Source organism: Lactobacillus kefiranofaciens (assembly GCF_014656585.1).
Classification (GTDB): domain Bacteria; phylum Bacillota; class Bacilli; order Lactobacillales; family Lactobacillaceae; genus Lactobacillus; species Lactobacillus kefiranofaciens.
Genome location: NZ_CP061341.1, coordinates 1845490 through 1903160 on the forward strand (window position 1 = coordinate 1845490; position 57671 = coordinate 1903160).

The 57671-nt window shown below is 38.6% G+C and carries 58 protein-coding genes and 4 pseudogenes (2 of these 62 only partly in view); 9 read left to right on the forward strand and 53 right to left on the reverse strand.

The features are described from left to right. The 4 genes from ICI50_RS09045 to ICI50_RS09060 all read right to left on the reverse strand — a co-directional run. On the reverse strand, positions 1 to 163 hold the 5' portion of the coding sequence (locus ICI50_RS09045) for a type II toxin-antitoxin system HicB family antitoxin (RefSeq protein ID WP_236694808.1). The gene continues 92 nt to the left of window position 1, outside the view; only the first 163 of its 255 coding nucleotides appear in the window; it begins with the start codon at positions 161 to 163; its stop codon lies beyond the left edge, outside the window. A gap of 518 nt (positions 164 to 681) precedes the next feature. Next, positions 682 to 2175 carry a flippase gene (locus ICI50_RS09050; RefSeq protein WP_188891559.1) on the reverse strand — a complete coding sequence of 498 codons (1494 nt, stop codon included), beginning with the start codon at positions 2173 to 2175 and terminating at the stop codon, positions 682 to 684. Between the two features lie 8 nt (positions 2176 to 2183). Further along, the gene (locus ICI50_RS09055) at positions 2184 to 2435 is read right to left on the reverse strand and encodes a hypothetical protein (RefSeq protein ID WP_188891560.1); all 252 of its coding nucleotides are present in this window, start codon (positions 2433 to 2435) and stop codon (positions 2184 to 2186) included. 19 nt (positions 2436 to 2454) lie between these two features. Next, positions 2455 to 2832, reverse strand: a complete 378-nt coding sequence (locus ICI50_RS09060) for a glycosyltransferase family 32 protein (RefSeq protein WP_188891561.1) — start codon at positions 2830 to 2832, stop codon at positions 2455 to 2457. Between the two features lie 24 nt (positions 2833 to 2856). Here ICI50_RS09060 and ICI50_RS09065 point away from each other — a divergent pair. Beyond that, positions 2857 to 3904, forward strand: a pseudogene (locus ICI50_RS09065) (IS30 family transposase). 123 nt (positions 3905 to 4027) lie between these two features. Here the strand turns inward: ICI50_RS09065 and ICI50_RS09070 are convergent. From ICI50_RS09070 to ICI50_RS09120, 11 genes and pseudogenes are all read right to left on the reverse strand, one after another. Then, positions 4028 to 5251 (reverse strand): O-antigen ligase family protein, encoded by a 1224-nt coding sequence (locus ICI50_RS09070; protein ID WP_188891562.1) that lies wholly within the window; start codon positions 5249 to 5251, stop codon positions 4028 to 4030. Continuing rightward, on the reverse strand, positions 5226 to 6374 hold the full coding sequence (locus ICI50_RS09075; protein ID WP_188891563.1) for a glycosyltransferase family 4 protein: 1149 nt from the start codon (positions 6372 to 6374) through the stop codon (positions 5226 to 5228). The genes ICI50_RS09070 and ICI50_RS09075 overlap by 26 nt, the downstream gene beginning before the upstream one ends. Continuing rightward, positions 6371 to 7261: a glycosyltransferase gene (locus tag ICI50_RS09080; protein WP_172996301.1), complete on the reverse strand. Its 891-nt coding sequence runs from the start codon at positions 7259 to 7261 to the stop codon at positions 6371 to 6373. The genes ICI50_RS09075 and ICI50_RS09080 overlap by 4 nt, the downstream gene beginning before the upstream one ends. A gap of 6 nt (positions 7262 to 7267) precedes the next feature. Continuing rightward, on the reverse strand, positions 7268 to 8302 hold the full coding sequence (locus ICI50_RS09085; RefSeq protein ID WP_188891564.1) for a glycosyltransferase family 2 protein: 1035 nt from the start codon (positions 8300 to 8302) through the stop codon (positions 7268 to 7270). Beyond that, complete coding sequence (locus ICI50_RS09090) at positions 8292 to 9443, reverse strand: glycosyltransferase family 4 protein (RefSeq protein WP_188891565.1); 1152 nt, start codon at positions 9441 to 9443, stop codon at positions 8292 to 8294. Before ICI50_RS09090 ends, ICI50_RS09085 begins: the two co-directional genes overlap by 11 nt. A gap of 3 nt (positions 9444 to 9446) precedes the next feature. Then, entirely contained in the window at positions 9447 to 10610 is a 1164-nt protein-coding gene (gene cps2T, locus ICI50_RS09095) for a beta 1-4 rhamnosyltransferase Cps2T (RefSeq protein ID WP_188891567.1), read from the reverse strand. A gap of 34 nt (positions 10611 to 10644) precedes the next feature. Next, a pseudogene (locus ICI50_RS09100) lies at positions 10645 to 11296 on the reverse strand (sugar transferase). Positions 11297 to 11414: 118 nt separating this feature from the next. Further along, entirely contained in the window at positions 11415 to 12185 is a 771-nt protein-coding gene (locus ICI50_RS09105) for a tyrosine-protein phosphatase (RefSeq protein ID WP_188891569.1), read from the reverse strand. After that, entirely contained in the window at positions 12185 to 12973 is a 789-nt protein-coding gene (locus ICI50_RS09110; RefSeq protein WP_188891571.1) for a CpsD/CapB family tyrosine-protein kinase, read from the reverse strand. Before ICI50_RS09110 ends, ICI50_RS09105 begins: the two co-directional genes overlap by 1 nt. Before the next feature lie 10 nt (positions 12974 to 12983). Continuing rightward, the gene (locus ICI50_RS09115) at positions 12984 to 13865 is read right to left on the reverse strand and encodes a YveK family protein (RefSeq protein ID WP_188891572.1); all 882 of its coding nucleotides are present in this window, start codon (positions 13863 to 13865) and stop codon (positions 12984 to 12986) included. Positions 13866 to 13876: 11 nt separating this feature from the next. Then, positions 13877 to 14932 (reverse strand): LCP family protein, encoded by a 1056-nt coding sequence (locus tag ICI50_RS09120; protein ID WP_013854765.1) that lies wholly within the window; start codon positions 14930 to 14932, stop codon positions 13877 to 13879. Positions 14933 to 15274: 342 nt separating this feature from the next. Between ICI50_RS09120 and hflX the strand changes: the two genes are divergently transcribed. Both hflX and ICI50_RS09130 read left to right on the forward strand, forming a co-directional pair. Beyond that, the gene (hflX, locus tag ICI50_RS09125) at positions 15275 to 16540 is read left to right on the forward strand and encodes a GTPase HflX (protein WP_054640616.1); all 1266 of its coding nucleotides are present in this window, start codon (positions 15275 to 15277) and stop codon (positions 16538 to 16540) included. Positions 16541 to 16563: 23 nt separating this feature from the next. Continuing rightward, positions 16564 to 17571 (forward strand): CAP domain-containing protein, encoded by a 1008-nt coding sequence (locus ICI50_RS09130; RefSeq protein WP_188891574.1) that lies wholly within the window; start codon positions 16564 to 16566, stop codon positions 17569 to 17571. 270 nt (positions 17572 to 17841) lie between these two features. Here the strand turns inward: ICI50_RS09130 and ICI50_RS09135 are convergent, their stop codons facing one another. The 8 genes and pseudogenes from ICI50_RS09135 to ICI50_RS09170 form a co-directional block, all read right to left on the reverse strand. Beyond that, complete coding sequence (locus tag ICI50_RS09135) at positions 17842 to 19167, reverse strand: RNA-guided endonuclease InsQ/TnpB family protein (protein WP_188891536.1); 1326 nt, start codon at positions 19165 to 19167, stop codon at positions 17842 to 17844. Between the two features lie 29 nt (positions 19168 to 19196). Then, positions 19197 to 19805, reverse strand: coding sequence for an IS607 family transposase (locus ICI50_RS09140; RefSeq protein ID WP_188891575.1), 609 nt, complete (start codon positions 19803 to 19805; stop codon positions 19197 to 19199). 268 nt (positions 19806 to 20073) lie between these two features. After that, positions 20074 to 21024, reverse strand: a complete 951-nt coding sequence (locus ICI50_RS09145; RefSeq protein WP_188891576.1) for a C40 family peptidase — start codon at positions 21022 to 21024, stop codon at positions 20074 to 20076. A 157-nt stretch (positions 21025 to 21181) separates the two neighbouring features. Continuing rightward, the gene (locus ICI50_RS09150) at positions 21182 to 21964 is read right to left on the reverse strand and encodes a C40 family peptidase (protein ID WP_188891577.1); all 783 of its coding nucleotides are present in this window, start codon (positions 21962 to 21964) and stop codon (positions 21182 to 21184) included. 183 nt (positions 21965 to 22147) lie between these two features. After that, positions 22148 to 23536: pseudogene (locus ICI50_RS09155) on the reverse strand (ATP-binding protein). Between the two features lie 271 nt (positions 23537 to 23807). Next, complete coding sequence (locus ICI50_RS09160) at positions 23808 to 25079, reverse strand: RNA-guided endonuclease InsQ/TnpB family protein (protein ID WP_188891578.1); 1272 nt, start codon at positions 25077 to 25079, stop codon at positions 23808 to 23810. A gap of 234 nt (positions 25080 to 25313) precedes the next feature. Beyond that, positions 25314 to 25868 (reverse strand): C40 family peptidase, encoded by a 555-nt coding sequence (locus tag ICI50_RS09165; protein WP_013854769.1) that lies wholly within the window; start codon positions 25866 to 25868, stop codon positions 25314 to 25316. Between the two features lie 185 nt (positions 25869 to 26053). Further along, positions 26054 to 26599 carry a guanylate kinase gene (locus ICI50_RS09170; RefSeq protein WP_188891579.1) on the reverse strand — a complete coding sequence of 182 codons (546 nt, stop codon included), beginning with the start codon at positions 26597 to 26599 and terminating at the stop codon, positions 26054 to 26056. A gap of 95 nt (positions 26600 to 26694) precedes the next feature. Between ICI50_RS09170 and ICI50_RS09175 the strand changes: the two genes are divergently transcribed. Both ICI50_RS09175 and ICI50_RS09180 read left to right on the forward strand, forming a co-directional pair. After that, positions 26695 to 27006 (forward strand): DUF2187 family protein, encoded by a 312-nt coding sequence (locus tag ICI50_RS09175; RefSeq protein WP_188891580.1) that lies wholly within the window; start codon positions 26695 to 26697, stop codon positions 27004 to 27006. A 92-nt stretch (positions 27007 to 27098) separates the two neighbouring features. Continuing rightward, positions 27099 to 28610 carry an O-antigen ligase family protein gene (locus ICI50_RS09180; RefSeq protein WP_188891581.1) on the forward strand — a complete coding sequence of 504 codons (1512 nt, stop codon included), beginning with the start codon at positions 27099 to 27101 and terminating at the stop codon, positions 28608 to 28610. Positions 28611 to 28664: 54 nt separating this feature from the next. Here ICI50_RS09180 and ICI50_RS09185 read toward each other — a convergent pair whose 3' ends face one another. Beyond that, positions 28665 to 29285 carry an LVIS_2131 family protein gene (locus ICI50_RS09185; protein ID WP_188891582.1) on the reverse strand — a complete coding sequence of 207 codons (621 nt, stop codon included), beginning with the start codon at positions 29283 to 29285 and terminating at the stop codon, positions 28665 to 28667. Between the two features lie 108 nt (positions 29286 to 29393). On the opposite strand from ICI50_RS09185, the pseudogene nrdI reads away from it, so the two are divergent. Further along, positions 29394 to 29839: pseudogene (nrdI, locus tag ICI50_RS09190) on the forward strand (class Ib ribonucleoside-diphosphate reductase assembly flavoprotein NrdI). Positions 29840 to 29841: 2 nt separating this feature from the next. Then, on the forward strand, positions 29842 to 30777 hold the full coding sequence (locus ICI50_RS09195; protein WP_013854775.1) for a ribonucleotide-diphosphate reductase subunit beta: 936 nt from the start codon (positions 29842 to 29844) through the stop codon (positions 30775 to 30777). 44 nt (positions 30778 to 30821) lie between these two features. On the opposite strand, the gene ICI50_RS09200 is transcribed toward ICI50_RS09195, so the two are convergent. From ICI50_RS09200 to ICI50_RS09230, 7 genes are all read right to left on the reverse strand, one after another. After that, entirely contained in the window at positions 30822 to 31376 is a 555-nt protein-coding gene (locus ICI50_RS09200) for a hypothetical protein (RefSeq protein ID WP_013854776.1), read from the reverse strand. 238 nt (positions 31377 to 31614) lie between these two features. Next, a complete protein-coding gene (locus ICI50_RS09205) occupies positions 31615 to 32940 on the reverse strand; it encodes an RNA-guided endonuclease InsQ/TnpB family protein (RefSeq protein WP_188891536.1) in 1326 nt (441 codons plus the stop codon). A gap of 29 nt (positions 32941 to 32969) precedes the next feature. Further along, positions 32970 to 33578 carry an IS607 family transposase gene (locus ICI50_RS09210; RefSeq protein ID WP_188891584.1) on the reverse strand — a complete coding sequence of 203 codons (609 nt, stop codon included), beginning with the start codon at positions 33576 to 33578 and terminating at the stop codon, positions 32970 to 32972. A 374-nt stretch (positions 33579 to 33952) separates the two neighbouring features. Then, positions 33953 to 34438, reverse strand: coding sequence for a threonine/serine exporter family protein (locus ICI50_RS09215; protein ID WP_013854777.1), 486 nt, complete (start codon positions 34436 to 34438; stop codon positions 33953 to 33955). Positions 34439 to 34440: 2 nt separating this feature from the next. After that, positions 34441 to 35211, reverse strand: coding sequence for a threonine/serine exporter family protein (locus tag ICI50_RS09220; RefSeq protein WP_188891586.1), 771 nt, complete (start codon positions 35209 to 35211; stop codon positions 34441 to 34443). A 10-nt stretch (positions 35212 to 35221) separates the two neighbouring features. Next, positions 35222 to 36763 carry an ABC-F family ATP-binding cassette domain-containing protein gene (locus ICI50_RS09225; RefSeq protein WP_188891588.1) on the reverse strand — a complete coding sequence of 514 codons (1542 nt, stop codon included), beginning with the start codon at positions 36761 to 36763 and terminating at the stop codon, positions 35222 to 35224. 6 nt (positions 36764 to 36769) lie between these two features. Beyond that, positions 36770 to 37141, reverse strand: a complete 372-nt coding sequence (locus ICI50_RS09230; RefSeq protein ID WP_025084257.1) for a hypothetical protein — start codon at positions 37139 to 37141, stop codon at positions 36770 to 36772. A 145-nt stretch (positions 37142 to 37286) separates the two neighbouring features. Between ICI50_RS09230 and ICI50_RS09235 the strand changes: the two genes are divergently transcribed. Beyond that, positions 37287 to 37865, forward strand: a complete 579-nt coding sequence (locus tag ICI50_RS09235; RefSeq protein WP_013854781.1) for a GNAT family N-acetyltransferase — start codon at positions 37287 to 37289, stop codon at positions 37863 to 37865. On the opposite strand, the gene ICI50_RS09240 is transcribed toward ICI50_RS09235, so the two are convergent. Both ICI50_RS09240 and ICI50_RS09245 read right to left on the reverse strand, forming a co-directional pair. Further along, positions 37840 to 38529 (reverse strand): DUF554 domain-containing protein, encoded by a 690-nt coding sequence (locus ICI50_RS09240; RefSeq protein ID WP_013854782.1) that lies wholly within the window; start codon positions 38527 to 38529, stop codon positions 37840 to 37842. The genes ICI50_RS09235 and ICI50_RS09240 overlap by 26 nt on opposite strands. A 69-nt stretch (positions 38530 to 38598) precedes the next feature. Continuing rightward, a complete protein-coding gene (locus ICI50_RS09245) occupies positions 38599 to 39828 on the reverse strand; it encodes an LCP family glycopolymer transferase (protein WP_054640592.1) in 1230 nt (409 codons plus the stop codon). Positions 39829 to 39989: 161 nt separating this feature from the next. Here ICI50_RS09245 and pepF point away from each other — a divergent pair, with 161 nt between their 5' ends. Beyond that, on the forward strand, positions 39990 to 41786 hold the full coding sequence (pepF, locus tag ICI50_RS09250; protein ID WP_188891590.1) for an oligoendopeptidase F: 1797 nt from the start codon (positions 39990 to 39992) through the stop codon (positions 41784 to 41786). Positions 41787 to 41851: 65 nt separating this feature from the next. On the opposite strand, the gene ICI50_RS09255 is transcribed toward pepF, so the two are convergent. From ICI50_RS09255 to ICI50_RS09350, 20 genes are all read right to left on the reverse strand, one after another. Continuing rightward, positions 41852 to 42085 (reverse strand): bacteriocin immunity protein, encoded by a 234-nt coding sequence (locus ICI50_RS09255; RefSeq protein WP_025084256.1) that lies wholly within the window; start codon positions 42083 to 42085, stop codon positions 41852 to 41854. After that, positions 42060 to 42257: a helix-turn-helix transcriptional regulator gene (locus ICI50_RS09260; RefSeq protein ID WP_013854786.1), complete on the reverse strand. Its 198-nt coding sequence runs from the start codon at positions 42255 to 42257 to the stop codon at positions 42060 to 42062. Before ICI50_RS09260 ends, ICI50_RS09255 begins: the two co-directional genes overlap by 26 nt. A 472-nt stretch (positions 42258 to 42729) precedes the next feature. Next, positions 42730 to 44049, reverse strand: a complete 1320-nt coding sequence (locus tag ICI50_RS09265) for an RNA-guided endonuclease InsQ/TnpB family protein (RefSeq protein ID WP_013851273.1) — start codon at positions 44047 to 44049, stop codon at positions 42730 to 42732. A gap of 32 nt (positions 44050 to 44081) precedes the next feature. Continuing rightward, positions 44082 to 44492: an IS200/IS605 family transposase gene (gene tnpA / locus ICI50_RS09270; RefSeq protein WP_188891539.1), complete on the reverse strand. Its 411-nt coding sequence runs from the start codon at positions 44490 to 44492 to the stop codon at positions 44082 to 44084. A gap of 201 nt (positions 44493 to 44693) precedes the next feature. Next, positions 44694 to 44858, reverse strand: a complete 165-nt coding sequence (locus ICI50_RS09275; RefSeq protein WP_013854793.1) for a hypothetical protein — start codon at positions 44856 to 44858, stop codon at positions 44694 to 44696. Between the two features lie 9 nt (positions 44859 to 44867). Further along, the gene (locus tag ICI50_RS09280; protein ID WP_013854794.1) at positions 44868 to 45029 is read right to left on the reverse strand and encodes a hypothetical protein; all 162 of its coding nucleotides are present in this window, start codon (positions 45027 to 45029) and stop codon (positions 44868 to 44870) included. A gap of 173 nt (positions 45030 to 45202) precedes the next feature. Beyond that, entirely contained in the window at positions 45203 to 46717 is a 1515-nt protein-coding gene (locus ICI50_RS09285; RefSeq protein ID WP_056940950.1) for an L-lactate permease, read from the reverse strand. Between the two features lie 254 nt (positions 46718 to 46971). Continuing rightward, positions 46972 to 47766, reverse strand: coding sequence for a metal ABC transporter permease (locus ICI50_RS09290; protein WP_013854795.1), 795 nt, complete (start codon positions 47764 to 47766; stop codon positions 46972 to 46974). Beyond that, positions 47766 to 48413: a metal ABC transporter ATP-binding protein gene (locus tag ICI50_RS09295; RefSeq protein ID WP_025084307.1), complete on the reverse strand. Its 648-nt coding sequence runs from the start codon at positions 48411 to 48413 to the stop codon at positions 47766 to 47768. Before ICI50_RS09295 ends, ICI50_RS09290 begins: the two co-directional genes overlap by 1 nt. 39 nt (positions 48414 to 48452) lie before the next feature. After that, positions 48453 to 49352, reverse strand: coding sequence for a metal ABC transporter solute-binding protein, Zn/Mn family (locus ICI50_RS09300; protein ID WP_056940951.1), 900 nt, complete (start codon positions 49350 to 49352; stop codon positions 48453 to 48455). A gap of 240 nt (positions 49353 to 49592) precedes the next feature. After that, a complete protein-coding gene (locus ICI50_RS09305) occupies positions 49593 to 49868 on the reverse strand; it encodes an ArsR/SmtB family transcription factor (protein ID WP_013854798.1) in 276 nt (91 codons plus the stop codon). Positions 49869 to 50065: 197 nt separating this feature from the next. Further along, positions 50066 to 52063, reverse strand: coding sequence for a PTS fructose transporter subunit IIABC (locus ICI50_RS09310; RefSeq protein WP_013854799.1), 1998 nt, complete (start codon positions 52061 to 52063; stop codon positions 50066 to 50068). A 19-nt stretch (positions 52064 to 52082) separates the two neighbouring features. After that, positions 52083 to 52997, reverse strand: coding sequence for a 1-phosphofructokinase (gene pfkB / locus ICI50_RS09315; RefSeq protein WP_013854800.1), 915 nt, complete (start codon positions 52995 to 52997; stop codon positions 52083 to 52085). Next, positions 52997 to 53752: a DeoR/GlpR family DNA-binding transcription regulator gene (locus ICI50_RS09320; RefSeq protein WP_013854801.1), complete on the reverse strand. Its 756-nt coding sequence runs from the start codon at positions 53750 to 53752 to the stop codon at positions 52997 to 52999. Before ICI50_RS09320 ends, pfkB begins: the two co-directional genes overlap by 1 nt. A 192-nt stretch (positions 53753 to 53944) precedes the next feature. Then, positions 53945 to 54592, reverse strand: coding sequence for a peptidase (locus ICI50_RS09325; protein ID WP_188891592.1), 648 nt, complete (start codon positions 54590 to 54592; stop codon positions 53945 to 53947). Between the two features lie 299 nt (positions 54593 to 54891). Beyond that, positions 54892 to 55104 (reverse strand): hypothetical protein, encoded by a 213-nt coding sequence (locus tag ICI50_RS09330; RefSeq protein WP_244964958.1) that lies wholly within the window; start codon positions 55102 to 55104, stop codon positions 54892 to 54894. Positions 55105 to 55126: 22 nt separating this feature from the next. Continuing rightward, positions 55127 to 55540: a hypothetical protein gene (locus ICI50_RS09335; RefSeq protein ID WP_013854806.1), complete on the reverse strand. Its 414-nt coding sequence runs from the start codon at positions 55538 to 55540 to the stop codon at positions 55127 to 55129. 15 nt (positions 55541 to 55555) lie between these two features. Next, complete coding sequence (locus ICI50_RS09340) at positions 55556 to 55759, reverse strand: helix-turn-helix domain-containing protein (RefSeq protein ID WP_013854807.1); 204 nt, start codon at positions 55757 to 55759, stop codon at positions 55556 to 55558. 17 nt (positions 55760 to 55776) lie between these two features. After that, positions 55777 to 56337: a DUF2975 domain-containing protein gene (locus ICI50_RS09345; RefSeq protein ID WP_188891595.1), complete on the reverse strand. Its 561-nt coding sequence runs from the start codon at positions 56335 to 56337 to the stop codon at positions 55777 to 55779. A gap of 139 nt (positions 56338 to 56476) precedes the next feature. Then, on the reverse strand, positions 56477 to 57671 hold the 3' portion of the coding sequence (locus ICI50_RS09350; RefSeq protein ID WP_188891597.1) for an ATP-binding protein. The gene runs 203 nt beyond the window's last position; 1195 of the gene's 1398 nt are visible here — the last part of the coding sequence; the start codon falls outside the window, past its right edge — the gene reads right to left on this strand; its stop codon occupies positions 56477 to 56479.

Genomic DNA, 57671 nt, shown 5'->3' on the forward strand with positions numbered 1-57671 from the left:
TATATTCATCAACAACATTATGAAAATCTTGCTTCAGCTCTTCAACGGTTTCGCCCTCATATGACAATAATCCCTTAATGCCGATTACCTTTCCATACAAGACATTATCCTCTTCGGAAATATTAACCGTTCCATAATAATCTTTATAATGTAGCATTTTCATAAGATATTCTCTGCTTTCAAAATCTCAACAACTTCTTTAACTTGATATGTTAAAAGAGTTTTCCTTGGATGTAGCTTATATAAAGTATTTGGCGCACCGTTTTCATTAAGGAATTTAATTCGCGAGCCGCTCCTTCTTCCCCTATATTTTGGTGAAAGCCCCAACCTTATAACAATGATGCCAGTTCACCAAAAATAATACTATTTGACCTATTTTTTAACTTCCTTATTCTGCCATACTAACTCACTCAATAAAAAACGATATTCAACATCTCACGCAAAAAGATCTCTATGTACAGCAATTTAGGTTAAAAATCGATCTACGAGAAAAATCTATTTACACAAACTATTTGACAGTGTCGAAAAGATATATAAAATCAATCTAAAAAGTAAATTATTTATTACTTTCATTTAACTTACTTTACATACTCCTAGCTTAATAGCTCTATGCCACAGTAATTAATATATATTCGACTAAAAATTGAACCTACTCAATTTAAGTCAAATTTTATTTAATCTTTACTTAAATCGTTGCTTTATATTCCCTAATATTTCTAAAACTAATTGTTCCTTCAAAATTAGTAAAGTTATTCCATATACACCGAAGTATACAATTCCTACACATACACAATTTATAAAACTAGATTTTAAAGAAAGAGTTAGACTACTAGAAAATAATATTGGAAAATGAACCATATATAATAATCCTAATACGACTAATGCAAAAATATTACCTATCATGAGTTTACAAATATTTTGCCAATCTATTGCATTACGTAATCTTTTTCTCAATACTATGCAGTGCGTTACAAATACGCTACATTCTGCAATAACCGTTGATAAAGCTGCTCCTACACCACCAATAATAGGAATTATTGCCAAATTGATCCCTGCATCAAGAAGAGCACCAACTATAGATCCAACTAATACCCATTTTTCCATCTTTAGTGGAATTAACATTTGCCAAGCAGTTACACTACTCAATCCAACAAAGATAATAGCGGGAATTAAACATTGCAAAATTATTCCGGCTCTCTCATATCCTTTACCAGCCAACACGAAAATAACTTGATCGGCTTCTAAGAAGAAAAAAATTGCCAACGGGATTGATATTAGAAGTACAAAATTAAATGACTTTCTAATTAACTCATTAAATTTTTGAATACCATTATGATTCAAGTAATAAGTAATACGAGGTAACATTACTGCACCCAAAGAAGTAATAAGACTGGTTAAAATGTTTTCAATTTTTATTGTAGCTGAGTAATATCCAACTTCTCTATTACTAGTCATAAAGCCCAACATTACTTGATCAAGATTAGTATAAATAACTGTCATTGCACTATATAAAAATAGAGTAACAATAGGTTGCAAATGTGGTTTAAGATTTAATGAAATATGAAAATTAAAATGAGCATAATCTCGAAGCTTAATCATATTTAAGAAATTAGAACCCACATTCCCTAAAACGGTAATACCAGCATATATAATATAATCTTGCGGATTATGAACTAAAATAAACATTAATATTACTGCAATTACCTTAAAAGCTAAATTCCTCGCAGTAATATAATCATATTGTTCTATACCTTGATAAAACCAATCTACTCCAAACGTAGTAAAAATTATTTGAATAGATGTTATAGCAATTAGCGTAGAATCTTTCCTAAAATCAGGAACAATTAAAACTAGCAATAACAATAATAGATAACTTAATAAAGTAAAAAGTGTATTTATTACCACTAATTCAGTTAGTGTCTTATTTAATTTCTCTTGATCATCACGAACTTCTGCTATCTTTCTTACACCATAAGACGGAATCCCCATTGCAGCTAACAATGAAAAATAGCTAATAACTGATGCAGCGAACGCAATTTTACCATTTGGCGCAGGTCCTAATATTCTTGACACATAAGGAAAAGTAATTAATGGAAATATAAAACCTGAAATAGTTAAAAGAGCATTCATAAAGAAATTATATTTTATTGAATGTATTTTTATTTTTTTACTCATAATCTTTTCTAACTTTTAGAAACTGTCAAATATTCAGTTGGAAACACTATCTGATTATTATCTAAATATTGAATTTTATTATTTATCTCTAAACCATGTAACTTAAAGTAGTCACTAATAATACCTACAGTTATAAGATCATTTAATTTATTACTATCATATTTTTTATTTTTATAAATACTAAGTATATTTTTAAAATCCTCATCTCCCTTATGCGCGCCCAAAACAAGTCCACTATTAATTAAACCCGAATTTTCCATAGCCCAAACGCTTTTGTACTTACATAATGTACTTATATTTTTTTAAAAAAACATCTGTATCAAAATAAAAACCACCGTAATTATATATAATATCTAATCGAACTACATCACTGGCAAATGCCCAATTTTTATCTCTATACGCTTCCTCTATATACTTATATTTTTTAATATCAAAATTACTTTCGTCAATTCTAATAATTTTAAAGTCAGGATTTACTTCTTTCCAATTCTTTAAGTTTTTTTGAACTACTTTAGGAAGAGGATTTTTTTCCAACCAAACATAATAAATTCGTTTGGGTATATAATTTATTTTCTTCGCTGATTGTAAAATTAAGTTGAACACTTGATAAAAAATAAAAAGTCCATTCGGACCTGTTTGATAGAATGTAGTTACCACACAACATTTAGAAACGAGGTCAAAATGGACTCTTTACATTCTACCATGAATCAGCACATTAAAGGCAAGCATTTATCATTCGAGGAAAGAGTTATTATTCAATTGCGTTTGAAAGATGGCTATTCTTTGCGTGCCATCGCCCGTGAATTAAACTGTTCTCCTTCTACTATCAGCTATGAGGTTAAGCGCTACTGTAGAACTGTATCATGGCAAAGTCAAAAGATATAAGGCTACTCAAGGGCATGATGCATATCAAGCTCATCGTAAAAATTGTGGGCGCAAATCAGACTTTCTCAGGAAAACTCAATTCATGCGCTATGTCCACAAGCATTTCTTTAAAGACGGCTGGTCGCTTGATGTGTGCAGTAATCGTGCCACTGCTGTTGGCGCATTTAGCAGCAGAGATGTTGTCTGTACTAAGACTCTTTACAATTATGTCGACCAAGGTCTATTAGATATACATAATTACGACTTGCCAGAGAAGCTTAAACGCAATACCAAGCTTCATCGTATTCGCAAAAATAAGAAAAAACTTGGCAGAAGCATTGAAGAACGTCCTAAAGAGATCAATAAACGTAATGAATTCGGTCATTGGGAATGCGATTTAGTTCTCGGACATAAGAGCAAAGATGATGAGGTGCTGCTAGCCTTATCTGAGCGTATGAGTCGTGAGTTTTTAATTCTTCGTATTCCTGACAAGACTTCTGTCAGTGTCATGCAGGCCTTTAAAGAACTCCAAAGGCAATACAGCGAACATTGGAATGATATTTTTAAAACCATTACCACTGATAATGGCTCAGAGTTTGCAGATCTTTCCAACCTAGAAAAAGCATCCAATACACTGGTTTACTATGCCCATCCTTACACTTCTTGTGATAAGGGAACAGTTGAAAGACACAATGGTCTTATTCGCAGATTCATTCCTAAAGGAGAAGCAATAGCTAACTATTCTTTACAAGACATCATTAATATTGAAACCTGGTGCAATTCTTTGCCAAGAAAGATACTGGCCTATCATACACCAGATGAAATCTTTGAAAGAGAATTAGATCAAATCTATCAAGCAGCTTAACTAAAAGTGTTCAATTTATTATTGCAATTTGCGAATTTATTTTCTTCAATTTTATATCACCTAATTAAAAATAGGTATTACTCATTTTTTATTCACTGTGAAATGAATTTTTATAAATAAATTTTACTTTTTATAAGTATCACCAAAACTCATAATACTCAAGAATAATACCAAAGAAACAATACGACTGTAATCTAAATAAGACATCGTAAAAACTGATACTATTATTTCAACCCATAGTCCATATAATAATGCCTTCATATGAACTGCTTTTTTAGCAATTCGTAAGCTTTTTATGATTATCCATATATACCAACCTAATCCGAATATGCCTAAAGTAACAAAAATTCCAAATATACCAATATCATCATAATTATAAATACCTAATGGTCCCTTTAAATAATAAAATAATATACTTGATGGATTGGGAACAATATTTCCTATTCCAGTCCAAAAATTTTTTTTCACAAGTGGAATATAATAATCAATTGCCTCTTTTCTTGCATAATTGCTTCCATTATTATTATCACTCATCGTACTTAATAACGATTGGAACATTGTATAAAATAAATATATTAAACAAATTGCTAATAAAACATAAAATAATATTTTTATAGCATCCATTTTATTTTGTTGACCAAGTATAATTATCGTCAAAATAGAAATTATTATTGAAATCAAATATATACGCGATTGATCAACTAGAATAATACTATAAATTCCTACTATCAAATTAAAAAATGATACTTTTTTGCGCAATACCTGTAATTGAGAATCTAGTAATTTATAGGCTGATATAATAACACTTATTCTAATTAATCCTTCTGCTACACTATAAATTCTACCATTAACCCCTATTACAGCAGCAATTTGTAAAAATTTACGTCCATTAAGCTTAAAGATTATATTTTGACATAGCAAAACAACACATAAAATTAAGCTTATACTTTCAAGCAATGTACAAAATTTATAAAATTGTTCTTCATCTTTTAAAAAATAAATTATAGGAAAATATGCCAAAAGCATCAAGTAAAAAAATTGTGATCCAAATGCAGATATTAAATTTAAATTATAAACATTCATCATGTAAAAAGCATTAGAAATTAGGATTAAAAATAAAATTCCTATAGCGATTCCAAATTTTCCCACTTTTATTTGTTGATACCTTCCTAGGAAAATTATAAATATAATTACAGCAACAAATGCCGAGAAAGATACATTAGAAGCCTCATTACTAAAAGGATACGGTAAAGGAATTAAATAAAAAAATTTTGTTACAGATACTAAAAATATGCCTATTAAACATAATAAAAAATTATTATCAGTTTTTCTTTTTTTCCTTATCATTTATCGTTTCCTTCATACATTCTAAGATAATATTATTTACTTTTTCTTTCCATGAATTCCAATTTAATCTGTAAATATACAACTCTCTACTCTGTTTAGACATATTTATAAAAAGATTATTATTTAAAATTTCTAATATTTTTTTAGAAAATGTCCTCTCTGTGGAATTAGGAGAAAGTAAAAATCCACTTTCATTATTTTTAACATATGTAGTCAAACCACCTGTTTTATAAGTTACAACAGGTAATCCATACATTGCAGCTTCACAAAGAGAGATAGCAGAACACTCTGCCTGAGTAGGAAAAACAAAAATATCACTATTCTGATATAAAAAAATCATCTTTTTTAATTCTTCTTTTTTATTTTTATTTAATCTTCCCTGAAATCTTATAAAATCTGGATAGATAGTATCTGCAGGTTTCTTAAATCCTACAACGTTCAAAATAAAATGATATTTATTTTGCTTTAAATTTAAGAGTTTAACCGTTTTAATAGCAATATCTATACCCTTTCTTTTCCAATCCACGCCTACAATCAATAGCCTAACATTTTTCAAAGGAGTTATTTTCTCCTTATATTCATCAGGCATGTTAGCCCCAAAAGGTATAACATTTAACTTGGTTGAAGTAATTTTATAGTTTTGTTCAGCACTATTTTTAGCCCAATTACTTGTCAATATAATCTGACTTGATTTACACAAGGAAACTTTTTCATTAAAATCTCTCCATTTTACTTCACTTTGAGGTACATTAAAATAATAATATCCTAACATAGCTCTGTAAGTTGCATCACTTAAATATATAATTTTTTTATCTTTATTTATTAAACTTGAACTTAAAATATCACTTTGTGCAACAAAAAATAAGATATCATATTTATTAATTTCAGTTAATTTTTTTTGTATTTCTCTTTTTTCAAATATTTTATCTATTTTAGAATAATTAATCCTATTAAAAGTTATTTTATGAATTATTTTATGTACAATTTTATGCACCGTAGTAACAGGAACTACAATATTAGTTACATCACATATTTGTGTCAAATTATCAAATATATATTTTCGGGTACCACTCCACACTTTTATATCATCTGCAGATTTTCGTGTAATATAAGCTACTTTCATTTTTGCCTCATTATCTTTTTAATATGACCAGTCAGAAAATATCGCGCAGTTATCAAACTAAATAGAATTTTTTCAATTAGTAAAGTAAATTTTTTTACGTTAAGATACTTTTCTAAAAAAATCAATTTACTTTTATGCATAATTCTTAATTGTATTACTTGGTCTGGTATACTTTTATTAATAGTAGCAGAATGCATGTGCTTGTAAAAAATATTATTTATTATATATGTCTTATATCCTGCTTTTTTTAATTTATATCCTAATGTATCTTCTTCACAATACAAAAACATTCTTTCATCATAACCACCTACTTTTTGAAATATAGATATATTTACTAAAAACATTGCTCCAGGTACACAATCAACTTGAGAATAAACTGTTTCAAAATACTTATTAGAATAATATAAATCTTTTATCAAAAATTGTGGTCTATGATTTAATTCATTAAAAGCCCATTGATATGGAGTGACAATTTTCCATCCTCTATTATTAACAACTTTATTATTAAGTAATTGCGTTGCTGAAACGATTGCAGCTTTTTTTTCTTGCATACATCTAAGCATTTTTTTCACTGTAGCATTAGAAAAAATGACATCTGGATTAGCAATGATAGCGTATTGAGCATGTAAATATTTGGAGGCATATTTAATTCCATAATTATTACCATATCCGTATCCTCCGTTTTTATGAGAGGAAATTATTACTACTTTGTCATTATTTGCAAATCTGTTTTTTAAAAACTGATAAGAATTATCTGTTGATTTGTTATCTACAATTACAACATTTTTTAAACTATCAAAATTTTGTATATTTTTTACGAGATTGCCTACTAATTGTGCACTATTATAATTTAAAATTATACAAACAGTGTTAGCTTTTTCTTCCATATTAACTTATGACCCTTCCATATGTTTATAACAATACATATATATTTTATCAATCAAACTCATTATCATTGGATTATGTATGGACAATAAAAAAATGATTTTTTTTCTCTTAGATATCATTATGTTTTTTAGAACATATTCTTTAAATTTAATTGCTTCATTTCTAGGATCTTTAATCGCTGTCTTATCTTCACAACTTAATTTAAATTTATTATTTTTCCTCAGTTGTCGAGAAAAATTAGCGTTAGCTATAGCATATTGAGCATAAGCATTCCTTCGTGCATTCGTTAAAGACAAAGGTATTTTCTTTATTACTTTATGTAGGGCCGCTATATAATCCTCATTAATTTTTTTAAAATTAATATTATTTTGAGTTATCTCAATACCGCTACTTAACCCATTTTTGTTTCGAACATAATGATAATTACATGTACTTGAATATGCAATTTTACGTGCAAATTGTAAATATTCTACCGTAAATAAAAGATCTTCTGACATGGTTAAAGTTGTATCTATACAAAGATGATTTTCAGTAATAATTTGCATTTTCCAAAGTTTATTATCCAGATACCCCGATGGGCCATTAATCTTAAATAAGTCTTCCTGCATTTGAGAAGAATTTATTATTTTTTCTTCTAAATTAACTAAAGCATAGTTTTTTCCATTAAAGTTTGTACACTCTATACCGCTTACTGCTAAATCAATGTCAGAATCTTTTGAAAAACCAATCCATAAATTATATAAATAATCAGTATCTACATAATCATCAGCATCTACAAATGCAACATATTTAGTATCACACATTGATAAACCTTTATTACGAGCATAGGAAACACCTTGATTTTTCTGAGATACAACTTTAATTTGTGAATATGCCGAATAAAATTCATTCAAAATTGATAAAGTGTTATCAGTAGAACCATCGTTTATTATAATAATTTTAGGAAAACATTTAGTTTGGTCTAATAAACTATTTATACATTTTCTAATCGTATTTTGAGAGTTGTAAACTGGGATAATCACTGTAATATCAGAATTCATTATAAATATCCTCAAAATTGCTTAAAAATCTTGCTAACGAAAAGTAGGTAATTAATTTATAACGAGATTTCTTACCATAATCAATATATGCTTTTTTCTCTACACATTTTTTCACTGCTTCTCTAAGTGCTTTTTTACTTAATGGTGTAACTAATTTACCATTATAATCATCTTTCACCATCTCAGTGATTCCACCATAATTATAACCAATTATCGCACAACCACATCCCATAGATTCTAAAACTACAGTAGGTAAAGGATCTGGAGAAGTACTCGGTAAAATTAAAATATCAAAGAAATGCTCCACAGCATAATTATCCTTTCTAAATTTTGAAAAGATAATTCTATCATGGTGCGGTAAAAAATTGATTTTCTTCTTTATTTTTTCAATCCGCCATTCTTGCCCCTTAAATGCACTACCAATGATAAATAAATAAAGATTATCAAATTCATTTAATAATGGAGCTAAGGCATCAAGGAAATCATCTTGCCCTTTCCAATTATTAACCCGTCCTATCATCCCAACTTTTATAGCATTCTTAGGTACATTCCACTCTTTATAAAGGTAATCTGAATTTACATTAGGCGAAAAAATATTAGAATCTACACCATTGTGAATAACTACTATTTTATTCTTATTTACTCCATTTGTAATTAAGTGCTCTTTTACTGGTCCAGAAACTACCACTGCTATATCTGCATACTTGTTTACACACCAACATAAAAACCTATTAACAATTTGCGGATGAGTAATAATCTCATGAATATGCCACAACAAAGGAACATGTAGTTTTTTCTTTAATCTGATTCCTTCAAGAACAGCCAAAGTATTGACGTGAATAATATCTACCTGTATGTTATTTTCCTGCAAGTACTTTACAATTTCATCACTTTTATTCTTATAATTTGAAATGTAATTTATAATTCCTTTTGGGTTAAAATATTTTCTTCTTAAAATAGGATACTGGATTACGTGCACCAAAACTCCCGCTTCTTCAAGCTTATCCTTCAAGATTCCATTAGTGGGTAAGATTACAATCGGGCGGAATTTTTTCTTATCTAATCCCGTCGTCAGCCCCAATAATATTTTATCGGCGCCATACATTTCTGCTCCAGCATGTAAATATAGAATTGTCTTCATTAACTAATCCTTTAAAAATGCATTCTCATAATTTGAAACTATCTTTTCCCAAGAATAATCATAAAGAATCCTTTGTTTGGCTTTCTTTCCAAGATTATCAATTTGTCTAGCTGTTAAATTATCAGTTTTTTCAAGTAATTCACTCAAAAATCCTGGCGTCTTACTCCAATAAAGAACTGCATTCTCGGCAACTTCTTTATTAAAGCCGACATTATAAAGAAGATTGAGCTTCGTACTGCCAAGTGCCTCAAGTAACGATGGGTTGGTTCCACCAACCGAATGTCCATGAAGATAACCATAAGCATTTTCACGAATAAATTTTAATAAACCTTTATCGTAAACAGTACCTACAAATTTAATTCTAGCATCTTGATCAAAATGGGTCTTTTCTTTTAGTGACTCGTAAAAATCATTTTTTTCAACATTCGTAATAATTACTAAATCTTTTTTTGTATTACTTGCCATAAATTCACGAATCATGGTTTCATAATTATTTTCAGGAACAAAGCGACCTACAATCAAATAATAATTATTCGGCATTATTTTCTTAGCTTGATACCAGTCTTTAACCTTGTTATCTTCAAATGACAAAGATGATTTAGTAATATCAGCACCATACGCAATAAAGATAGTACCTGGGTTATAACACCTATAAGTTTCATGAATATATTTTTCAATATTTTTGCTATCACAAACTAACAAGTCTGCGTTTTTAACCATCCCGGCTTCGCTAATCTTCCAGTATGTACGAACTGGCTTAGACCATTTAGCACGAAGCCATTCATGTCCATCTGGGTTTACCCATACTTGAAAACCATATTTATGAAACTTAGGAATATAGCTGTGAATAAAAGGCCCTATTCTGCAAGCTAGAATATAGACAATTCCATTTCGCAGATTTTTTTCTTTAATTTCTTTCAATGCCCAGTTAAGAGCTTTTAAGTCATAAAGAATTGCTTTAGGACCACCAATATTAGGGACACAGATTTCGTGACAATCTGCACCATTATAATCATAATCTCTAGTATTCTTATTGAATGTCATGCAAGCCACATGATACTTAATATCTTTAGAAACCTGTCTTGCTACTAGATTATCAACGAAAGTCTCATAGCCACCATATTGAGCAGGAATTCCCTTAGAGCCAACAATAAAAACGTTTTTCATAATTAATTCCTATTTTTACGCCTATGTCTTATTTTTAATACGCTCCATTAGGATGAACAACCACCCCAATGGTCTTAATAATCAATTTCAAATCTTCTATTATTCCAGAATGGTTGATATACACAATATCAAGCCAAACCATCTCGTCAAAATCAGCTTCATTGCGCTTAGTAACTTGCCACAATCCTGTACAACCTGGCATGACAAGCAATCTCTGCTTGTCATAGTCAGTATATTCTTCTACCTCTGATGGTAAAAGGTGGACGTGGTCCAACTAGTGACATATCACCGATTAGGACATTCCATAATTGTGGCAATTCATCAAGACTGTGCTTTCTAATAGTATACCCAATCTTAGTTATTCTTGGATCATCCTTTATCTTGAAAATCGCACCATTAATTTCGTTCTGATCTTCCAGTTGATCAATCATTTGATCTGCATTGACAACCATTGAACGAAACTTCCACATCTTAAATGGTTTTTCATCTTTACCAATTCTCTCTTGTGAATAGAATGCTGGTCCACCGTCTTCATGTCTTATTTTTATTATTAAAAATAAAAATAATGGAGACAGTAGAATCAATCCGACCGCACTAGCAATAATATCAAACAATCTTTTCACTGCGTGATAAGCATACCGCCCATGCACTTTGGCCGGATTAACTTTTAGTTTCTCCATTACCATCATTTTCCTCTTACCCTCAATGTCGTATCTTTATAGTACTTTTCTGTAAAATAAACACTCTTTTTAGTCAATATAGCACAAATACTTAATCAATGGCATAAATCTGCAGATTTGCAGATTAAAATAGCCAAAATTTTTTCTTTTTGCCAAGCGGTCGCCAATCTAGTTGCACATTGTCCCCATTTACAAATGCACGAGCATTATCTTGATACTGCTGAGCAAGATCACTCCCAAATTCCTTGCTCAGCTTTTTTAATGCTTCACTATATTGGTATTGCCTTTTTGGCAAATCGTGCGCATCCGAAGAGAAGCAGGCACATTGGCCTGCTTCGATAAACTTGCGTGACATTTCTTCAATTTTTTTGCCAAAGGTTCCCATGTAAGAACTAGCAGTAATTTGCACTAAGCATCCCTGCTCAATTAATTCCTGCAAGATAGTTGGCTCTTCTAGAATCTTCTTATTTCGTTCTGGGTGAACCACAATTGGTGTAATCCCGCGCTGCATTAATTCAAAGACCATATCTCGCGTATAAGCTGGTACATCGTCACTTGGAAATTCCAAGAGCATGTATTGTCTATCCTCATCTAAGAAAAGAATATCGTCATCATCTAATGCCTTAGGCAAGTCTCCAGAAATTCTGACCTCTTGCCCAGGAAACACCGTTAACGGAATCTTGGCATCGTCTAACATATCCTGAAAGTTTTCTGTTAAACGAATAACGTCTTTCTTATGATTGATATACTTGCCATTAAGCATGTGCGGCGTGCAAACTGCATGAGTTACCCCATCAGCCACAGCTTCTCTAGCTAACTTAATTGACGTTTGCCAATCCTTGGCACCATCATCAACGCCTGGCAAGATATGACAGTGGATATCAACTAAAACCATTATTTCTTACGTCCTGAAAAGAAACCTTTTTTCTTTTTATCTTCTTCGCCGTAACCGTAGCCATATCCATAGCCGTAACCATATCCATAACCGTAGCCGGCATTATCTGAACTAATATCATTCATAATGAAGCCTAATACCTTGGCCTTAGAGAAGTTAAGTATTTCTACAGCACGTTTAATAGCAGCCTTTTGTGTTTTACCTTGACGTACTACTAAGATAATACCGTCTAAGCGACGAGCTAATTCTTGCGTATCAGATACTTCAAGCACTGGTGCCATGTCGATGATTACCATGTCATAGTGATCTTCAACTAAGCTGATGAAGTCTTGCATTCTCTTAGATCCAATCAATTCTGATGGGTTAGGTGGTGTAGGACCAGCAGGTAAGATTGCTAAGTCAGCAATCCCACTGTCTTGGACAACTTCATCTAAGTCTACTTCCTTAGCAGTAGAAGAGATAACTGTACTTAATCCTACATGATTGCTTAAGTTAAATGTTCTGTGAACAGTAGGACGACGTAAGTCGGCATCAATCAACAATACCTTACGGCCCGCTTGAGCATAGGTTACAGCAACGTTAGCTGCAACGGTTGACTTACCTTCACTGATATTAGCAGAAGTAAAAGCAACAGATTTGATATTATGGTCAACTGCCATGAAGTTAATGTTGGTACGAATGGTACGGAACTGTTCAGTTACTGGACTCTTAGGATCAGCAACTGTAATTAACTTAGCACCGTTTTTAATGGTTTCATCTGTACCACGTTTTTTCTTAAAAAGTGACATCAGTTACCTCCTATACTCTGCGTCTCTTGCGTTGTTCACGCTTAGCAGCTGGCTTATTATTCTTCTTAATCAACTTAAATGATGAAGATACGTGGAAGTGCGATACATGTCCTAAGTTAGTTAAGCCTAAATCTTGAGTTAAGTAAGTATCATCACGAACAGTGGTATTAGTCATTTCACGAATTAAGATCACTGCAAAGGTTAATACTAAACCAATAACAAATCCTGCTAAAGTAAACATCTTAACGTTAGGTGATGATTGAACACCATTAGTAGCTGGTGCAACGATCGTAACGTTATCGATATTCATGATATTAGGAATTTGATCTCTGAATGATCTAGCAACTGCATTAGCTTCAGCCTTAGCCTTTTCAGGAGTATCAGCCTTAGCAGAAACTGAGAATACCTGTGATTGTTGTTGCGCAGCAACTGAAACGCTCTTAGCTAATTGCGCAGCTGAAACGCTATATGCCTTACCGTCACGTTCAATGACTGCTGGTTGAGCCTTTCTCACCAAGACTTTTCTACCATCAGTAGTTTTGTACTTAGCTGGCTTAGCCTTCTTAACCACTCTAACTGGGTTAGTCAAACGATCAGAAGCATCCTTCAAGATTACATGACTAGTTACAATATCTTTATAGGTATTAACTAACTGCATGTTAGCTTGTTGGGTTGTATATGCTGCATTAGGATCATTCTTATTGGATTTTTGGTTAACTAAGATTTGTGCACTAGAAGTATACTTTGGTGAAATGACAAAGTTAGCAATTCCCCAACCTACTAATGCAAGTCCAATACTCCAAAGAATCAATGCCCAGATATGTCTGCGGCAAAGTTGAAGCAATTGAGTGAGATCAATTGTATTATCAGTTTGCTTTTGTTCTTGTTCCATCTGTCTTTCCTTTAATTATGATTCATAACGTAACTTGCTTTATTAGCAGCTACCTTAGTCTTTGGCAATTCGAGAGCATCCCTAATCTTATCAGATACTCTTTGTCTTTCTTCCTTACTTACAACTTCGATTTCCATCAAGCCAAACTTAGGATTCATAGTTTGCTTACTTACACCTTGAGCATGGTCTTGGCTCAAGTTATCAGTGGCCTTGCGGTAATCCATACCAATCTTGTACATTTGGTTCATGGTCAAGTCAGTCTGCATTTCATCAGAAATTGAATTCAAGAAATTAGAATTCAACAAGGTTGTTGGTGAAACAGACTTCTTAAGAAGTGCCATAATTACGCGGCGGTCACGATCTTGACGACCGTAGTCTTGACGTGGATCTCCGTGACGAAGTTGAGCAAAGGCTAATGCTTTTTTACCATTCATATGATAAGTCTTGCCTTCTTCGAAGTGGTAGCCCATATTATTGAACGTAAGTGGTGAAGTTACATCTATACCACCGACTTGATCGATTGCCTTCTTCAAGCCGCCCATGTTAATCATGATGTAGCCGTCAATTGGCACGCTGTAGTACTTATCCAGCGTCTTGATCGTCTCGCTAACGCCGCCCAGCGTGTAAGCTGAGTTCATCTTCGTTACCCCATATTCTGGGTAATCTGGGAAGATTGCGTTAGAGTCACGCGGAATAGATACAATGGTAGTCGTATTCTTCTTAGGGTTGATGGACATCATCATCATGGTATCCGTCCGGCCCTTCCAGTGACGACCCATCGCACCAGTATCGATACCCAATAACAAGATGTTAATTGGTTTCTTTTCATTTAACAAATTATCAAGAGTCCGACCCTTGTTGCTCTTCGTATTCTTAGCAACGGGGGTGTACATGTTTTGCGTTGTACTACGCAGGTTCTTGTAAACCATGCCGCAAACAAAAAGACCAATGACCACGACAATTCCTAGCACAATCCAAAAACCACGCCAAAATTTTCTGTGATGATGACGATGGTGATGGTGATGTCGACGCATCGGCTTTTTATCTTGTTGATTCTTTTCTACCATATTAATCCCCTCAATATATTATAGACCTTTACATTATATACTCATTCCATAACATTTTACTAGTCCTGAATAGGCTTTCTAAGGGGATAAATTTAGCTTTTGGCTTACTTACGCCATTTTGAAGCAAGAAAAAAATCGCTGCTCTGTTAAAATAAGAGCAGCGATCTTCTGCATTTGTTTCGAATGCAATTATGATTTAACCTTATTGCCCACTTACTATATCATGGAAGCTATTTAATTTCTAGCAAAAGTTAATTTTAGACCACAATCCGCTTCTTTCCTTATTATTAACAACTGTAATACAATTAAAGTATAAAGAATTTCGAATAACGAGGTGTACTCATGATCGACAATCAACCTAAAAAAACAAAAGCTTATATCGCGGGCGTAAACTTGAATGACCCGAACTTCGATTACTACATGACGGAGCTGGCTAACCTAACTGAAGCCGATAATATGGAAGTCGTCGGCCAAAGCCAGCAGAACGCCGAATCGATCGTCGCCGGAACCTACTTCGGGTTAGGCAAAATCAACGAGATTAAGGCAATGGCTCACGGACTTAAAGCTAAGGTCTTAGTGCTTAATGATGAACTAACGCCGGTGCAGATCCGCAACTTAGAAAAGCTCACCAAGTTGCGCGTCGTCGACCGAACTGAATTAATTCTAGAGATTTTCGCTAGTCGGGCTAGAACTAAGCAAGCTAAGCTGCAAGTTCAACTAGCACGTTTACAATACGAACTGCCCCGCTTGCATCCCTCAGAGAACAACCTGGACCAGCAGCGTGGCGGTGGCTACTCCAACCGTGGTGCCGGTGAAAGCAAACTGGAATTGAACCGTCGGACGATTGGTAAGCAGATCTCTACCATTAAGAAGGAACTCAAGGCCGTAGCTAGTCAGGAAGAGATTAAGTCAGCTCGCCGCAACCAAAGTCGCATCCCTAAAGTTGCCTTAGTCGGCTACACCAACGCCGGCAAGTCAACCACGATGAATGGTTTACTCAAAGAGTTCAGCGACGAAAGTGGCAACAAGCAAGTATTCGTGAAGAACATGCTCTTCGCCACGCTAGACACCAGTGTCCGTAGAATTGACTTGAAGGACAACTTCAGCTTTATTCTGTCCGATACTGTTGGCTTCATTTCCAAGTTGCCGCACAATTTAGTTGAATCATTCAAGGCTACCTTGCAAGAGACTAAAGATGCTGATCTCTTGATCAATGTTGTGGATTCATCCGATCCTAACATGGTACAGATGATTCGCACGACGCAGAATGTTTTAGATGAGATCGGCGTTAAGGGCATCCCAATGATCACCGCCTATAACAAGGCCGACAAGACTGACCGTAATTATCCACAAATTGAAGGCAGCGACATCCTTTATTCAGCCATTGACCCAAAGTCAATCAAGATGCTGGCCCAGCTCATTACCAAGCGTGTCTTCTCTAACTACGAGAAGTATCACTTAGTTTTGCCACTCAGTGCTGGCAAGGAACTGGCATATTTGCACGAGAACGCGCAAGTGCTCAGCGAAGATTATCAAGATGACGGCGTTCACCTTGAAGCCAACATCGCGCCCGACGACCAAGGACGCTTCAAACAATATTTGGTCTAGTTAATAGACTGGGGACTAAGAAAATGAAGAGACAGAAGCTGCTAGTCGCGCTAATGGCGTTATGCTGCATGGAAATGAGCGCAACACCGGCTTACGCGGCAAAATATTCCAAAGCAGAATCCAGAGAAGTGCGTCGCTTTCAGCGTAATTACCGTGCTTTAAGCAAGACTCGCTACACGAGAGACGTCATCTACACAGTCGAACCGAACTTCAGCATCCCCTTTTCAGCGGGAGAGCTTGATCCGGATTACATTAGCGCTTCGATGGACTACGTTAATTACTACCGTTCATTAGTGGGACTGCCGCGTGAAGCTAATTACGATAATGACAACCGTAACGCGCAGATCGGGGCCGTAGCTTTAGCTGCCGTTAGTGCGAAGCAAAACCTGAATGTGCATGGACTGCTCGGGTATTTTCGCCCGAACTTTATGAGTGAAGACTCCTGGGACACCGCGGAGATTTCGACTCTAGGCAATGTTAATTTTTTAGAATCAAATAAGGGGACCACTGCTGGTGAAGTCGTCACGGATCTACTGCGTGACAAGAACAATCTTTCTGGCTTTGGCAATGTGGGTCATCGTAGTCTGATCTTATCAACACGCGCCACACGTATGGGGATCGGGGCCGCATATGGTGAGATCAACAATACGCTGTATTCCGTGGAGAACGGGATTTTTTCGGATGATATTTTACGCACACCGGTTAAAGATGAAGTACTTTATCCAGCTAAGAAGGTCTTCCCTTATGAATTGGCTACAGGCAAGACGCCATGGTCCTATTCGACCACCAAGAGTATCACGGGTAGACCGAAGGTGTACATCACTGATCTGACCAAGAACAAGAAGAAGCGTTACGCGGCTAGAGACATCCTCAACTTCGGCAAGGCGTTCTACGGTGATGGCTACTCTACCACGATCACGTATCAGCCTAGCAAGATTAAGCTGGTCAATACCCATAAATATAAGGTAGAGATTGGCAAGCATTGTACGTATACGTTTAGATTTTTTAGAGAAAAGGGTAAATTGAAGTAGGAATGGAATATGGCATTAGTAGTCACTCAAACAGATTTTAGGCAAAACTTTAGATCTTATGTTAGAAAATATTAGGTCAATACAGTCATTTTGCTTCAAATGACCCTATTTTCCTAAGAATGCAACTTTTTTTAGCCAATATCTGCCGTCAACCTTTTTAAAACACTCCGTTTATCTATGATGATAACCGAAGCTATAAGGACAACTTTACAACAGCGTCAACCCAGCTAAAGCCAGCCGCCAAGCTATTTTCGTTTGTCAAGTGGACGCTCAAATGAGAGGCGACCATTTGACTGGATGCAACACTGCATCCGCTATCCCTTCATCTAATGAAAATTTAGGGAATACTTTTCTGCTTATCTGCAAGGCTCCGTTAATATCCGCATTAACCAGTCTGCCGTTATTCGACTGGAACAGCCCACGGTGAATGCGTCTGTTAATCGGGGTTTTGCCTTGTCTTTTACGGCTCTGGTTGCCGTTCTCCCAGCAAGGCTTTTCATGATCCAAAGCACTTGTCTGACTAGTGTAGCTTTCATTAGTTCTAATGACGCTAATGCCAGCTAGGTTGGCTTTATATTGAATCATGTCGATCATGACCTTGTGCGGAATGCCGATAAAGTTTTGATTGTTCTTTCTGCCCATATCGGAACTGCGCTTCCAAGACTTGTTATTGCCGATCACGATCGTGTTTGCACCACAGCTTAGCGCATAATCAACGATGCGCTTGGATGCTTTGTGGGCAAACTGCCGGATCTTGCGATTGCGCCATGCCGTAATTCTGCGCATGGCTTTGGTCTCCCGATAAACTGGCTTCTTTCCCTGCTTGGTATCAACTATGCTTTCAAGCTGATGATACCGAGCCTGCAAAGCTTTTAGCCTTGAACGCTCCTTGTTGTAGTACTGATTAACCGATTTGATGGCCCGGCCATTAACAAGCAAAGGCGCTTTTTGGATATTAGCCACGCAAGCAAAGGCATGGTCTACTCCCGGATCAATACCCATGTAGCGACCGTTATCAGGCAAATAGTCAATATCTCGATTTGTTTTGTATTGCACGATGGCCTTATAACCGCCATAGACCGGCTTAAAAGCTACTCTTTGAATAGCCTTGACCTGCGGTGTTAATTTCAGTTTGAAGCCAAGCTTAGGTATGATTAAATAGTCATCCTTTACTTTGGCGTTTTGATTAGTGACAAAGAAGACATGTCTTTGACCTTTGGCTAAGTACTTAGGCATTCTTGGCCGACCGGTAAATTTGCCGGGGTTGGCTTGATATGCTTTGAGTGCCTTAAGCCAAGCCGACCAGATAGTATTGACTTCTTTCAGAGTCTGTTGGGCGCTTTGAACATAGAATAATGAGTGGTAAAGCATAGATTCACGAGCGCTATAGCGCTTTTTGAATCTTTGGTCTAAATCGCAATAGCCTTTGACGTAATTCCTTTTAAAGAAGCCCTGACGCAGATCATAAAGGGCACGGTTATAAAGATCATGACTGGCATGACTGCACTGATCCAGCTTGCTGTTTCCAGCAACCAGGTATTCGCTGGCTAGATGTTCATATTGAGCCTTGTTTCTAGGCACGATTTTCTTACGCATAGTTTCGCCTCCTTTAAAATATGATTAGTCTACTTAGTCTTTTCCTTTTGATTCAAAGTGGCTTCAAAAAGCTTTCTTTCAGCTCTGCGATGGGAATATTCTCTCATTGAAAAGCAGTGAAGCAGGCTAATGATTTCTTCAAACAATTCCTGCTCATCAGTTTTGGGGTTCATCTCATCTGAAATCACGTCAATTTCAGTACCGTAGTTTTTAAATAAATATTCAAACAGTTCAAAGCCCACCCGACTTAAGCGATCTTTGTGAGTGATAATAACCCGCTTGACCTTGCCTGCTAAGATTAAGTCAAGCATCTTGAAAAACTGCTTGCGGTTCTTGAAAGAAATGCCACTGGCAATATCTTGAAAGCTATCGTTTGCCTGAAAGTCTTTGCTTTGGGCAAAATCAGACAGCCCCTGCATTTGATTAGCCAAATCAGCTTTCTGCTTATAGGTTGAAACTCGGCCATATAAAACGGTCAAGCGTTTGGAATGTTTATTCTTAAGCAAAAAAACGGAATCATCATCAAAATCATATTGACCGGTTGGCAATTTTTTAGCCTCAAGGATTCCTTTTTCACGATAGCGTTTCAGAGTTGAACGACTGATTTGAAGCAAATCCATCACTTTTCCAGCTTTCAAAAGATCATCTCCTTCACTAATATTATATCATATATACTCATAAAGTCATTAAAGCAAGACTAAAAAATAAGCAATCATATCAAGTAATTGCTTATGAAATAATTAAACTAATAATTTATGACTATACCGATTATAAGGTTGGCATAATTTAACTATGATTGTGCGACTTTTTTTAAATATTCTAATACTACCAACATATTAATACTCTGATTAACAAAAAACAGGACCCAGTCATCTTGGCTACATGTCCTGTCTTATTTTTCAAAAATTACAACACTCTCTTCGCAATTGTCGGCTTGTAGTAGCTCGACATCGTTTGCAAGATCGTGCCTTGCTCCGGCGTAGCCGCATTAACATATTGATTATTACCAATGTAAATGGCCACGTGGTAAGGTGCCGTCTCTGAACCCCAGAAAACTAGGTCCCCAGCTTGCAGCTGATCTAGTGGCACAGTCTGACCGACCTTAACTTGATCATAAGTCGTCCGCGGCATGCTGACACCGGCAGCGTGTTGATAAATATACTGTACTAAGCCGGAACAATCAAAGGTATCTGGACCTTCTGCACCCCAGACGTATGGCTTGCCGACTTGTTCTTTAGCTAATGCGACAACAGAAGCAGCCTTACTGGAAGCCTGGACCGATTTGGTTTTAGTCTTCTTGACTGCCGTATTAACAATTTGCTTAGCTTTTTTAACCTTCTTCGCCTTAGCTTCTGCCTTGGCTTTAACAATGTCTTCTTTAGCCTTCTTTTCAGCAGCTTGCGCATTCTTTAAGGCTTGCTGGGCTGCCGTAAGTGAAGTCTTCTTTGGCTTTTTGGCCTTTTTCTTCGTAGCTTTTTTCACCTTCGAAGCTAGGTTAGCGAGTTTATTCTGCTTGGCATTCTCGGCCTTAGCTGAAGCGTCCTTATCAACATCAACCGTATAGCGTGCCTCGATCCATTCACGCGTGCCAACCTTATACCAGAGATTGCCCTTCTTATCAACGGCGGTCTCCGCCACGTTCCAGATGGTGCCATCCTTAGCCCGGTAGCCCATGAACTTGCCATTATTGTAGTTAGTCCAGATATTCAGGCTCTTGCCTGGCAGATAATTAATTTTTACCCGTTTAATCGCAGTAAAGCTAGCTGCTCGAACGGTCTTCAGCGATGTGAGTGCGGAAACGCCCGTCACAGTAAGTGCGGCAGCCGCTCCCAGCTTAAATAATTTATGCTTTGCCATTCTTCAATCCCCTTGTAGCAAAAATAACCTTCCCACTTTTACTACTTTTTTGTCAACGTCTTCATTATCACATTAGTCACAAAAAAGAGCAAACTTGAAAGCTGGTAAAAAAAGAGCGAACCACAAGAGTGATTCGCTACCATAACGATTATATTTTTTAGTTAAGTACACGCTTAGCAACGCTGGGGTAGAAGTAACTACTCAAGGTTTGCTTGATAACACCTTGACCTGGCGTAGCAGCGTGGATGTATTGGTTGTTGCCAACGTAGATGCCTACGTGGTAAGGAGCACTGGCTGAACCCCAGAAGAGCAAGTCGCCTGGTTGCAAGTTGCTCATTGAAACGGTCGTACCTTGCTTAACTTGTGCATAAGTAGTTCTGCCTAACTTAACGCCGGCTGCCTTAGAGTAAACGTATGAGGTAAGGCCGGAACAGTCAAAGCTGTCTTCACCACTAGCACCCCAAGCGTAAGCCTTGCCCAATTGGGCAGAAGCTAATGTTACGACAGCTGAAGCATCGCCAGTTGCTTGAACTGACTTCTTAGCCTTGGCCTTATTGTTTTTCTTCACCACGTTGTTAACATTACTAGTCTTCTTAACAACACGCTTAGCCTTAGGTGAGTTAGCTTGAACAGTGTATTGAGCCAAGATCCATTGGTGTTGACCAACTTGATACCAACTACGGCCCTTCTTGTCAGTTGCTTGACCAATTACAGTCCAGGTGGTGCCATGAGCAGCACGTTGACCAGTGGAGTGGCCGTGATTGTACTTAGTCCAAATGTTCACGCCATAACCTGGAACATAATTGATCTTAACCTTGGTAGTAGCGGCTTGAACCTTAGCAGTAGTTGCATTTGGCTTAATAGCATTAACTGTAGCAACTCCAGTCATGGTTAAAGCGGCGGCTGCAGTAACTTTTACAAAATTACTCTTAATATTCATTCAGCTCTCCTATATGTTTTATACATCTATATCTATTAGATTTTTTATTTTTGGTAACGAAAATGTAGTTTTCAGAAAAATCTTTAAACTTCTTTAAAAGCATTTAACATGTTCTATAATAGTTAGCTTATGTTACAGCGGTGTTACAGAAGTAATACTTTCTTAATAAAAATTGCGAATTGTTTACATATTTTCAAATTTGACCAGCTGACAGCCAATTTCCGTAGCTAATTTTTGACATTCTGCAGTAAAGCCCGTTTTTGAAAAAAGGTAATAGTACTTTTTCGGATAATTAAACAAGTTGCTATTAAAAATCAGCTTCTCTAAAACTTGCTTGCTGATTGGTTCATTGCGCCACTTGCATTCGCCAAAGACGGCAAAACTCGCGTCATCTGCCGAATAGCCTAAGACATCCAGTTCAACTTGCTTGTGCGTCCGTGAATCGGGGCCCCACCAGTTGCCCAACTTAGTAAATGGCATCCGTTCTACGTTGTAATGCTCCCACAGGTAATCCTGAGCTAATTTTTCAAAATCTGGGCCTAAAAAATCACTTAATCTTGGTTCAATTCCGCGCCATGCCTGTTCACTCATCCCTCTTTCAATCAAGGTCAACCTTGCGGGCACGAACCGATACCAGAAGCGATACATCCCATCCCGAATGCAGTAAATCAATTTTTTGCTTTTATTAGGATCTTCGGTAACCGGCACGATTCGTTCGATGATTTCTAACTCAGTCAAGTTATTCAAGTAACTTCTTAATGATGTAGCTTTAATCTTGGTTGCCGTGGCAATCTCATTGAGTCGCGAATGGCCCTGAGCAATCGCAGCAATGATGGAATTGTAATTAGCCGGATCTCGCAATTCTTGCTTAATCAAGTTAGTCGGCTCTTCAAACAAACGCCCATCTTTTTGAAAGAAATTATTAATCACGGCGGCTTTCACGTTGCTTTCGCGAGAAAAGTAATTCAAATATTGGGGAATGCCACCTGAAATAGAGTAAAGGGTAAAAGCCGACTGCTTATCTACTTGGGTGAGCATTTCCTGAGCTTCATGAAAGTTGAAGGGCTCAATTTTTAGCTGCATAGTTCTTCTGCCATAGAGCGGACTTTGATATCCCAGCACCTGTTTTTCCATAAAGGACATTTAAGAACCACATAATATCAGGAATAACTTGGTTTTAAGAAAAACACGATCAATGAATTTTTGCAATAAAGAGCTGAAGCCAGGATATGATTCAGCTAAATAAGGATATTCATCAATGATCCAGACCACTCTCTGCTTAGCGGCAATCTTACCCACTTCTTCTAGCAAATCATTGAAGCTAGGAAAGCTTGCGGTTCCAGTAGAGGTGGGATTTTCAAATTTTAAGACGGCTTAGCTCAAATATTTCAAATTAGAATTAGCATTTTCCTGCATCCCTGTAAAAAAGATGGTTGCTTTATCTTTGACAAATTCAGAAATTAAAGTAGTTTTACCTATTCTCCGTCGTCCATCAATGACTGCAAATTCAAATTCACCTGAGTCATAATGTCGCTCTAATTTAGCTAACTCTTCTTTTCGTCCAATAAACATATCATTACTCCACAGATTATTGTCACGACAATTATTATTACGACAATTATTTTCATAAGCATAATCTTTTATATTTTTAGATGACTTACCACCCATCAAATAGATGGGTGGTCTCTTTATTAGAGCTTTTCTGCGAACAGCCTGACTTTTGCTCTTCATTCAAAAATGTCTGCTCAAATATGCTTAAGCTTTGTGGCTTTTTAATTCCCACCAGAACATAGCGGTCGGCCTATCTTAGCAAGGCTTGGCCCAAGCCTTATCTGTTATTTTCTTAATTTATTGCCCTAGCCAAGATATTCTTGGCGGCATTTTCGTCTCGATCATGATCTGTTTGACAGTAGGGACAAGTCCAGTTTCTGACTGCTAGCCAGTCTCTAGTTTTCATGTGCGCAAACTGCGGATTCTTTCTGCCGCATGCCGAACAGATCCGGCTAGTGTACTGCGGCGCCACTACAATTAATTTCTTGCCATACCACTTGCATTTATACGCTAGCAATCTTCTGAACATTGCCCAAGAAGCATTGGCGATATTGTGCGCCAATTTGTGATTGCCCATGAGATTCTTGACTTTCAAATCCTCAATGGCAATCACATCGTAGCTTTTAACCAGTTCAGTGGTCACTTTCTGCAAGTAATCATATCTGATGTTTCTGATCTTCAGCTGGTACTTGCTTTTGGTCTTTCTCAGCTTCTGCCAATTAGAATAATCATACTTATCAATCTTAGTTTCATGCTCATGATTAAATCTAGCCACTCGCTTCTCAATCGCTGTGCGGTTACGGTCGCAATGACTTTGACGCCTGATCATTTCTTTTTCCAGCTCAAAGGTGTCAGGCACGTTAAAGCGGCGGCCATCACTGGTAACCAGCCATTCTTTGCCTAGCCCAACGTCAATACCGACCTTTTTGCCTGTCTTATTAGACTTAGCGCTGTATTGAGCCAACTGTCGCTTGTTTTTCACCACAGAAAAGCTGATATAGTAGCAGTTTAAGTCCTGCCGGTAGGAAATGACGGCTTTTTGGATTCTAACGTTTTTCAAAGTATTCAAAGAACTAGTTCTCAGCGTAATACCGTTATGCTTGCCGATTCTTAAATGATGAGGGCTAAGCACTTTAATCTGCGCTTGAGCGCCAGCTTTGGTTTGATATTTAACGTTTTTAATCGTTGCTGTCTGTAAATAATATTTACGGCTTTTAAACCTAGGCTTGCCTTGCTTGACCTGCTTTTTAGTTAAAAAGGCCCACATCGCATCGCTAAAGCGCTCGACTGTGAACTGCAAAGAAGTGCTGTTGATTTTCTTAAGCCAGGCATGCTCTTTGCGCATTAAAGGCTGCCAACTCTTCAAGATCCCAATCTTGGGAAACTTAAGCTGAGGATTGGCCTCATAGCGTGCTTCAAAGGTGGCCACAAACTGATTCCAGACAAAACGATTAGCCCCAAACAGCTGCCAAATCCAGGCGATTTCTTCGCCCTCTGGATAAATCCGATATTGTCTAGTGCCAAGCTGAATTTCTTGTTCGGCCAGCTTGGTTTTAAAAGCCATAAATTTCATCTCCTTTTTTTGAAAATAACGACATTATTTGCATATTTAATTTTACCATTGAAAGAATAAATTTAGGCAAAAAAGAAAGCAGGAGAAAGACCAAATTCATCCCCTCATCAATAGATGGGGAGGTATTCTTTGTTCTTTCTCCTGACTGTTTGTTCTTATTGCATAAAAAAAGAGCCGGGCCAACTCGACCCGACTCTCTCAATATCTTAAATAGACAAGCGTTAATTAATCGATCACACGCTTAGCTGCTGATGGGTAGAATGATGCTAAGGTTTGAGTCTTAACATTTTGACCAGGAGCTGGAGCATGAACAAATTTGCCACCGCCGATGTAGATACCTACATGGTAGTTACCCCAGAATAATAAGTCACCCTTCTTAAGCTTCTTAGTTGAAACGGCAACTGATTTACCAAGATTGATTTGTGAATAAGTAGTCCTTGGCAAAGTCTTGTTGATTGCGTTCTTGAAAACGTATGAAGTTAAACCTGAGCAGTCAAATGCTGAAGGACCAGTTGCGCCCCAAACGTAAGGCTTGCCAATTTGCTTCTTAGCAAGCTTAACAACAGCGTTACGCTTCTTGGTTACTGAAGAAGTAGCCGTCTTAACTGTGCCTGCAGCTGGGTTGCTGGTTTCAAGGTCTGCAGTTGAAGCGCTAGAGTTAACTGAAATTTCATCAGCGTGAACAGTAGTAGTTGCTGCTGGAACATTAACGGTTGCAAGACCAGTGAAAAAGATTGATAAAGCTGCGGTGTATTTAACTAAAGTACGTTTAAAACTCAAAACTAATTGTCTCCTTAAGATATATTTTTTTAATTCGTTTAATTTCATTTAATTAAGCTGACCTCGATCAGCTGACGGTTTATATAGTACCGCCCGAATGTTACATAAATGTTTCAAAAAAACTACCATCACGTTAAGAAACCATGTAAATTTTAATGAAATCTGTAAAAAGGAGACAAGCTAGGTTAGCCGCAGAGCTTTGCTACCAAGGCATCAAGCGCTTTCTTTGTTTGAGTAAGATCATCGTTAACTAATACATGCGCGTAATTTTTCAAGTCAGCTGGCAAGAGATTTAATTCACTGCCACTGAGTCTTTCCTGAATCTTTGCCGGATCATCCCCGCGCTTAAGCAGGCGCTCCCGCAATTCATCCTTAGTCGAAGTGGTGACATATAAGAAATATACCTTGTCGCCCAACTGTTTCACATAAGTGTAGACGCCCTTAATATCTACGATTAAAGACACCAAATTGCTCTTCTTCCAAGCTAGATTCAATGCCTCGCGACTCGAACCATACTGATATGACCCATATCTAATGTGTTCAAAGAAATGCAACTTACTAAAGGTCTCATCAGTCTCAAAATGATACGACACGTTTTGCTTTTCACCTAAGCGCATGGGGCGAGTAGTATGCGTGAGCACGCGTGGAATGTTGTATTTTTCAGTTAAATAATCTGAAATTGTCGTCTTGCCGGTACCACTTGGCCCCGCAATTAAAATTATTTTTTCCAAAAGAAAGTCCCCCACTTGAAAATGTTGCTTATATATATTAACATCACAATGTTGCAAATGACTAAGACTTTTTTATTAGAAAGGAAGATATAGCCATGAAAAAAGCAGACGTAAAGGTTGGCGCAATTGTTGACGCTAAATCAGAAGAAGAACTTAAGAAGCAATTCCAAGGCAAGGTTGAAAAAATTTATGAAAACTCCGCTCTGTTAGCAATTACTTCATACGATCCAGTCGATGCTACGGCCATCAGCGACTTGAACAACAAGATCGTGGTTAACTTCAAGAACCTGAAGTCAGCTCGCGCTGCCAAGAACAGCAAGGTTGCTTCAACTAACGAAGTCAAGATCGAAAAGATTGCCAAAGACAAGAAAAAGACCGAAGCTAAATCTTCAAAAAGCAAAAAATAAAAATTAAGCAAAAGAATCGGCGCAATTGTTTACGACGGTTCTTTTTTTGCCTAAAATTATAAAGGAATTGTTCAACTAAGGAGTTTATTTTAATGAGAGAGAAAACACGAACCGTGCTATTCTGGTTCATTCTGATGCAGCCATTCTTGGACCTCTACTGGTTCTACCACGGCAAGCTGGCTGACATGCTGCCGTTCACGCTGCCAACAATCATCCGCATTGCGGCCGTTTTCGTCATCTTCTGCATGTTTTTCAGTCAAAAGCAAAACTGGCAAAAACTAGGCCGTGATAAGTGGCTAATCGTCTACCTCGTCTTGCTGATCGTCTATTCGATCGTGCATTTAATCCACGTAAAAAATTTTAACAGCGTGAATCCGACTGATTATGGCTACTCTACTGTGAGCGAAATTTTTTACCTAATTAGAATGGGCATGCCACTATTAGTGATCTTCTTTACTAAGGAGTTGCACTTCACCAAAGAGCAGTTCCGCTATGTAATCGAGGGCATCAGCGGCCTGTTTTCATTCACGATCGTCATCAGCAACCTCTTCGTGATCTCGCTGAGAAGCTATGAGACTGGACCAATCAGTGCCAATATCTTCGAGTGGTTCTTCAATCCCAATATTGGCTACTCACACATGGCCTCCAAGGGATTCTTCAACTTTGCCAACATGGTCTCAGCCGTGTTCTTCATGCTAGTGCCATTAATGCTTTACTTTTTGTTCAATCACTTCAACTGGAAGACAGTCACCCTGAACGTAGTGCAAGCTCTAGCCATGATCGAACTCGGCACCAAGGTTGCTCTCATCGGCTTAATCGGCGGGGTCATTATCGGGATTCTGCTCTATGCCTTTCATTTATTCATCGTGCGTGATGTAAAAAAGAGCGGCAAAGCACTTCTGATAGCATTGCTAATTGAAGCAGGAGCTTTAGCGATCATCCCCTTTGGTCCAGCTGTTCAGCGTTACAATTATGAAAAATTGCTAGCTCAGCAATCAGACAACAGCCTGACTCAAGCCAAGCAAGAATTGACTAATGGACTAAAAAAATATCCTACTGGCCAAAAACGCAAGGAATTTTTAACGGACTTTATCGCTGAGCATTACCAAGATTATGCTTTAAACAAAAAGTTTATTACGAAGAGTTATCCTTACAAGTACGATCCAGAATTCTGGCTAAAGATTATGAATGAGCCGGGCACCGCGCGGATGCAAAACCGACATGTAGAGCAGGCCATGCTGGATCAAGTGGTAAAAACCAACAATAATGAGCTAGACAAGCTACTCGGGATTTCTTACACGCGTGAGACGAACATCTTTAACCTAGAGCGAGACTTCACCAGCCAGATCTATTCCTTGGGTTGGATTGGGATGCTGCTGTTCATCGGGCCGTATGTCGTGATTATGCTGTATGCTTTATTCAAATGGCTGACAGATAGAAGCAAACGAACTTATCTCATTAGTTCAATGCTTTTGTCAATTGCGTTTATGCTCTTTGCAGCCTTTATGTCAGGCAATGTGATGGACTTTTTAACTGCCAGCTTTATCTTGGCCTTTACTCAAGGGAGTCTATTGGCCGCGGTGAATGAGAAAAAATTATTTTAGACAAAGAAAAACTAGATGACTTTGATGATCATCTAGTTTTTTTAGTATCTTCAATTACTTCTGCTTAATAAAACTACGGTCCGGTACCCGAATCAGGTAATAACGCGTTGCTAAATGTCCCGCGTGCATCCCTACTCCGTTTTGCCAGTTTTTCTTATACACCGCCGTGTAAATCGCTACATAAGCACGCTGAAATTCCTTATCCTTCTTAGCCAATTCTTTCTTCACATAAGGAATCTTCTCGGCGTTCACGTCCAGCGCGGTATTGCCGTACGCGATCGAGGCATAATCGCTAGAAGCCGTAATCTTGCTGCCAGCCTTATAAAAAGTATAGGTCTGCGAACCCATCTTTTTCTTCGCTGAATTAATTGTTACATAGCTCGAATTGCCCATCCCCGTCTTCATAATGAGCGGTTCATACTTCACGCTTGAACTAATTCGACTAGCATCATCTAGATCTGGATTGTCCATAAAGGTCTGAGCGAACATCCAGCCTGTCGCAACCAGCAACACCAGTATTTCTACAGTAGTAATAATAAAATTAGGCCACTTAAATCGCTTGTGGCTCTTGATAATCATCTTAATCCGCCGCTTGCGGATATTTTGGACGATAAAAACTAAATAAAGAATGATGGCGACCCAAATCAAGATTCCAATGATATTCCAGCTAAACATATTTCGTCCTCCTTGCTTTTAATTATAGGTGAAATTTTTCAAAATTTGAATACTTTTTCTTTAGGTGCGAAAATAGTTATAAGTACATTAGATTTATTAGGGAAAAATATGGTAGCAATAGCATTTTATTCAATCACTGGGCAAACTAAGCGTTTCATGGAGAGAACGCAGTTGAAAGCCCATCAGATCAGCGATGCCAACCCTAAGTATGATATGGGACAGAAGTACATTTTAATTGTGCCCGCATATCAAGACTTTATGATGGATTCCGTCGTTGATTTTTTAACGTTTAAAGATAATAAGAAGAATATTATTGGGATCATCGGTTGTGGCAACCGAAACTTCAACGACCTGTTCGCGCAGACCGCCAAGAAAATCGCCGCGACTTTGAATATTCCGATACTGTATCTACTAGAATTTAGCGGTACCGACGAAGATGTCAAGAATGTCCGCAAGATCGTTCACGATCTTTCTAAGGGTGAAAGTACCAAAGAAGTACAAAAACCTAAGGAATTACGTGTAACATTAGCTTCTTAAGTGATTTTAGAGAGTAAGTATGACTGAGAAATATTACAAAGCAATTAACTGGAACGACATAGAGGACCGAGTCGATAAATCCGCCTGGGCGCGGCTAAATGATATTATTTGGGAGCCACGTCACGTTCCTGTTAGTGAAGACAAAAAAGAATTTTTAAAATTAGCTAAGCCGGTGCAAGAAGCATTGCTTCATGCATTTGGCTCATTGACCTTCTCATCTGGTTTGCAAATGAGAAATGGCTTGGAACAGATCAAGGCAGACGCGATTACACCAGAAGAATCTGCTGTATTCAATGCCCTGCAATATTTGGAATCAATTGCCAACAAAGGTTACAGCTACGTCTTGCGTGAGTTAAGCTCTGATGAAGACGTGAAGAAGACCTTGGCTTGGGCAGATGATAATCCTTATTTGCAAAAGAAGATTCACACGCTGAACAAGATCTACCAATCAGGGGATGCCTTGCAAAAGAAGGTGGCCAACGTCTTGCTAGAAACCGCGTTGTATCACTCCGGATTCTACGCTCCGCTCTATCTTTTTGGTCAAGGGCAAATGGTCAGAACCGCCGAAATTGTGAAATTGGCTCTGCGTGGGACTTCCTTCAGCGGCATTTATCCAGGCTATAAGTTCCGCTTAGGCTATGCCAAGTTAGGCAAAGATGAACAAAAGCGCCTTAAGCAATGGATCGATGACTTGTACGACGAGCTAGTTGCTAATGAGGAAAAGCATATCGAATTAATGTACAAGGATACTGGTTGGACTAACGACGTGAAGCACTACTTCTACTACAGCGTCAACAAGGCCTACCTCAACTTAGGCTTCCAAGCTAAGTACCCTGACACCTCGGACACGATCAACCCAATTATTGAAAAGGGTGTGATCAAGAGTGCGGTCTTTGAAGACTTCTTCTTCTACACTAACAACCACTCATTAACCAAGTTCAGAGAAATTAAATAGCAATCAAAAAGCCATCAACAAAGTGTTGATGGTTTTTATTATGCTTATTTTTTAGCCGTTTTCTTAGTAGTTTTCTTTTTGCTAGTCGTCTTTTTCTTGGCGGCTGTTTTTTTGGTTTCAGCCTTGGTCTTCTCCGGTTTTTGATATTCCCGAATTGTCGTTAATTTTTCAATAATAGCTTCGATCAGCTTAGTTACTACCGCATCAGGATCTTTTTCTAATTCTTCTTCAGTAGCCAATTGATCAATTCTGAAGCCGGATACGTTGACAAAATCTGAACGCGTTTCAAAATACACGTTTAACGGATATTCTTGCCCTTCTTCGAAGAAATTGGCGATCTTCTTGTAATTGCTATAAGGCAGATTAATAATGTTGGTTTCTAAGGCGAAGGTAGCTGGACGCTGACCAGTAACTGTCAGTTGCGTTTGCACTAAGGAATTATGCTTAAAAGCAGCAGCTGCTTCCTTAACCATCTTCTCTGCATATGGCTTAATCTTGTTCTTCGATTTACTAATAGCAGCATATTTTACCGTTTCAAGATCTTGAATGTAGTCTTGATTCTCAATTTTTTCGTTTAAGTCTTTTAAATTAATCTTCAAAATACACAGTCCTCAATTTAATATCTATGTTAGAAAATATTAGGTCAATACAGTCATTTTGCTTCAAATGACCCTATTTTCCTAAGAATGCAACTTTTTTTAGCCAATATCTGCCGTCAACCTTTTTAAAACACTCCGTTTATCTATGATGATAACCGAAGCTATAAGGACAACTTTACAACAGCGTCAACCCAGCTAAAGCCAGCCGCCAAGCTATTTTCGTTTGTCAAGTGGACGCTCAAATGAGAGGCGACCATTTGACTGGATGCAACACTGCATCCGCTATCCCTTCATCTAATGAAAATTTAGGGAATACTTTTCTGCTTATCTGCAAGGCTCCGTTAATATCCGCATTAACCAGTCTGCCGTTATTCGACTGGAACAGCCCACGGTGAATGCGTCTGTTAATCGGGGTTTTGCCTTGTCTTTTACGGCTCTGGTTGCCGTTCTCCCAGCAAGGCTTTTCATGATCCAAAGCACTTGTCTGACTAGTGTAGCTTTCATTAGTTCTAATGACGCTAATGCCAGCTAGGTTGGCTTTATATTGAATCATGTCGATCATGACCTTGTGCGGAATGCCGATAAAGTTTTGATTGTTCTTTCTGCCCATATCGGAACTGCGCTTCCAAGACTTGTTATTGCCGATCACGATCGTGTTTGCACCACAGCTTAGCGCATAATCAACGATGCGCTTGGATGCTTTGTGGGCAAACTGCCGGATCTTGCGATTGCGCCATGCCGTAATTCTGCGCATGGCTTTGGTCTCCCGATAAACTGGCTTCTTTCCCTGCTTGGTATCAACTATGCTTTCAAGCTGATGATACCGAGCCTGCAAAGCTTTTAGCCTTGAACGCTCCTTGTTGTAGTACTGATTAACCGATTTGATGGCCCGGCCATTAACAAGCAAAGGCGCTTTTTGGATATTAGCCACGCAAGCAAAGGCATGGTCTACTCCCGGATCAATACCCATGTAGCGACCGTTATCAGGCAAATAGTCAATATCTCGATTTGTTTTGTATTGCACGATGGCCTTATAACCGCCATAGACCGGCTTAAAAGCTACTCTTTGAATAGCCTTGACCTGCGGTGTTAATTTCAGTTTGAAGCCAAGCTTAGGTATGATTAAATAGTCATCCTTTACTTTGGCGTTTTGATTAGTGACAAAGAAGACATGTCTTTGACCTTTGGCTAAGTACTTAGGCATTCTTGGCCGACCGGTAAATTTGCCGGGGTTGGCTTGATATGCTTTGAGTGCCTTAAGCCAAGCCGACCAGATAGTATTGACTTCTTTCAGAGTCTGTTGGGCGCTTTGAACATAGAATAATGAGTGGTAAAGCATAGATTCACGAGCGCTATAGCGCTTTTTGAATCTTTGGTCTAAATCGCAATAGCCTTTGACGTAATTCCTTTTAAAGAAGCCCTGACGCAGATCATAAAGGGCACGGTTATAAAGATCATGACTGGCATGACTGCACTGATCCAGCTTGCTGTTTCCAGCAACCAGGTATTCGCTGGCTAGATGTTCATATTGAGCCTTGTTTCTAGGCACGATTTTCTTACGCATAGTTTCGCCTCCTTTAAAATATGATTAGTCTACTTAGTCTTTTCCTTTTGATTCAAAGTGGCTTCAAAAAGCTTTCTTTCAGCTCTGCGATGGGAATATTCTCTCATTGAAAAGCAGTGAAGCAGGCTAATGATTTCTTCAAACAATTCCTGCTCATCAGTTTTGGGGTTCATCTCATCTGAAATCACGTCAATTTCAGTACCGTAGTTTTTAAATAAATATTCAAACAGTTCAAAGCCCACCCGACTTAAGCGATCTTTGTGAGTGATAATAACCCGCTTGACCTTGCCTGCTAAGATTAAGTCAAGCATCTTGAAAAACTGCTTGCGGTTCTTGAAAGAAATGCCACTGGCAATATCTTGAAAGCTATCGTTTGCCTGAAAGCCTTTGCTTTGAGCAAAATCAGACAGCTCCTGCATTTGCTTAGCCAAATCAGCTTTCTGCTTATAGGTTGAAACTCGGCCATATAAAACGGTCAAGCGTTTGGAATGTTTATTCTTAAGCAAAAAAACGGAATCATCATCAAAATTATATTGACCGGTTGGCAATTTTTTAGCCTCAAGGATTCCTTTTTCACGATAGCGTTTCAGAGTTGAACGACTGATTTGAAGCAAATCCATCACTTTTCCAGCTTTCAAAAGATCATCTCCTTCACTGATATTATATCATATATACTCATAAAGCCACTAAAGCAAGACTAAAAAATAAGCAATCATATCAAGTAATTGCTTATGAAATAATTAAACTAATAATTTCTGACTATATACCAACATACTACAAAAAAAATTTTTGTCATCTTTTTTTATCAAATCATAAAAAAAGACGAGCTTCATAAAAAGCTCGTCCTTCTAACTCAAGGCACATGCTTAAAGCATATGTGGGCAGTTAACTGTTCACATCAGTGAGCCCACCATCAGCGCTTCCCGCGCCTGCCAGTAAAAGCGGATGTCCTCTATCTCATAAATATTACGCATCTCGCGTTAAATCAATCGACTCGTCGATAAGTAGTGTACTATTTTTTACGCTGAATGTACAGCTGAATTTTACGTAAGTGTCGCCGCTTCAATTTATAAAAGGCTTCAGTACACATCGTTGATAACAAAAAGCCGATCCCAATCGCGCCAGTGACGATTGCCACGCGCAGAATCAATTCCTGTCCTTGCGTGTAGTTGCCGATTACCAAAGCACGCACTGCCTGATAAGCCGGCATCCCTGGCACCAGCGGCACTAAAGCCGGAATATTGAAGACGGTCACCGGGCACTTTTTTATCCGAGCAAAGCAGAGTCCTAAGATGCCAATCAAAAAAGCACCTAACAGATTGGACAGCATGCGTCCCATCCCTGCTCTAAAGCACAGCCAATAAGCCATCCAGCCCACGGCGCCACTAATTCCTGAGAGATTCAATGCACGGTGCGGAACATTGATGGTTAAAGCAAAGCCCACCGAAGCAATATATGAGAATGTAACATTAATTACTATTTCTAACCAAAATGGCATTTTTACGCCCCCATGAACCTCAAGATCAAACCGACGCCAGCGCCTAAAGCTAATGCACTCAGCGTTGCCTCACACATTCGCACAATACCAGAGAGCAAATCTCCCATAAATAAATCTCGCAGGGCGTTGGTCAAAGCCAGGCCCGGCACCAGCGTCATCAAGGCACCAATCAAGATGTGGTCGATAATTACCGCCGGATCAAGATAATTCAAGATCACGGCTAATAATCCCATCACCATGGCCGCGATTAGTTCCGATAAGAAGCGGACTTTGGTATATTTTTTAAACTCGCAATATGCCCAAAAGCCCACAGCACCAACAATCGCTGCCCCCGGAAAGTCGACCCAATCATAATTGTCCATGAACAAGACCATCAAGGTCGCACTAAGGACAGCCGCTCCGATGATCTGGAGCCACATCGGAAAAGACGGAGCCTTAGCTACTTGAATAATGCGCTCACGCAATTCCGTAATGTCGATTTTTTTAGCCGCAAATAAACGGGATAATTGGTTAACCCGATCTACTAGCTCCAAGTTAATATTTCGGTCGCGAATTTGCTTCATCTGCGACAAGTCGCCGCCATCTAAGCTCATGAAGACGCAGGTCGGGGTCGCGAACACTCGCGTATCTTCAACGCCAGCGTTACGGGCAATGCGCAGCATCGTATCTTCAACGCGGTACATCTCGCTGCCACCTTCGATCATCAGCCGTCCTGCAGTTAAACAAATATCTAATATTTCCTGATAAAATTGGGCATCTTTCTTATCAGACATGGTATTAACCTCACTTCATTGTTTCAATATCGATTGTCTTATCTACCCAGTCGCCGCGGAAGAAGTCGCGCTCGTGACTAACAATAATCACGCCACCAGGGAAGTTCACGATAGCTTTTCTTAATGCATCCTTGGTATCGTTATCCAAGTGGTTGGTCGGTTCATCAAGGAAAAGCAGGTTAGCTGGTTCAAACTGCATCTTGGCCAGCTTCACCTTTTCTTGCTCGCCCCCAGATAATTCCTTCAAGGGACTCATCGCTTGCTGCGCGGTCAAACCCATGCGAGCTAATGCTTGACGCAGTTCCCGCGGCCTTTTGCGTTCAAATTCTTCTTGCAGGTATTGCAAAGGCGTCATATTGCTATTCGGCCAAGCCAAATCCTGCTTGAAGTAAGCCAACTTAGCCGTCACTGACAACTCATACGAGCCAAAGATTGGCTTTAATTGCCCTAGCAATGTTTTAAGCAAGGTAGTTTTACCAATCCCGTTAAAACCAGTAATCGCCACTTTTTCATCCCCACCAACGGAGAAGTTAAAGGCCGACTTAACCAAAGCATGATCATAGCCAATAACCAAGTCTTGCGTTTGCAGGAGCAAATTAGAAGCAGTCGCTACGTACGGAAACTCAAACTTCGCCCGGCGATTATTCTTAGGCGGCGTCAACACGTCCATTCTCGCCAGCTGCTTCTCCCGTGACTTAGCACTCTTAGCTCGCGTACCAGCCTTATTCTTACGAATATAGGCCTCAGTCTTGGCGATCTTGCGCTGCTGATTAGCATAAGCCTTCATATAGGTCTCACGGTTAGCCGCCTTTTGTCTTAACGCCTGCTTCAACGTACCCGTATAACGGGTAATCGTGCCAAAATCGATGTCAATAATGCAGTTAGTGATACGCCCTAAAAAGTCGTAGTCATGACTAACCACGATAAAGGCACCTGAGAAATTATTCAAGTAGTCCACTAACCAATCGATGTGCGACACATCCAAATAGTTGGTTGGCTCATCGAGCACTAAGACATCAGGACTTTGCAATAATAGCTTGGCTAAAATGATCTTGGAACGCTGCCCACCAGATAATTTCGAGACATCGTGATCATAGCCTAAATCAGCTAAACCTAAGCCAGCGGCCACCTGTTCAATTTCGGTATCAATCTCGTAAAAATTATTTTTTTCCAAGTACGTCTGCACCTTGCCTGCTTTTTCCAACAAGGTATCGTCTCCGTTTTCCGCATACTTGGCATATAGCTCGTTTAATTCTTTTTCTTTTTGATAAAGCTGGTCAAATGCCGTCCGCAAAAAGCCACGAATTGTCACGCCTGGTGCGAGCTTGGCGTACTGATCCAGGTAGCCGACATCGATTTTATTTTGCCACTTGACCTGACCATCATCAGGGATAATTTCCCCCGTCAGAATCTTAATCAAGGTCGACTTGCCAACTCCATTTTGTCCAGTGACTCCCATGTGGTCTTCTTTGTTCAGGACAAAATTGGCATCCTCATATAAAGTCTTATCAATAAAACTCTGACTCAAATCTTTTACGGTTAATAAACCCATTTTTCCCTATTCCTTTGCTTGTTGCTGCTTTTCATATTTTTGCAAAGCATCTAATACGCGAGGCCAGTAACGTTTGGGCAAGATTAATTGCAGGCGATTCTGATAAATTGGAAAGTCGCTTGCCTTCATCCCCGTAATCTTAGCCAGCTGCTGGTCCGTTAACTTATATTCATAAACAATACGCTTAATCTCAACTGAAGCATGTCCCCTAAAATAAGACAGACAGAAGAAAAAAATTGCAAAAACTCCTGCGATAATAATCGATAATTGTAAGTTTAGCCTGAAACTACGCTGGCAAATGAAGATGACAGCAATAAAAGAAATAATAGCAGAAATGACGCCATAAATAATTGGAAAAGCAGATTCTTTCTTTTGCATGATTTTTCCTTCTTTCAATAAGAAACTAGTTGCTACGAACGTATCAGAAATTACGTAGTATTGCAACCAGTAGATCAAGAATGACATTTTTTACCAAATTAAGTATACTTTTTATAATCAGATTTTCAGCTAGAAAGGACGCACTATGCCTCAAGAAAAAATTCATTATTATTTTTCATTAATTCACTTTCAACTTGATGACCTAGACATTCACCTAGTTATGCCCCAATCCTGGCAAGCGATTGATCTTTATCAAGCAATTGCCCACGATCGCGTGAGTCTAGGCAAATGGTTGCCCTGGGCCTATCAAATGAAGTCCGCTCAAGATGAAGCCAGCTTTATCCAGACAATTCAAGAAAAGATGATCAAGGATCGCATGGTCGTGCTCACCATCTTGGTCAACGGCGAACCTAGCGGCATGATCGATCTGCATAATTTAGTTAAAAACCAAAAAGGCGAGATCGGCTACTGGCTCTCCAGCACATATCAAGGCCGGGGCATCGTAACTAATAGCGTCTTAAAATTATGCCAGTATGCCTTCAGCGAACTGAATTTACAGTATGTTGATCTAATCGTTGCGGTAGAAAATGGCAAAAGCGCGCGCATTGCTCGCAATGCTGACTTTAAACTAATGGGAATGAAAAAGAATCTCATTAATGACAAGTTAGACGGACAGATTTTTAGAAAAATCAATCCAATTAGAATAAACCAGTCAGATCTTTAATAATGAAAAAGGCGATTGGTACTAATAGTGCAGGCAAAAAATTCAAGGTTTTGACATCGCGGATTTTTAACAAAGCTAGACCAGAGCAGGCGATCAAGAAGCCGCCCACAATGGAGATTTCGGCTACTAGTGGCCCAGTGAAAAAACTAGCCGATAAAAATTGGGCTACTAGATAAATGCTGCCTTGCCAGCAGAACAATACTGGCGCTACTAACAGCATCCCCCAGCCAAAGCTGGCACCGAAGACCATCGACGTTACAAAATCCATCATCGCGTTAGTGAACAGCATTGTATTATCGCCCTTCACGGCTGCCATTACGGGGCCAACGATTGACAACGCCCCAATGCAACAGAGCAAAATCTCTGTTGCTAAACCTTTACCTAGATTGGACTTACCAGCTTTTTCTACTAAACGATCGAACCGGCCAGAAATATCCAGAGCCGTACCGATTAAGCCACCTAAGGCAAGGCTAACAATGAATAAAACCGGATAATGACTCTTCGGCATATTGTTAGTGACATTTTCCCAACCAATACCTAGAGCCGCTAGCCCCATCGCAATAAACAATACATCTTCAAAGCGCTGGTTGATCCCTTTCTTCAAGAAACAGCCAATCGCCGTTCCTACGAGTAGGGCTAACGTGTTAACAATTGTACCAAGCATCTTTTTTCACCTCTTAATCTTATTTTACCGCAAGCAAAAAACGCATCTCTAGTTCAGATGCGTTTTTCATTACCATTGGAACTTCCAGCCACCACTTGAAGATGAACTTGAGCTGCTCGACTGCGGATTAGGATTTTTGCCATAGCCAGAATTAGAGCCACGTGCCGGTTTATCCACATCGCGTTCATAAATTTGATAATTCGTAAATGCTTGTGGATTATCCCATTTAACGTGATTATTCTGATCGTTCAATTCATTTTGTCGCGTTTCTTCATTATCTAAGGTTTCAGTATCTAGATTTAAGTTCTTGCGAATCTTGTCTGACGTTTTCTGCAATTCCTTAGTAGAAGCCACTTGAATTGATGCTCCATCGATCCAGGCATCGTGTCCTTGCAAGTAGCCGCTCTTCAAATTATTCATGCAGCCGCGATAATTCAGCGCCAAACTTAACATGTCGTTGAAGCTAAGGTTAGTCTTCACGTATTTATTAAAAATATCGACTAACTTGCGGTAATTGCTAATGGTGTTAACTGACATAGCCTTTTTAGCAATCGCCTGAATTACTTGCCGCTGACGCAATTGACGCCCATAATCGCCGCGCGGATCTTCCTTTCTCATCCGGACATAAGCTACGGCATGACGACCATTCAGGTGTTGTTTACCCTTGTGGAAGTCACACCAGTCATATGAGAAGCTGAACGGCACATTGACATCAACGCCACCTACGGCATTAACCAAACTACGCAAGGCCTTCATATTAACCTCAACGTAATAGTTGATTGGCACGTTAAGCATGCTGGAGACGGTCTTCACGCTCGTGCGACTGCCGCCAACCTCGTAAGCGGAATTGACTCTGAACATAAAGTACTTGTCGCCGGGGTCACCCTTAATATCAGCGAGCGTATCCCGCGGAATCGAGGTCATGGTTGCCGTATTCTTTTGCGGATTAGTCGTTGCTAAAATCAAAGTATCGGAATTGCCTTGATCATGTCGGCCTTCAATCCCTTGATCGACTCCTAAGATAAGTACAGAAATGGGTTGTCTAGTTGAAATCTTAACTGAATTAGCAATGTTGCCGCCACCCTTACTGTCAATAGCACTATGCACCATAAAGTACATGTGGGCTGCCCAGGCAACACCGAAGCAGATGACTAACAAGAACGCCACACCAATGAAGCGGGCAAACATGTTGCCAGATTTAAGTGCAGTAGCATCCGCTGCTAAGGAACGATTGCGATGAAGATTGAGCGAAGAGTGTTTGGCTCGATATTCTTCTCTGCGTTTGGAATTTGGATCCATTCTTTACATCTTTTCCCTTCAAAATTAATACAGTTTATTTGTATCACTTTTAATCTCTGGATAAAATAAAATTATCGATAATTAATAATAACTTATTTTTTGTATTCAATCATATATTCAAACACGATGTATACAAAATTTAATATATTAGGGAGGAAAATATGGCAATACCAACTAGAGATGAAGTCCCAGCAGAACTTAAATGGGACTTGACGAGAATTTTTAAGACAGATCAAGATTGGGAGCAGGCTTACGACGACACTAAACAAGAAGTAGCTGAACTTGATCAATTAAAAGGATCATTAGCTAAGTCGGGACAAGATTTATACGAAGGCTTAACCAAGATCTTAGCAGTTAGACGCAAGGTAGAAAATATCTACGTTTATGCCACTATGTCTAGTGATGTCGATACCGCTAATTCACACTACTTAGGCTATGTTAGCCGGGTGCAGAGTTTGGCTAATCAATTCGAAGCCGTAACCAGCTTTATTAGTCCAGAAATCTTGAGCATCCCAGAAGACAAGTTCAAGCAATTTTTGCAAGCTGAACCACGCTTAAAGAATTACGCTCACTACTTGGAAACGATCACTAATAAGCGGCCCCATACTTTACCAGCTGAGGAAGAAAAAATTATTGCCGATGCCGGGGATGCCTTAAGCACTTCAGAGAACACTTTCAATGTTTTAACCAACTCCGACATGGAATACGGCTACGTGCAAGATGACGACGGCAATATGGAACAGTTGTCTGATGGGCTTTATTCATTATTGATTCAGTCACAGAACCGTGACGTCAGAAAAGGTGCCTTTGACACGCTCTATACAACATATGGTCAATTTCAAAACTCCTTAGCTTCTACTCTTTCCGGCGTAGTCAAGAAGCACAACTATAACGCTCGCGTGCACAAGTATAATTCGGCACGTGAAGCCGCATTAGCTGAAAACGGCGTACCAACCAAGGTTTACGACACTTTGATTCAAGAAGTTGATTCACACCTTGACCTGCTTCACCGTTATGTTGCGCTGCGTAAGAAAATTTTAGGCTTGAAAGATTTACAAATGTGGGACATGTACGTGCCGCTAACGGGTAAGCCATCACTGTCCTACAATTTTAAGGAAGCAAAAGAAGTTGCCAAGAAGGCCTTGGCCCCACTTGGTGAAGACTACTTGAAGCATGTCGATTATATTTTTAATAACCGCGTGATCGACAGCGTGGAAAATAAAAACAAGGTGACTGGTGCTTACTCTGGTGGTGCTTACGGCACTGACCCATATGAACTGCTCAACTGGGAAGACAATATTGATTCACTTTACACTTTAGTTCACGAAACCGGTCACTCCGTTCACTCTTGGTATACGCGTCATACCCAGCCTTACATCTATGGCGAGTATCCGATCTTCGTGGCTGAGATTGCTTCAACGACGAACGAAAATATTTTGACCGAATATTTCCTGGGGCATATTACCGATCCGAAGACGCGGGCCTTTATTCTGAACTACTACCTTGACTCATTCAAGGGCACGCTGTTCCGTCAAACGCAATTCGCTGTTTTTGAACAATTCTTGCATGAAGCTGATGCCAAAGGCGAACCATTAACTGCCGATACTCTGGATGAGGTTTATGGACAAATCAACCAGCACTACTACGGTGATGCGGTTGAACCCGGCGGCGATATTGCCTTAGAGTGGTCACGAATTCCGCACTTCTACTACAACTTCTACGTTTACCAATATGCGACGGGCTTTGCGGCTGCGACTGCTTTGGCTAACAAGGTAGTACATGGAACAACGGCGGAGAGGGATGCCTACCTTGGCTTCCTTAAGGCTGGATCTAGCGATTACCCAACAGAGATCATGAAGCACGCTGGCGTGGACATGACTAAGCCGGATTACTTGGAAGATGCATTTAAGACTTTTGAAAAGCGCTTGGATGAATTTGAGAGTTTGATTGAGAAGTAAGAACAAAAATAATCGGTATCAAATCACTTGAAATGATACCGATTATTTTCTTATGATACTGATTTTTAAATTGAACCTGTTAAGCCAGCATTTCTCCACTTATCAGGATTCTCATTCAATGAAACTTCTAGCTTTGTCAATTCAGGAGTTAATTTAAAATTATGTGATAGTAAATAATTATCCAGATCATGATTTAGCTCAAATACGACTTTATCAAGGCTCACGCCATGTTCCAAATTACTTAGAGCATGATTTATTACTTTGCATTTTATTTCACTCCTCTGGCCAAAAAAGATCATCTAAAGTCTTATCTAGCGCCTGACAAATTCGAATGCACAAATTAACTGACGGATTATAATTGCCCTTCTCAATCGCTGAAATCGTTTGCCGCGAAACATCTACTTTTTTAGCCAAGTCTTCTTGTGACCAATCTTTGCCAGCTCGCGCTGCCTTCATCCGTAAATTTTTCATAGCCTATCACTTTCTTTACCACGGTGCAACATTAATAAGCTTAATACGCCGATGACGAGCCAAAACACTCCCAGAATAGATAAACATAAAGATACTTCAAGTACCTCCGTAATATGATTATCTTTTAACACGAAATAATAAACGATTTTACTAGACAAATAAATATAGGAAATCAAACTAATAAAAATCAAATTATTTTCATCAGTTAATAATTTATGTATTTTTACAGAAAACTTTTGCACTAATAATATCAACAAAATATCTATAGCCAATGCTATTAATATTATTTTCTTATTAATACTTATTCCAAATAACAGAATGACCTACCACCCATCAAATAGATGGGTGGTCTCTTTGTTTAGAGTTTTTCTGCGAACAGCCTGACTTGTCCTCTTCATTCAAAAATGTCCACTCAAGTTTTCTTGAGCTTAGTGGCTTTTTAATCCCACAAGAGCATAGCGGTCGGCCTATTTTAGCAAGGCTGGGCCCCAGCCTGTATTTTACTTATTTTGCTTCCTAAGCTAACTGCTCTAGCCAAGATATTCTTGGAGGCATTTACGTCTCGATCGTGATGCGCATGGCAGTATGGACAATCCCATTCTCTGATAGCTAGCCAGTCCCTGGTCTTCATATGGGCGAATCTTGGATTCTTTTTCCCACATTCTGAACAGATCCGGCTAGTATACTGCGGTTTCACCACAATCAGCTTCTTGCCGTACCACTCGCATTTGTAAGCCAGCAGTCTTCTGAACATGCCCCAAGAAGCATTAGCGATATTGTGAGCCAGCTTATGATTGCCGAGCAGATTCTTGATTTTCAAATCTTCAATGACAATCACGTCATAGCTCTTAACCAGCTCAGTCGTTACTTTCTGCAGGTAGTCGTATCTAATGTTTCTGATCTTAAGCTGGTACTTGCTTTTGGTCTTTCTCAGCTTTTGCCAGTTGGCATAGTCGTACTTGTCTATCTTGGCTTCTTTGTGGCTTTGGTTGAACCGAGCTACCCGCTTTTCAATCGCGGTCCGATTGCGGTCGCAGTGGCTTTGGCGCTTAAGCATTGCTTTTTCCAGCTTGAAGGTAGCAGGCACGCCAAAACGTTTGCCATCACTGGTTACCAGCCATTCTTTGCCCAGGCCAACGTCAATCCCCACTGATTTGCCAGTTTTCTTAGACTTCACCTGATATTGAGCTAGCTGTCGTTTATCTTTCACAACAGAAAAGCTGATATAATAGCGGTCTAAATCTTGCCGATAGGAAATGACAGCTTTTTGAATGCGGACATTTCTCAGATTATTCAAAGAGCTGGTTCTCAGCGTAATGCCGTTCTTCTTGCCAATTCTTAAGTGGTGCGGACTAAGCACTGCAATCTGAGCTTGAGCACCAGTCTTGGTCTGATATTTAACATTTTTAATCGTGGCAGTTTGAGAATAATACTTACGGCTTTTAAATCTGGGCTTGCCTTGCTTAATTTGTTTTTTAGTTAGAAAAGCCCACATGGCATCGCTAAAGCGTTCAACCGTAAATTGCAAAGACGTGCTGTTAACTCTTTTTAGCCATTCATGCTCCTTGCGCATCAGGGGAAGCCAGCTCTTCAAGACGCTAATTTTGGGAAATTTTAATTCAGGATTGGCTTCATAGCGTGCCTCAAAGGCAGCTACAAATTGATTCCAGACAAAACGATTAGCGCCAAACAACTGCCAAATCCAAGCTATTTGTTCACCTTCTGGGTAAATGCGATATTGTCTGGTGCCCAGTTGAATTTCATGTTCGGCAAGCTTAGTCTTAAAAGCCATAAATCTCATCTCCTTTCAATATTTAATGCGTATCATTTAAATGGTCTTTCCCATTGAGTTTCCACATAATGCTTAATAGTTTCTTCTGAGCAATTGCCTACTGTTCTGGCAAAATATGATGGCGACCACAAATGGTGATGGTAAAAGGACCGCCTTAATTCAGGCTTCTGCTTAAAAAGCCATCTTGCAGTGGTGCCTTTAAGCTTCTTAATTAAAACGGTAACTGATATCCAAGGTGGCATAACCACCTCTAAATGCACCTGATTGGGCATGATAGTCAGCGCCTCAACTTGACAAGAGTTTTCAGTACAAATTTTTCTAATCTTTTGATCAAGCATTTCTCTAATTTCAGATGTTAAAGCTTGATTGCGATATTTGGTTACCCAAACTAGGTGATAGATCAAAACTGAAACACTTGAAGAAGTATGATATTCTTTAACCATTAATATTAACTTAGCTCCTTGATACATATCAAATTTTAGCAAATTTAATTATACCATTAAAGAGATAAATTTAAGCAAAAAAGCAGGAGAAAGACCAAATTCATCCCCTCATCAATAGATGGGGAGGTATTCTCTGTTCTTTCTCCTAACTGTTTGTTCTCATTGCATAAAATAAAAAAATACCACTAATTTGAATAATGTCTACTGTAAAATCATCTGCACCACATCTTCCCAAAAAATCGATATTGCTATAAACAGAACAGAAAAAAGAGCGGTTTCTTTATTAAATTTTAAATTAGTGATCTTATAAAAAATCCAAAGATCTAAAATAGGCGAAACAACTAATTCTATAAAAATTAAACTCATTATTTTTCTCTAAAATATTCCAAAGAAATGTGCCCGCTTTTTATTCTTCTTTATCTTTTTTATCATGTTCGTCATATTCGTCCATGAAATAAAACTTACATTTGGATTAACTAATCCACCCACAAATCCACCCTTAACTTCAACTAATTCCTTTTCATTCAACTTCTTCATAATTCAAAACTTCCTTTCAATTCATTAATCTTTACATCATCAATATTACTACTCGCTCAATCCCACAAATAAAATCGTCATATTCTGCACCATTCGAATCATATTCTGCATTATGGTCCTGTTTTCCAAATCAAAAAAGCAACCGTATCCTCCCAATACAATTGCCTTTCATTCTATATCATCCCTGCAACCAGCCCAACTACATACAAGAAGATGCAGCAAACCACCAGATACAGGCTACCCCACTTAACGGTTTCCTTCAGGATCTCGCCTTCATCGCCTTCGCGGCTAATTGCACCAGTCGCCACTGCAATGTTCTGCGGCGACAGCATCCCTGCTGTAGCACCCGTCATGTTCGACGCTACGACCCAATACTTGCTTACGCCTAAATCCGCTGCAGCTGACAACTGTAAGTTACCAAACAGCACGTTAGCCGAAGTAGCCGAACCAGTTAAAAATGTTCCTAACGCTCCAATCAGCGGTGCAAACAATGGGTAAACTGGTCCAAGCAAGCTAACTAACGCAACAGCTAAAGCATCTGTCATTCCCGCATAAACCATTACTTTGGCTAAGCCTACAATCGCACAAACCGTAATGGTGGTCCTCCACACACTCTTAATGCATTGCCCTAAAACCTGCATCATTTTCTTAAAGCTAACGCCTTGAATCGTGCCCCCAATTAATGTAGATACAAAAAGCAAAGTACCTGGGGACGTCAGCCAGCTAATAGCCAGCGTATTCGGATCCTTCCCGGTATAGACAACTAAGTTAGCAGTAACTTTATTAAGCAAATTGCTTACCGGTGCCACTAATGATGATGCCAAAATTACAAAGATAAAAACCAAGATAAATGGTGAACAAGCTTTAAGCATTGCCTTCATACTTGGTCGTTCGACATCAGGTTCTTCCTCATCCTCATGCCATCTGGTAAACAGCACAGTGACGGCAATTGAGCAAAGTGAACCCACAATGGCAGGTAATTCTGCACCGACGAATTTAGCAGCTATTACCTGGGGAATAGCCATCCCTAATCCCGACATCAGGGTGATTAAGCCCACGCCTTTAACCGCTTTGATACTGCCTTCTGTTAAAATTACTAAAATGAACGGTACCAGTACTACCAATACAAATAATTGTAAAGTGACAATGAAGGATAAGTTTTCCTGCTTTAAATTAGTGACCTCAGCCAATGTTAAAATTGGCAAACCAATTGCACCAAATGCCGTGGCCGTTGTATTGGCAATCAAGCTAATTACCGACGCTCTAATTGGATCTAAACCAAAGGCAATTAAGATACCGGCCGCAATTGCTACCGCTGTACCAAAGCCAGCGATTGATTCCAGAAAGCCACCAAAGCCCCAGGCAATGATCAAGACGATAATTCGCTTATCAGTCGAAATGGTGGCCAGCATGTCTTGAATGGTTTTCATTCCGCCCGATTCAGTGGTTACATTATACGCAAATAAAGCCATCACAATGACGAACATGATCGGCCAGATGCCCATAATGATGCCTTCTAAAGCACCTGTCATCGTATCTAAAACTGGTAATTTAAAACTGACAACTGCCAGTACGCCTGTTAATACTAAGCCAATTACACAAGCACATGCAGCTGGCATACGCATTACGCCCAATGAAATGATTAACCAAATAATTGGGATTAATGCCAGTGCAAATTTAAGCCACATAAAGTCCTCCAATAAAAATGTATTCTATATTATTTAATCATTTATCAGGCAAAAATTAAAATCTAGATCATCGATTTTAGGATTTATTACGATTTATGCAATTTCTACTTGCAAGTTGGGCTAACAAACTATATAACAATTAATGGAAAGTAAAATTTCTCACATCATTTTAGAACTGCTCCTTGGAACAGAGTGGTTCTTTTTTCTACGCAAAAAAATACCAGGCTGAACAGTTTTCAACCTGGTATTATCATTTAACGGTGTTTAATTACATGAATAGCATATGCGACTAAATAGATTACTACCTCAATTGTCGCAATAAAGAACGTTACGGGCCAATTAGTGATAAAGCCTAAGTAAAGGCCGGCCCAAACGCCGATTAAGGCAATCACAATCGACCAAGCAATCATTGCCGGGATCGTTCTGCCGATATAACGGGCCGTTGAAGCTGGCAGAGTTAGCAGAATAAAAACTAACAATGAACCAACAATCTGCGCACCGATCGCTACTGACATAGCCAAAGCAATTAAAAAGATAATGCCGACAAAACCAGTATGCACGCCATGCGCGATGGCACCGATATGGTCAAATGAATCAAAGTTAAGATTCTTTTGTACCAGCAGAATCATTACCAACACGATAACTGACAAAATTATCAGCTGGATTACGCCCTGGCGGTCGACCCCGATAATACTACCAAACAAAATGTTAGTAGCATAGCGGCTATTAGAATTGGAAATCGCTAGGAATAAGACACCTAAACCAATGAACAAAGCGGAGATCGCACTAATCGACGATTCCTTCTGGTCGCTGTGAATAGATAGCTCACCAACGCCGATCGAACCAAGCAGCGTAAACAGGAGCATCCCCCATAACGGCGCTATCCCGATAAACACGGCAAAAGCCGCACCGGCAAAGCCGATTTCTGACAAAGTGTGGGCTAGAAAAGCATAGCTGCGAGCTACAACATACACGCCAACTACGCCACAGGTAATTGCGATAAATGTACTTGCTAAGAAGGCATAACGCATAAATTCATATTGAAACATTAGGCGAAGTCCTCCTTAAATTCACTCATCTTACCTTGTCTAACTGTCCCCTTGTTCAAATACAGATAATTAGTCATGTACTTTTTAGCCAAAGGAATATCATGAGTAACAAATAGCACGGTAATCTTATGGTGCTTATTCAAATGCTTAAGCAGATCCATTAGCTCCGTTTTAGCGACAGGATCTAGACTAGCCGTTGCCTCATCCAAGATAATCATATTAGGATGATCCAGCAAAGCCTGGGCTAAATATACCCGCTGTTTTTGTCCCCCTGAGGCTTCACTCATTCTGGTATTTTGAATACTGGTCAAATGGGTTTCAGCCAATTGATAGTCAACCTTTTCTCTGACTTTTTTGGTTTTAAAAAGTGGTGCATTCAGCTCAATAAAGGCCCGAATTGATAATGGATACTCTGAATCAATATTTCTAAATTGAGGTACATAGCCCAGCCTTACATCTGAAGCAAACTTGTAGCTTCCCTCAACTGGTGCCAGCATCCCCATCAAGATTCTAATTAATGTCGTCTTCCCCGTCCCATTAGGGCCAAGCAAGGCAGTCATTGAACCTTCTTCAAGGTGAAAGTTCAACTTCTCAAAAATTGTCTTAGTATCGAATCGCATCGATAGATCATTCACATCTAAAATCAATTCAGCATCCCCTTTACTTACCAAATTAACTCGTTATCCCTATTTATTAATATTAGCCAAGTTTTGGTAATTTTCTCTCATCCAAGCTAAGTAAGTAGTGTGGTTAGGAATCGTTTCACGTACATTCAATACTGGAACATTGTTTTTCTTAGCCAGCTTAACAAAAGTCTTCACTGTTGAGCTGCTTGCTTGTGTGTTGTTAACAAAGAAGGCAATCTTCTTATCTTCAATATCCTTGGTCATCTTGTTGATCATCTTAGGACTTGGATCAGTACCATTTTCAACAGCTTCTTCAAATTCTTTGTCGCCAACCTTGTAACCAGCTTTCTCTAATGCATAATCAAAGACTGGTTCACTAACAAAGACTGGCTTATTAGTCTTTTTATCTACTGACTTAGCAATTTGCTTAATCTTATCAACCTTAGCTAAGTACTTTTCACCATTTGCCTTAAAGTAAGCGGCATGGTTTTTATCAATCTTAGATAAACGCTTGACTAAATAATCAACGTACTTAGTTGGCATGCTTAAATTATACCAAATATGGGGATTGTCACCCTTCTTAAGACCCATCAAGTCTTCACCAACTAAAACGGGCTTCTTGCTAACGGAACTAGCCAGCTTATTCATCCAGCTATCATAACCCAAACCATTAGCCACAATAATGTTAGCCTGTGTCAGCTTCTTAGCATCTGCAGTGGTTGGTTCAAAATCGTGCGGATCAGTAGAACTATTGGTAATAATAGCCTTAGCATCGCCATACTTACCCACAACATTCTTGGCAATATCTGAATAAACGTTAGTAGTAGTTACAATTGAGATCTTGTCTGAACTATTACTTGCTTTTTTATTGCTTGAACATGCCGAAACTAAGAACATGACCAAGCCAATCAATCCTAAAACAAAAACGGATTTCGTAATTCTAGATTTAACTTTTTGCATAATTTTTCCTCCATACAAAAAAGACATTTAAATCAAAAACTCAGCAATTTTTGATTTAAAGCTAGAATAAGCCTCTTTTTAAAGCATGTCAACATTTTTTAGAATGCACAAATAGCACCGAAGTCCCTTAGACCCGATGCTATCAATAATTTAAGTCTCTTAAAAAAATCGCTGAATTTAATTAAATGTCTTGTCTAGAATTATATTATTATATAAACATATTTTTATATAATTGTCAAACTAAGATTCCTTCACGTGTTGCCTAATTCCGTCCAAAATCTTGATAATGTGGCTATCTGCCAAGCTATAATATTTTTCTTGCTTAACTCGTTCACTCTTCACTAGCTTAGCTTCTTCCAAGATATGCAAGTGTCGTGAAATAGCTGGCTGACTAACATCGAATTGTTTAACTAAATTGTTAACGCTGCTTTTATGATTGTCATTTAAATAATATAAAATTTGAATCCGAATTGGATGATTGAGTGCCCGGGTAATCCGGATAATCTGATCGTTCATTTTAACCCCACCTAATTAGTTCTACAGTACTCTAATTATAATACTATTTTGACCACAAAAAAACGCTACCCGAAGGTAGCGCAAAACATAACAGAGTATCTTGATTTAAGTAGAGATCATCAAGACGACTTTATTATAATACGTTTTTTACATATTGTGTTAGATTTTGTCTAATAACTGTATTTATTTAATAATTTTTATTCATTTGGATCGTCTTTAACGTTCTTCTTCCAGAAACTCATGATCAATCCGGCTACAATAGAACCGATAATGGTAGCTAAGAAGTAGAATAAGATGTGACTTGGTCCACCAATGTTACCAGCAAGTGGTGATACCCAAAGACCACCATGAGGAGCTGGAACACCAACGTGCCAAAGACCAACTAAGGCACCACCAACAGCTGAGCCAATGATACATGAAGGAATAACATGACCTGGGTCAGCAGCAGCAAATGGAATTGCACCTTCAGTAATGAATGAGAAACCTAATACCCAGTTAGAAACACCGGCACGACGTTCTTCCATAGTGTACTTGTTCTTAAAGAATGCAGTACCAATAGCTGTAGCAAATGGTGGAACCATCCCACCAACCATAACGGCAGCCATCAAGATAGCAGCAGTTGCTGAGTGTGGGTCATTAGCGAACGCACCTGAAGCGAAGACATATGCAGCTTTGTTAAAAGGACCACCCATATCGATTGACATCATACCAGCCAAGATAGTAGTAAGAAGTACCAAGTTACCAGTACCCATGCTGTTCAAGAAGTGGGTAATAGCGAAGTTGATTCCACTGAAGATTGGGTTGATGATGTAGAACATGATTGCTGCAATTAAGAGCAAACCTAAGATTGGATAGAACAGCATTGGCTTCATACCTTCAACTGAATGAGGCAAGTTAGCAAATAGCTTCTTTAAACCAACCATTAAGTAACCGGCAATAAAACCTGCAGCAATACCACCTAAGAAACCAGCTGGTGAAGTTGCGTGTGCTTGAACGTTAACTTGGAATTGACCATTAACGATCGCAGCCATGTAACCACCAACAAAACCTGGCATCAGGGCTGGCAAATCACCGATTGATTCGGCAATGTAAGCAGCAAGAACTGGCACCATGAAGGCGAAAGCCAAGTTACCAGCATTGTTTAAGAAGATGAAGGCAGGTGTCTTAGGACCACCCATGTAGTTTTCTACGATGAATGAGATGGCCATTAAGATACCACCACCAATAACGAATGGCAACATATGACTGATACCGTTCATTAAGTTTTTGTAGATGCTTGCCCATACGCCTGGCTTTTCAGTACTTGCTGATTCTTCAGATTTATCTTGAGCACTTGCGTGGTAAACGTCAGCCTTGCTGTCCATGATGTCATCGATCAACTCGCCTGGCTTGTTGATTCCGTCAACAACTGGGCGGTTAACTAAATGCTTGCCATCAAAACGTGGCATGTCAACCTTCTTATCAGAAGCAATGATGACACCCTTAGCACGCTTGATTTCATCAGGAGTAAGCTTGTCCTTGACACCTTCAGAACCGTTAGTTTCGATTCTAACTTCGATGCCACGCTTCTTACCTTCCTTGATCAGGGCTTCTTGAGCCATGTATGTGTGGGCAATACCGTTAATACATGCAGTAACACCAACAATCAATGGCTTATTGTCATCATCGGAGTTGCCTTGAGCCTTAGCAGCTTCCTTAGCTTTCTTAGCCTCGGCAGCCTTCTTGTCTTCTTCGTCCTTCTTAGCTTCAGCCTTTTCAAAGAGGTCAATAACTTCTTCAGGCGTCTTAGCAGCTTTTAGCTTTTCAACTAAATCTGGGTTGATCAATAAGCCAGAAAGCTTAGCTAAAGCTTGCAGGTGCGTATTATCAGCACCAGCTGGTGCAGTAATCATGAAGAATAAGTGAACGGGTTGACCATCAAGCGAGTTGTAGTCAATGCCATCTTTACTCTTGGCAAACAATACACGTGCCTTGTTGATTGACTTGTTACGTGCGTGTGGCATTGCGATGCCGCCACCGATACCAGTAGTTGATTCATTTTCACGGTCCCAGATGGACTTGATAAATGCATCTTCATCATTAACGATATCGGTTGCAACTTCAAGGTCAGCCATCTCTTTAATGGCATCTTCTTTATTCTTGGCCTTAAGGTCCATAATCATGGACTCAGGGCTTAAAATGTCCTTAATTCTCATATATCTTTCCCCTCGTTAATTAAGAAATTTGTTCAACCTTAATTTGTGGAAGTACTGCATCGATCTGACTCTTAACTGCAATATCCTTAGTAAAGGCAGTAGCAGCACCACAAGCCATACCAATTCTGAAGCCTTCCTTGGCGTCACCGGTCTTGTAGTAAGTACCAACGAAACCAGCGATCATGGAGTCACCGGCACCAACTGAGTTAACAGCAGTACCAACAGCACCCTTAGCGTGGTAAACGTGGTCCTTGGTAAGAAGGAAGCCACCTTCACCGGCCATTGAAACCATGACGTTTTGAGCACCCTTAGCCAAAAGCTTTTGTGCATATTCAAGCATAACATCGCTTGAATCGAAGGTTACGCCAAAGAGGTCAGCCAATTCATGGTGGTTAGGCTTGATTACCAATGGCTTGTATTCCAAGGTATCAAGTAAAGCTTGACCAGTAGTATCAACGACAAATTCTGCACCAGCTTCTCTAATAGTAGGAAGAAGTGATTGATAAAAATCAGTTGGCAGACTTGGAGTAAGTGAACCACTCATGACTACGATGTCACCCTTCTTCAAATCGTTTAAACGATCCTTGAAGGCAGTGATTTCTTGATCAGTAATGTTAGGACCAGCTGCGTTGATTTCAGTTTCCTTCTCTGCGTGAATCTTAACGTTCACACGGGTGTTATCAGAAATAGTAACGAAGTCGCTTTCGATTCTCTTTTGATTCAATTGACGAACCAATTCCTTACCGGTGAAGCCACCGACAAAGCCCCAAGCGGTGTTATCAACACTTAATTGGTTAAGGATTTGAGAAACATTAATTCCTTTACCCCCTGCTAAAAATGAATCATTATTGGTTCTGTTAACTTCACCGCGGTTGACTTTTTCTAATTGAAGAACATAGTCAAGCGCTGGGTTAACAGTTACTGTATAGATCATTATTTTGCCTCCTCTAAAGTTATCTCGGCAGGTAATGCCGATTTTTGACTGTTTTTAAGTGAGTCTGTAATCACGCAGACATCCTTGGTATTGGCGAAAACAGCGAAGTTGCGCTCACCCAATTTAGACGAATCAGCTAAGACATATGCATGTCTGGCTTGTTTAATCTCAGCCATCTTAATGGCCGCTTCTTCAGGATCCGGCGTCGTTATATTGCCGTTCTGTTCAATCCCGTTAGCTCCAATAAAACTAGCTGTGAAATTCATCGCCTTGATCTGCGCTAAGGCAGTCTGACCAATTACGGCATGCGTGTCATCCTTGACCTCGCCGCCAACTAAGAAAGTCTTAATACCATGGTTAAGACTGCATAACGCCGTTTCAACGCCATTGGTGATAATCTTCACGTTAGGAATCTCTACTAAGAACGGCACCATCTCATAAGTGGTCGTTCCTGCATCGATGAAGATATTATCGCCCTGATGAACAAAATGTTCTACCGCATACTTAGCAATCGCGATCTTAGTATCATGGTTCATGCTAAAACGGACGTTTTGAGAAACATCACGAGAGAAATGCTTGACTGATTGAGCACCGCCATGTACGCGCTTAAGAAGTCCATCTTTTTCCATTTGAATCAAATCACGACGGATAGTTGATTCAGATGTTGCAGTTAAATCGCATAATTCGCTAACGCGGCACAATTCGTGCTGGTTGACATAGTCTTCGATTAAGCTTTGACGTTCCTGTGTCAGCATCATTTTTCACCTCGATTAGTATTGTATCCGCTTTTTCATTCAAAATCAATCATTTTCATTCAAAATGTTTCAAAATTATTTATTATTGTTCAATAAGATTCATTTATCTGCACAAAAATAGCCATGCATTGCTGCATGACTGATTTATTCTTCATCATTCATCATTATTCGTAGTCATTTTACCCTATTTGACTAAGAATAAATATTATTGACGAAGAACGTATTTAATATTTTTTCCTTTTCCAATAGGAGAAAGTTTTTACTTTTTTCAAATTTTAGATTCCACTGAAACTTAAGCTGCCATGCCTTGGTAATAAAGAAAGCCAAAATGAAAGTAACAATTGCAATTATTACACCCGAACCCACTATTTTTTTAATCATGCCAGATGAATCTAGAAACCTATTAACATTGTGGCTATAGTTCAGATACAAAATAAAAATCATGAATAATCGCATAAACCAATTTTTCACTACTGGAAAATTGACCACGACTACAGGGATACTGACTAACATCAGTAGCAGTAACCCAATAATCGAGCTGATTAGTATTAGCGGCTTAAACATCAAATTAAGTGTGGAAACAGTCGTATAAATCAAAAAGTCAAATACTAAAATCAGTGTTAAGCTGCCTAGCCACTGGCTTATTAACTTTACAGAATGCTTATTTTTACCACAAATTTTCAAGATAAAATTAAGTGCCAAAATAATTAATGCAATCCAGCACATTCTAGACCAGTAAAGTCGAGGTAGACCTTCACCAACTATTCCCACAGCAATTGACACTATCATGCCGATAATTAACTCTAGATTTAGAAGTTTATTCCAGATCTTATCCGTCATTTCAGTCATCCCTTTTACTACATATATAGAAAATATTTCATTTGTATTTAAGTCTAGCAACAAATCAAATTCTTCTAATCGTTATCAATTCTAATTATTTTTATTTCTTTTCATCGATAGGTAAATATTTACAATTACAGGAATCAGTACAACTAAGAACATCCAATGGTAATACTTAGTAAAACTAATAACAATTGCGAATACAAGTGCAATTAATGTACTAATCATGATGATTACTAAATCTTTTTTCATAGTAAACTCCTACTTTTTGAAATAGTAAAAAATGTCGATTTATATACTTATTTAGGAGCTTTTTTATTCATCACACGTAAAACCAAAAATATAAAAACATAAGCCAGACCTAAGGTAATAATAGTGTGTAAAACAAAGCTGTCGCTATGCAAGATTAACCAATTAGTACCTTCATAGAGCCCATCGGCGAGCAAAACACCAATAATACTTATCAATATAAAATTTTGTTTTGATAAACTCTGATTTTTTCTACTCGACACCTTCAACACACCCTTCTTTAAATTATTTTTTCTTTCCTTTAAAACAGATAATGCCTAAAAATAAACCACAGATAAATGACCACAAGGTACTAGTTGAAAAAAGCATGTCTCTAAAACTGCCACTACCGGATTTGGTAAACCAGTTAAAAGCAAAATCAGCTAAAGCAATAACAACCCCAGTCCCCAGGATTTGGAAACAAGCTTTCAAAGGAATAATTGAGTCTTTATTTGCAAACCAACTAGCCACAACTAAGCCGCCAAATAGTAAGCCCATTACTATGCCTAATGCTAAGGCCACGATAATTTGAAAAGTTGCTAAATGCCAACCATTTTCGCCGCCCATGTAAAGCAGCATTAACGCGGTGCAGACAACGACACCAACTAGCATCTCTAAAAAGATTTTCTTGTTTTCTTGTTCAAATTTCTGACTTTTCATAATAGGCCTCCAAATCTAATCCTTCTTATAGACCAACAGATCACCAGGCTGGCAATCTAGCACTTCACAAATTTTACTTAAAGTATCGAACCTCACGCCGTGCGCCTTGCCCGTCTTTAGAATCGAAAGATTAGCCGGTGTAATGCCCACCTTCTCAGCCAATTCTTTAGAAGACATCTTGCGCTTGAGCAGCATGAAATCTAACGTTACTTCAATCATCCATATCACTCACTTTACTAAATAATTGAATCTGCATCTTCTTGCACCTTCATGCCATATTTGAAGACCAGGTAAACTACATACAAAATTGCTAGGAAAAACAAGCTATTGACGATGCTAGTTGGATAAATCATATCAGCAGATGAAGTCTTAGCAATCTTAGTTAAGGTTGCGTAGTTGCTGTAAATTCCAATGTAAAAGATCGCTGTTGCAAATATGTAAACCACCACTGAAATCAACAGTTTCTTCAGCAGCTGCAAATTCTTCATCGCAAAGTAAATTTCTTGCTTGATGTTTTTAATAATTAAACGCGCGTAGCGACAAACAAAGAATTGAGCCATAGAAGCCGCAATGAAAAAGCAAAATAGCCCTAACATTAACCAAAGCCACGCGTTGCCACCGAGCTGGATACCGAGTTCATCACTCATGCCCTTACCTGCTTCTGCACCAGCTCCGGGCTGTGATAATGCAAAAATTGTAAAGCCACCCGCTAAAACAAACGTAACAACACTAAATACACAAAGCACTTGGTAAATCCACGTTAGTGCCGTAAGCAAATTTAATACGAACTTTCTCATTTTTCTCCCTCTATTCCGTTTAATACTCTTTTCATTAATTATTGTATTACGATAATTTATAATTGCAAGACAGAAATTAAATATTCTTTTGCAATAAAAAAGCCGCCGAAAATTCGACGGCTAATTTAAATATTCAATTTTACATTTCATCAAAAGTGATTAACTGGCAGTTAACTTTCTTGGCCAATTCTCGACAAGAGTCAGTGAAGCCAACTTTAGAGAAAAGATAATAATGCTTAAGCGGATATGGGAGTATTTCACTATTTCTAATCAATTTTTCTAACACGCTACGGGGAATTGGCTCATTCTTCCATTTGCATTCGCCAAAATAACCGTCACGTTCATCATCAGAAAAGCCCACCACATCTAATTCAACTTGTTGATGCGTACGTTTATCTGTACCCCACCAATTACCTAACTGCACAAAGGGATTAGGCACCCATTTCTCATCGAGATCTTTCGACCACATGAAGTTTTGACTGTATTTTTCAAATTCTGGTCCCATAAAATCAGACAGATTCTGCTCGACTTTTTTCCAAGCCAAATCAGTTAAGCCGCGTTCGATGATGGCAGACTGACTGCCAACAAATGTATACCAAAAGCGAAACATTCCATCGCAGATGCGATAAACAATATTCTTGCTCTTATTTTTCTTTTTATCAGTCACTGGCATCGTTTTTTCAACAATTCCTAAATCAATCAAATTATTCAAATAGGTTGTTAGCGGTCCTGTTTGCAGACGCGCATTTTGAGCAATCTTGTTATGCCTAGAGGCACCGCTACTAATAGCATTGATAATCGAATTGTAGTTAGTAGGATCGCGCAATTCCTGCTGCAACAGATTGCTTGGTTCGTCAAACAATCGACCCGATTTATTCAAAAAAATTTTCTTAATATTATCTGCCACAGATATCTGATCGGACATATAACTCAAATATTGAGGAACCCCACCACAAACTGTATTGATCACAAAAGTATCCTCTTTATCATAATTAGGGAGCATTTCTTGTGCTTCAGCTAACTTAAATGGTTCCAGTTTTAAAGATAATGTACGTCGACCATACAGGGGGCTTTGATAACCTAAAACTTGTCGCTCCATGAATGACATTGAAGAACCACATAAGATCAAAAAAAGATTAGTATCTTTAAATTGATGATCAATATAGGACTGGAGCATTGAACTAATTGCTGGATATGCCTTAGCCAGATAAGGATATTCATCAATTACCAAAATTACCCGTTCTTTTTTGGCCAAGTAAGCAATTTCCTTAAAGCATTCTTCAAAGTCGGTATAATCTTCTCTGCCACCTTGCATGGTATTTTTGAAAATACTA

Coding starts and splice junctions, on each gene's coding strand:
- ICI50_RS09050 (WP_188891559.1), bottom strand. CDS start 2,175: ATGAGTAAAAAAATAAAAATACATTCAATAAAATATAATTTCTTTATG.
- ICI50_RS09055 (WP_188891560.1), bottom strand. CDS start 2,435: ATGGAAAATTCGGGTTTAATTAATAGTGGACTTGTTTTGGGCGCGCAT.
- ICI50_RS09070 (WP_188891562.1), bottom strand. CDS start 5,251: ATGATAAGGAAAAAAAGAAAAACTGATAATAATTTTTTATTATGTTTA.
- ICI50_RS09075 (WP_188891563.1), bottom strand. CDS start 6,374: ATGAAAGTAGCTTATATTACACGAAAATCTGCAGATGATATAAAAGTG.
- ICI50_RS09080 (WP_172996301.1), bottom strand. CDS start 7,261: ATGGAAGAAAAAGCTAACACTGTTTGTATAATTTTAAATTATAATAGT.
- ICI50_RS09085 (WP_188891564.1), bottom strand. CDS start 8,302: ATGAATTCTGATATTACAGTGATTATCCCAGTTTACAACTCTCAAAAT.
- ICI50_RS09090 (WP_188891565.1), bottom strand. CDS start 9,443: ATGAAGACAATTCTATATTTACATGCTGGAGCAGAAATGTATGGCGCC.
- cps2T (WP_188891567.1), bottom strand. CDS start 10,610: ATGAAAAACGTTTTTATTGTTGGCTCTAAGGGAATTCCTGCTCAATAT.
- ICI50_RS09105 (WP_188891569.1), bottom strand. CDS start 12,185: ATGGTTTTAGTTGATATCCACTGTCATATCTTGCCAGGCGTTGATGAT.
- ICI50_RS09110 (WP_188891571.1), bottom strand. CDS start 12,973: ATGTCACTTTTTAAGAAAAAACGTGGTACAGATGAAACCATTAAAAAC.
- ICI50_RS09115 (WP_188891572.1), bottom strand. CDS start 13,865: ATGGAACAAGAACAAAAGCAAACTGATAATACAATTGATCTCACTCAA.
- ICI50_RS09120 (WP_013854765.1), bottom strand. CDS start 14,932: ATGGTAGAAAAGAATCAACAAGATAAAAAGCCGATGCGTCGACATCAC.
- hflX (WP_054640616.1), top strand. CDS start 15,275: ATGATCGACAATCAACCTAAAAAAACAAAAGCTTATATCGCGGGCGTA.
- ICI50_RS09130 (WP_188891574.1), top strand. CDS start 16,564: ATGAAGAGACAGAAGCTGCTAGTCGCGCTAATGGCGTTATGCTGCATG.
- ICI50_RS09135 (WP_188891536.1), bottom strand. CDS start 19,167: ATGCGTAAGAAAATCGTGCCTAGAAACAAGGCTCAATATGAACATCTA.
- ICI50_RS09145 (WP_188891576.1), bottom strand. CDS start 21,024: ATGGCAAAGCATAAATTATTTAAGCTGGGAGCGGCTGCCGCACTTACT.
- ICI50_RS09150 (WP_188891577.1), bottom strand. CDS start 21,964: ATGAATATTAAGAGTAATTTTGTAAAAGTTACTGCAGCCGCCGCTTTA.
- ICI50_RS09160 (WP_188891578.1), bottom strand. CDS start 25,079: ATGGCTTTTAAAACCAAGCTGGCCGAACAAGAAATTCAGCTTGGCACT.
- ICI50_RS09175 (WP_188891580.1), top strand. CDS start 26,695: ATGAAAAAAGCAGACGTAAAGGTTGGCGCAATTGTTGACGCTAAATCA.
- ICI50_RS09180 (WP_188891581.1), top strand. CDS start 27,099: ATGAGAGAGAAAACACGAACCGTGCTATTCTGGTTCATTCTGATGCAG.
- ICI50_RS09185 (WP_188891582.1), bottom strand. CDS start 29,285: ATGTTTAGCTGGAATATCATTGGAATCTTGATTTGGGTCGCCATCATT.
- ICI50_RS09195 (WP_013854775.1), top strand. CDS start 29,842: ATGACTGAGAAATATTACAAAGCAATTAACTGGAACGACATAGAGGAC.
- ICI50_RS09205 (WP_188891536.1), bottom strand. CDS start 32,940: ATGCGTAAGAAAATCGTGCCTAGAAACAAGGCTCAATATGAACATCTA.
- ICI50_RS09215 (WP_013854777.1), bottom strand. CDS start 34,438: ATGCCATTTTGGTTAGAAATAGTAATTAATGTTACATTCTCATATATT.
- ICI50_RS09220 (WP_188891586.1), bottom strand. CDS start 35,211: ATGTCTGATAAGAAAGATGCCCAATTTTATCAGGAAATATTAGATATT.
- ICI50_RS09225 (WP_188891588.1), bottom strand. CDS start 36,763: ATGGGTTTATTAACCGTAAAAGATTTGAGTCAGAGTTTTATTGATAAG.
- ICI50_RS09230 (WP_025084257.1), bottom strand. CDS start 37,141: ATGCAAAAGAAAGAATCTGCTTTTCCAATTATTTATGGCGTCATTTCT.
- ICI50_RS09235 (WP_013854781.1), top strand. CDS start 37,287: ATGCCTCAAGAAAAAATTCATTATTATTTTTCATTAATTCACTTTCAA.
- ICI50_RS09240 (WP_013854782.1), bottom strand. CDS start 38,529: ATGCTTGGTACAATTGTTAACACGTTAGCCCTACTCGTAGGAACGGCG.
- ICI50_RS09245 (WP_054640592.1), bottom strand. CDS start 39,828: ATGGATCCAAATTCCAAACGCAGAGAAGAATATCGAGCCAAACACTCT.
- pepF (WP_188891590.1), top strand. CDS start 39,990: ATGGCAATACCAACTAGAGATGAAGTCCCAGCAGAACTTAAATGGGAC.
- ICI50_RS09255 (WP_025084256.1), bottom strand. CDS start 42,085: ATGATCTTTTTTGGCCAGAGGAGTGAAATAAAATGCAAAGTAATAAAT.
- ICI50_RS09260 (WP_013854786.1), bottom strand. CDS start 42,257: ATGAAAAATTTACGGATGAAGGCAGCGCGAGCTGGCAAAGATTGGTCA.
- ICI50_RS09265 (WP_013851273.1), bottom strand. CDS start 44,049: ATGGCTTTTAAGACTAAGCTTGCCGAACATGAAATTCAACTGGGCACC.
- tnpA (WP_188891539.1), bottom strand. CDS start 44,492: ATGGTTAAAGAATATCATACTTCTTCAAGTGTTTCAGTTTTGATCTAT.
- ICI50_RS09275 (WP_013854793.1), bottom strand. CDS start 44,858: ATGAGTTTAATTTTTATAGAATTAGTTGTTTCGCCTATTTTAGATCTT.
- ICI50_RS09280 (WP_013854794.1), bottom strand. CDS start 45,029: ATGAAGAAGTTGAATGAAAAGGAATTAGTTGAAGTTAAGGGTGGATTT.
- ICI50_RS09285 (WP_056940950.1), bottom strand. CDS start 46,717: ATGTGGCTTAAATTTGCACTGGCATTAATCCCAATTATTTGGTTAATC.
- ICI50_RS09290 (WP_013854795.1), bottom strand. CDS start 47,766: ATGTTTCAATATGAATTTATGCGTTATGCCTTCTTAGCAAGTACATTT.
- ICI50_RS09300 (WP_056940951.1), bottom strand. CDS start 49,352: ATGCAAAAAGTTAAATCTAGAATTACGAAATCCGTTTTTGTTTTAGGA.
- ICI50_RS09305 (WP_013854798.1), bottom strand. CDS start 49,868: ATGAACGATCAGATTATCCGGATTACCCGGGCACTCAATCATCCAATT.
- ICI50_RS09310 (WP_013854799.1), bottom strand. CDS start 52,063: ATGAGAATTAAGGACATTTTAAGCCCTGAGTCCATGATTATGGACCTT.
- pfkB (WP_013854800.1), bottom strand. CDS start 52,997: ATGATCTATACAGTAACTGTTAACCCAGCGCTTGACTATGTTCTTCAA.
- ICI50_RS09320 (WP_013854801.1), bottom strand. CDS start 53,752: ATGCTGACACAGGAACGTCAAAGCTTAATCGAAGACTATGTCAACCAG.
- ICI50_RS09325 (WP_188891592.1), bottom strand. CDS start 54,592: ATGACGGATAAGATCTGGAATAAACTTCTAAATCTAGAGTTAATTATC.
- ICI50_RS09335 (WP_013854806.1), bottom strand. CDS start 55,540: ATGAAAAGTCAGAAATTTGAACAAGAAAACAAGAAAATCTTTTTAGAG.
- ICI50_RS09340 (WP_013854807.1), bottom strand. CDS start 55,759: ATGATTGAAGTAACGTTAGATTTCATGCTGCTCAAGCGCAAGATGTCT.
- ICI50_RS09345 (WP_188891595.1), bottom strand. CDS start 56,337: ATGAGAAAGTTCGTATTAAATTTGCTTACGGCACTAACGTGGATTTAC.